Consider the following 57,671-nt stretch of genomic DNA (forward strand, 5'->3'; position numbering starts at 1 on the left):
GTTTAAAAACTGTCGGGTTTATTATTTTGTTAAATCCAAAAAACTTAGAATCTTAGAAACTTAGAAACTTTTACACCGTAATAATATTATACACAATAATATGATCGTCGTAATTGATGTAAAGCTGTTTTCTGTAATCCTGCCTTTTTCTAGTTATGATTGATAGCTTACATTCTTTTCCGTCATTGTCCTTACACACAAAAGAATATACAATGTCGGTATCATTTTCTTCTCTTTCGATATAATCTAAAATATTATAAAGTTGGATTTCTTGCGAATACACTACAATTCTATGCTTATTGGTATCTAAAACCACCGAAAGATTTACCAAATCTAAATTCGACCATTCTCCCCACTTTCCTCTTTCATTTTTTTCTAAAACACTAAATCCCGAAGTTTTAAAATGATAAGATTGACTTTGAACTTGTTGCAATCCAAAAATCAAAAACAATAGCAATATGTAGGGGCGTAGGGAATTCATAAAATATTTCTTGCAGGTAATTAAAATTCAAATGTACTCTTTTCTTTGGATGCGACTTCAAATTCGGCTATCATTTGTCGAATAATTTCTTCAACTGGCAAAATTTCATGAATCAGACCTGCAACTTGTCCTATTTCTAATTCTCCCTCGTCCAAATCTCCTTCAAACATTCCTTTTTTGGCCCTGGCTCTTCCTAAAAGCTGAACCAATTCTTCTTTAGAAGGGCATTTTTGGTACAAATCCTGAACATCTTGATAAAACTTATTCTTTATCAATCGAACAGGCGCTAATTCTTTCAAAGTCAATTGAGTGCCACCTTCCAAAGTATTAACTATTGTTTCCTTGAAATTATTGTGCGAAGACGATTCTATAGATGCTGCAAAACGGCTTCCAACTTGAACTCCATCTGCTCCTAAAACCATTGCAGCCAGCATTCCTCTTCCTGTGGCAATTCCGCCAGCAGCAATCAGCGGAATCTTGATTTTTTCTTTTACCATCGGAATCAATGTCAAAGTAGTCGTTTCTTCACGTCCATTATGACCGCCTGCCTCAAAACCTTCAGCAACTACGGCATCTACGCCGGCATCTTGAGCTTTCAAAGCAAAAACGCTGCTGCTAACCACGTGAACAACGGTAACACCTCTTTCTTTCAAAAAAGAAGTCCACGTTTTCGGATTTCCAGCAGAGGTGAAGACAATTTTAACGCCTTCTTCGACCACAATATTCATAATCTCTTCAATATTTGGATATAACATCGGAATATTGACCCCAAAAGGCTTATCGGTCGCTTTTTTACATTTCTGAATGTGTTCTCTTAAAACTTCTGGATACATCGAACCTGCGCCAATAAGCCCTAAACCTCCTGCATTGCTTACAGCCGAAGCCAATTTATAACCGCTATTCCAGATCATTCCTCCTTGAATGATTGGGTATTTTATATTGAAAAGTTGGGTGATTTTATTCATTAAAATTATTGCTTGATTATTTTCCCTGTTTTATGCAGATTATCAGCATCAAAACTATAAATGTACAATCCACTTTGAAGTGATTGTAAGGAAAGAACTGGATTTGAATTATTGATTTTTTCTTCTATTAATTTTTGTCCCAATATCGAATAAATAGTTACTGATGCAGTATTATTTTCATTTAGAAAAGAAAACGAAACTTCATTTTTAGCGGGATTTGGATATACCGCAAACGAAGCTTCCGCTACAAAATCATCAACACTTAATGCTGCTCCAAAATTTGGAATTCCATATCCGTAATTATTATCTGGATTGGCATATCGATCAGCAGATTGGATAATCATTTGTCTGATTTCTTTATTGGTTTTGTTTGGAAATGCCTGCCATAAAGAAGCTGCCATTCCCGCCATAATTGGGCAAGAAAATGACGTTCCGTTTGCCGTAACGATATTTCCATTTGCATCAGAAACTACCGCTGCTGCTCCTTGCGCCATAACATCAGGTTTTATTCTGCCATCATAACTTGGTCCAATCGAACTGGAACTAGCTCTTACTTTAGAAGCATTAACAGAACCAATTGCTAACACTGAAACTGCATCTGCAGGAGCGCCAACATGTTTTTCAACTTGAGTTCCTTCATTTCCAGCAGAAGCCAAAACCAATATTCCTTTACTAAAAGCAATTTCGGCACCACGAGAAATAAAAGTCGTAATCCCGTTCATCTCGCTATAAGTATGATTGTACCTGATTTCATCTCTATCCAAAAAATATCCCAATGAAGTCGTAATGATATCAACACCTAAAGCATCTGCTTTTTCTGCAGCCTCAACCCACAGCGATTCTTCTAACGGAATCTCTTGAGCTTGAATTTCTGTAATAAAAAGGTAATAAGATGCATTTGGAGCAGTTCCAACTAACGAATTTGCTTTAAAACCTCCCATTGTTGAAAGCACCGAAGTTCCATGAGAATCGCCCGTATAAAAATTGCTATTTCTGGTGGTATAATCATAACCGCCTAGAATTTTATTATTAATTCTAAGATTTTCAAATGGCTGTGCAGTGTTTACTCCAGGAAAACCACCATCCATAACCGCTATGATTTTGCCTTCTCCAGTATAATTCTGCTGATGTAGAACTTGCCCGTTTAGCATCTGAATTTGATTCGCAGAATTTCCATACGAATAATCAATTGCTTCTTTTAACTGTTTATGGGTTTGGCTTATCGAAGTCTCTGAAACTCTTTTTCCTGTAGTATTCAAAGTTTTGTCGGCAAATTCAATTCTAGAAACAAAAGCTAACGATTTTAAAGCATTAATATTAGCCTGAGTTCCTTGAATATGAAGTGCATTCAGCCATTTTGATTGTGCTTTTACCGTAATTCCTGTACTTGAAGTAATTTGATTTACATAAGAAGTTTCCAGAGGAGCATCAGTAATAGCCAAAGCGATATTTTGTTTCGTTCTTCGATCCAAAGCTCTTTGAGAAAGTTCGGTTAGCGGATTGTCATAAAAAGTTTGTGCATTAGGCTTACCATTAAAATAAACCCACGCATCTTCTTGTGAAAATACGGTAAACGAAAGAAGTAATAAAAGAAAAGTAAAGTTATATCTCATCAATTTATACCATTAAGGGATTTACTCCCAAATAAAGTATAAAGCTAAGAAATTACTCCCGAACCAACTAATTCATTTTCTAAATACCAAGCAACAAATTGTCCTTCTGTAATAGCAGACTGCGGCTCTTCAAACTCCACATACATTCCGTCTTCAAATTGGTACAAAACCGCTTTTTGCAAAGGCTGACGGTAACGGATTCTTGCCATCACTTCCATTTTTTCTCCTGCTTTTAGCGTCATATCTTCTCTAATCCAGTGCACTTCAGATTTTCCAACAAAAAGTGCTTTTTTGAATAAACCTGGATGCTCGCTAGACATACCTGTATAAATGGTGTTGGTTTCTACATCGGTTGCAATTACAAATAAAGGCTCTGTTGTTCCTCCAACATTTAGACCTTTTCTTTGCCCAACTGTAAAGTAATGAGCTCCTTGGTGTTTTCCAACTACTTTTCCCATTGTTGGAACATAGTCTAGCTTTTGAGATTCTAACTTTAATCTTTTCTCCAAAGAAAGGTCAGCTGATTTCTCAATATTGTAAATCGGATCATTTTTATCAACCTGAACAATTTTACCTTCTTTAGGCTGTAGTTTTTGCTGTAAAAACTCTGGAAGACGAACTTTTCCAATAAAACATAAACCTTGAGAATCTTTCTTTTCAGCTGTAACCAATTCCATTTCAGCAGCAATTTCGCGTACTTCTGGTTTTGTTAAAGCTCCAATAGGAAATAAAGCTTTTGATAATTTTTCTTGCGACAATTGACATAAAAAGTACGATTGATCTTTGTTAACGTCATTTCCGGCAATCAATTGATACACCGTTTTTCCGTCCACTTCGATTTCAGTTTTTTGACAATAATGCCCAGTTGCCACATAATCTGCACCAAGACTTAAAGCGATTTTCATAAACACATCAAATTTGATTTCGCGGTTACAAAGCACGTCAGGATTTGGAGTTCTCCCTTTTTCGTATTCGTTGAACATATAGTCAACGATTTTCTCTTTGTATTCTTCACTCAAATCAACTGTTTGAAACGGGATTCCGAGCTTTTCAGCAACAAGTAAAGCATCGTTACTGTCTTCCAGCCAAGGACATTCGTTCGAAATAGTAACCGAATCATCGTGCCAATTCTTCATAAAAAGGCCAATAACTTCGTATCCCTGCTGTTGCAATAAATATGCTGCAACACTAGAATCTACTCCACCTGAAAGTCCAACAACTACTCGTTTCATTTTGAAATGTTTAATTTTTTAAGGTTGCAAAGATACGCCAAATAATAGAAAATTTCAGCATGGTTCTCATTAGTTTAAGCAATCTCGCGGTAGATAAAACTTATTCTATTTTTATCCGTTGGACAAAATAGAATAAAAATCAAATTTGATCTGCTAAAATCTTTTAAAATCTGCGTGAAATACTTTTTCTCGATCGATATTTTCACGCAGATTTGCAAAGATTAAAGCAGATTTGCAAAGATTTAAATTTAATTGGACGAGGTAAAATTGACAAAAACAATTTCATCCAGTGAGTTCTTTTTTTAAGTACATTTAGTCATCCATTTTTTATTGTATGAAAAAATACATTTACAGCCTCTTTTTCCTTTTCGCCTTAACTTCATTAAGCGCGCAGCGATTTAGCGCTTCTTTGCCAAATTATGAAGCGTATAAGGCATTTAGAGGAAAACCTTTGTCTGACAAATTTTCGAATATCGAATCCGTAAAAGTGATTTATGATCTTCGAAAACAGAAAATGTATTATTTTAACAGTAGCGTTATTCCGCTTCATTACGATTTTGTAGTTAATTATTTAGGATACAGCCAAGATCTTGAAGTTTTTAATAATGAAAATTACAGCGATACTGAGAAAAACAGAGATTTTCTTCTCGGAAATTTAAACCACATTAAAGCAACCGATAAATGGATTTTTGAACTCGCCGCATCCGATCATATGCCTTTGCCATTGATTGAACGTTTTTTCAATATGGTTAAAAGTTCGACTTTTATTGGCGAAAAGCTTAAATTTTACTTGAATAATCCAGACATGATGGAATGGTTTCAACAGCAAAAATTCAAAATTCCGTGTGTGAAATCAGATTACATTTTTGGCGAAATTAAATATCAGGAAGTTGTTCGAGGAAGTAATGTTGGCATTCTAAAAAAACACAAAATCAAAGAATTAGAAACTGTAAAACCTAATTCTGATGAAATCATTATTTTGGATGGAACGCCTGATATTCTTCCAAATGTTCGAGGCATAATTGTAAACGAACTTCAGACACCTTTAAGCCATTTGGTTCTTTTAGGAAAAAATAGAAAGATTCCGATTATGGCTTACACCGATATTGAAAAAGATAACAATATCAAAAAACTGCTTTCTAAAAAAGTAGAATTGAAAATAGAAGTCGATACTTTTTTCATCAAAGAAACCACTAAAAAAATTCCAATGAAATCTGCTGGAAAAAAGAAAAAACTCACGATCGACAATTCTGTAACTGATTTAGTCAACTTATCTAAAATTCCAAAAAAGGGAGTGAATTATATTGGTTCGAAAGCTCAAAACATGGCGTATTTAATTGCCATTTCAAAAGAAATTCCGTTTAAGGTTCCAGAAAATGCGCATGCTATTCCGTTTTATTTTTATACGAAACACATTCAGAAAGCATCTATTTCTCCATTAATTTCAGAACTTTTAGCTTTTCCTCAAAAAGATTCTACAATTTGGATCAATAAACAGCTTAAGAAAATTAGAGACGCCATCAAAAAAGAACCTATTGATCCTGAATTAATTTCAAAATTGAATATTGCTTTTAAAGATGCAAAATTCAAAAATTTCAGATTCCGCTCCTCTACAAACGCAGAAGATTTGGATGATTTTAACGGTGCCGGATTATACGATTCTAAAACAGGAATTTTGGGCGATTCCATAAAAACTTTTGAAAAGGCCATAAAACAAGTTTGGGCAAGCGTATGGAATGAGGCTTCGTATAACGAAAGAGAACTTTTTGGAATCGATCAGCAAAATATTGCGATGGGCGTTTTAGTGCATCGCTCTTTTCCTGACGAATTAGCAAATGGCGTTATTATCACCAAAAATATATTTAGAGAAAACTTTCCTGGAATTACGGTTAATGTTCAAAAAGGAGAAAACTCTGTTGTAAAACCCGAAAAAGGAGAAATCTGCGAGCAATTTGTTGCTTATCATTTTAATGACGGAAAAGACGAAACCGATTTTGATATTGATTATACTTCCAATTCAAATTTAAACAATAACGAGCCATTATTGACCCGAAAAGAAATGAGTAATCTGTATGATGTCAGCAAGAAAATCGAAACCAAAATGTATCGCTATTGGCGTAAAAACCAATTTCATCCAGTAGATATCGAGTTTAAAATTTTGGGCGAAAAGAGAGATTTGTATATCAAGCAAGTTCGTCCGTTCAATGATTAATAAAAGATACCTATTATTATCCTAACAGGTTTTTAAAACCTGTTAGGTATCCTACGATATAAGCAAAATGATCTGCATTTTCTTATCAGACAAAGTTTTTAAAACTTGCAAGCATTTGATTTCAGACAATACCTAACAGGTTTTAAAAACCTGTTAGGATATTAATAAAAAACCAATAAATCTATTTCGTTATTTGCAGTATTGATTAAGACAATTCTAAAATCAAAATCTTCAATTTTAATTTTTTCTTGAATTGATTTTCTGATTACTTCTGTATTCAAAGAAAAATTTTCATCTAGCGGAATTTTCACATCAACAGAATTCAGGTATTTTGAAGCTTTTTTATTGACGATAATCGAAGCTGCGACGTAAAACCCGATAATAATGATTTGAAAGAATAACAGCAATTCAATCTTTTCAAACGGATACATAATATCGAGAATTGACAATGTAATTGTCGCAAAAAGAAAAATTATCGCATTTACGGTAAAAGATTGTGTTCTAAAACGAAGTATAGAGAAAATGGCAAAAAGACCAAAACCAATTCCGACTCCAATTTCTATTTTGGTAAAAAGATAACAAAGAGAAAAAGTACAAAGCCCAACAATAACCATCAACGGATTTATAGTCGCATTATCTTTTCTGTTGGAAAAAAAATACAGAACTAAAATTGAGCAAAACAGCAGTAAAAATCGTCCTAAAAGTTCATTTAAATCCATTGGTTACAATAAATTGGTTACTCAAATGTAAACAATTTATCTTTTAATTTTACTCTCGGCTTCCTTATTACGAGCAATCGTTTCCGCTACATATTTCTCAAACTCTTCGCTCGAACAAATAGTATCATTTAAATAGAAATGGTTTTTATCTTTTGCATATTGAGTCGGCGTTTCGAATATCGATGAAACAAATACTATCTCAAAAGATTCTGCATCAGCATCTTTTATTAATCGATTAAAATAATAGACCCTATTTTGATCTATGGAATAGAAATATTTATCATGCAATTTTTTCCAAGTTTTTGGATTGGCTTTTGAAAGAATATTTTTTCCGTAAAAAACTGAATTTTCATCATACCCAAAATCTCCATCGTTTAAAGATTTAAAAGAGGATGGAATAGCTTTTTTAACAACTTTTGTTTTGCCTTGAAAATCATAATAAAAAACATTATTTGCATCTTTAGCGAATCCATAAGGAACAAACGATTCTTTGCCTTGTTTTCTATTATTTTCTGTAAGTATAAATGTAATTCCCAAAGACTTTTTACCAGTATCACAAACTTCGAAAGTTTTAGCATCAGCCTCTAAAATGCGTCCTTCTAATGTCCAGACACTATTCTTATCTTTAGCGAAGGCATAATTTAGTATCTCAAAAGTTAAACTATCACCATCTTTAAGTTTGCTACCTCCTGAATAACAGTAATTCTTATCTTTTGCCCAACAACCTGGAAATTGCTCAAAAGAACCTATATCAGCATTTTTAATTTTATCTTCACGAAAATAAACTACTTTCCCATCCGTCCAATACAATGCATTTTCATTATTAGCATCGTAAAGTTCTGCCAATTTACTCCCTTTCATTCTATCAAAATATATTGTTTACTTTTTCGGCGCTGAGCCTTTTTCAGAAGCTTTATTAGTATTTTTAGGATCACTCATATTCACTTCTTTTACCAATTTCCCTTTTTGATAAAACTGCCAGATTCCCGCCTTTTTACCATTTACAAATTTCCCTTTAGAAGCAACAGATTTGTCTGAATCATAGAAAACAGTCTGTCCATTGTATTCGTTATTTACAAAATAAGATTCTTCTAAAAGCGTTCCGTCCTGTCCTATTTTTTTATACGGCCCTTCTTTCAAACCATTTTTATATGTCATCTCTTCTGCTAATTGAGCATTTGGATAATAGATAGTTTTTAAACCTTCTAGTTTTCCGTTTTTATAATTCTCAACCGTCATCAAAACTTTAGAAGCTTTATGGTAATATTTCCATTCGCCTTCACGCGCTTTTCCAATCTCTTTTCCTTCGCTTACTTTATTTTTACTCTGATCATAAAAAATGGTATATGAGCTTCCATCATTAGCACTAAAATCTCTTGTAGCAATTACATCGCCTTTTTTGGTATCATCAAAAAATTTAAAAACTCCTTTCTCTTTTCCATGATCAAAAGTTCCTTCATAACGAGGGCGTTTAGATTCAGCATAAGTTCCTTTCCAAAGTCCGTCTTTTTTTCCTGCTGCATCAACTTTATTAATATCGGTTTGTGCATTTGAAACTAATGCAGTTAGGAATAATAATCCAAGTATGATTTTTTTTGAGATCATGGTAAATTCTATTTTTAAGCTAAACGAAAATCTTAATTATAAAGTATAATGGTATAAAAAAATCCCGATAAATCGAGATTTTTTTATTGAGAATTATTTCTTCTTCTTGTTTGCTTGAGCTGCTTTTGCCGCTTCTTGCTGTTCCATCACTTCTTGAAGACGCTGTTGGAACTTGCTTGGTTTTTTAGGCTCTCTTTGTTTGTTCTCTTGAATCTGAGCGTGAATTTTATCACTGTCTACAATATAATTCTTGATCACAAACATAATTCCGATTGTAATTAAGTTCGAAATAAAGTTGTACAAACTCAATCCAGCACCATAACTATTGAAGAAAATTAACATCATTAATGGCGAAACATAAATCATGATTTTCATCATTTTTGCCATATCTGGCATACCTTCTTGTTGAGGAGCTGCCATTTGCTGATCTCCTGAAGTCATTTTCATGTAGAAGAAAATTGCAATTGCCGCCAAGATTGGGAACAAACTGATATGGTCTCCGTACATTGGAATATTGAATGGTAATTTTACAATTGAGTCAAAAGAAGATAAATCGTCTGCCCAAAGGAAACTTTTTTGTCTTAATTCAAATGCTGCTGGGAAAAACTGGAACGATGCATACATAAATGGCAACTGAATCAATGCCGGGATACATCCAGCCATTGGGTTTACACCTGCTTTGTTGTACAGTTTCATTGTTTCCTGTTGTTTCTTCATTGGGTCTTTTTTGAATTTCTCTCCCAACTCAGCGATATCAGGTCTTAAAACTTTCATTTTAGCCTGAGACAAAAATGATTTGTACGTAATTGGCGACATAGCCAATTTGATGATAATTGTAAATACAATAATTGCAATTCCTAATGACAATCCAATTGTAGAACTTAAGAATCCGAATAAAGGAACAAAAATAAATTTGTTGATCCATCCGAAGATTCCCCATCCTAAAGGAATAATTTTATCGAAATTTTTATCGTAAGCTTTCAATGTTTTGTAATCTACGGGACCCATGTACAAATTCATTTTGTAATCGATCTCTCCGTTTGTGAACGCTAAAGGCAAATTAGCTCTAAACTGTTTAGTAAAAACAGTATCGATTTTTTCATCCTTTACTAAATCGTCCGACTGTAATTTTGACGTTTCGAAAGGTTTTTCTGTAGATAAAATAGTAGCAAAGAAGTGCTGTTTAAAAGCTACAAAACTGACTTTTGTCGGTGTTTCTTCTTTACCTTGCCCATGTTGGCTTACATTATTATATTTTGATTCTTCATATTTGTAATCGATTTGAGCAAAACGATTTTCATAAGAAACACTTTTTTCATTTCTATATGTTTTTAAATCCCATTGCAAATCAACTGGTTTAGCAGAATTTAAAACTCTGTTTAAACCTTGAGAACGGATATCAAAACCAACTAAGTAATCGTTCGGCTTTAAAATGTATTTATATTCTAAAAATTCATTAGCACTAGCTTTCAAACGCATAGAAAGAACTTGGTCTGTACCAATTTTTTCTAATGTCGGTTCGAAATACAAATCTTTAGAGTTTAATGTTCTATTGTCTGTAGTAAGAAGCTGTAAATTTAGGTTAGAGTTATTATTTTTAATTAACTCAACTAATTCACCTGAACCTTTTTTAAACTTTTCAAATTCTTTTAAAGTAGCTTCAACAATATATCCACCTTTATTAGCAATCTTTAATCTTAATTTTTCGTTTTCGATTGTAGTAAAAGCTTCTTTTGCAGAAGGAAGTGTTGCAGAATAAGCAAATCCTCCTAAAGTTTTTTGCAATTGAGCCAATTGAACTGTATCTCCAGGAGTTACAGCTGCAGCTGGTAATGACGCAGTTTTAGCTTTATCTGCTTTTGCTTGTGCTTCTTGTTTAGCAACTAATTCTTTCTTGGCTTTCTCAGCAGCAATTTCTTTTTCAGAAGGCTGATTTTGATACACGATCCAAATCAAAATTCCAAAGATCAACACAAAACCAATGATCGAATTGAGGTCTAATTTTTTTTCTTCCATTATTAATTTAAAAAAGTTATTCGTTGAAGGTTATTAGTACTGAGTTTCACTCAAATGTTACATCTTCACAGAATATAATTATTATTTTTTATGTGCATTTACAGCAGCAGCCACAAAGTTCACAAAAATAGGGTGCGGATTAGCAACAGTACTCTTGTATTCTGGGTGGTATTGTACACCAATGAAGAATGGGTGATTTTCAAGCTCCACAATTTCAACTAATCCTGTATCAGGATTAACTCCAGAAGCTTTTAAACCAGCTTTTTGCAATTCATCAGCATATTTATTGTTGTACTCATAACGGTGACGGTGACGCTCCGAAATAGTTTTTTCTCCGTAAATTTTGTATGCTAAAGTGTCTGGTTTAATATCACATTTCCAAGCACCTAAACGCATTGTTCCTCCTTTATCGGTTACATTTTTCTGCTCTTCCATTAAACTCACAACCGGATGAGGCGTTTTGTCGTTCATCTCTGTTGAGTTCGCTTCTGCATAACCTAAAATATTTCTAGAATATTCGATAACAGACATTTGCATTCCTAAACAAATTCCGAAGAACGGAATGTTGTTTTCACGCACAAAACGAACTGCTTCGATTTTTCCTTCAATACCTCTTTCACCAAAACCTGGAGCAACTAAAACTCCGTCTAAAGAACCTAATTTTTCTTCCACATTATCTGCATTGATATGCTCTGAGTGAATTGAAATTACATTTACTTTTGTTTCGTTTGCAGCTCCTGCATGAATGAACGCCTCTAAAATAGATTTGTAACAATCTTGCATTTCTACATATTTCCCAACCAAACCAATATTTACAGTTTGTTTTGGACTTTTTAATCTTTTTAAGAAAGTATTCCAGTTTTTAAGATCCGGAGATGCTTTTTTAGGTAAATCTAATTTCTTTAAAGCCACAACATCTAATCCTTCTTCAAGCATTAAATTTGGAACTTCATATATTGTAGAAGCATCAATAGATTGAATAACTGCTTCTTTTTTCACATTACAGAATAAAGCTAGTTTTTGGCGTAATTCCTGAGACAATTCGTGCTCCGTTCTACAAACCAAAATATCGGCTTTAATACCGCTTTCCATTAAAGTTTTAACAGAGTGCTGCGTTGGTTTTGTTTTCAACTCACCAGCTGCAGCCAAATAAGGAACTAATGTTAAATGAATAACGATTCCGTTGTTTTCACCTAATTCCCAAACTAATTGACGAACAGATTCTATATAAGGTAGAGATTCTATATCCCCAACAGTTCCACCAATTTCAGTAATTACAATATCATAATCGCCAGATTTACCTAGCAATTGCATTCTGTCTTTGATTTCGTTTGTGATATGAGGAACAACTTGAACCGTTTTTCCTAAAAATTCTCCTCTTCTTTCTTTTTCAATAACCGAAAGATAAACTCTTCCTGTAGTAACGTTATTAGCCTGAGAAGTAGGAACGTTCAAAAAACGCTCGTAATGTCCTAAGTCTAAGTCAGTTTCAGCTCCATCATCTGTCACATAACATTCTCCGTGCTCGTACGGGTTTAGTGTCCCCGGATCTACGTTAATATATGGATCAAATTTCTGAATTGTAGTGCGGTATCCTCTTCCTTGTAACAATTTTGCCAAAGATGCCGCGATAATCCCTTTTCCTAATGAAGAGGTCACACCTCCTGTAACAAAAATATATTTTGTTTGATTCATTCTGTTGTTGTTTGTAAGTAGTTGTGTAAAAAACTTGGCAAAAGTACAAATTTAATTAGACAATTTATCAATTCCAGAATGAGATAATTTTTAAAATTTTAGAGTTCTTTCGAATTAGATAAAGGTTTAAAGTTCGACTATAAGAAAACGAAAGGTTTTACTGATTTTAGCTGCAAATTCGCAACTAATAAACAATAACCTTAACAATTTAAAAATCCGATTTTTTTATTGAATTGGACAATTATTAGACCCTTTTTTACATATGTAATATAAAATCAGGAATTATCTCTTTGAAATTTTTCATGCAAGTAGACAATACTTGCTGTAGAGGTAAGTTTTGAGCAAAAAAAAATACTATAATTTAAAAAACACTGACTTGTACACATTTATGAATTCAGGCTGGAATTCTGTGGTATCATTATGTTTTTAGAAATTATAATATTTTGTATTTCAAACTTATATAAAAAAATCGAAATCACAAAAGATTTTTCCTACTTTTTAAATAGGTTTCGGATATTGCTTCTTAATATTTCGAATCAATTCTTCCAATCCGTTCAATTTCAACTCATAAATCAATTGTAATTGCTGCCCTAATTCTCCTTTTGGAAATCCTTTATTATGATACCAAACCACATAATATTCAGGCAAGTCTATTAGATATTTCCCCTCGTATTTTCCGAAAGGCATTTTGGTGTGGGCTAATTTTATGAGTTGTTTTTTGTCTTGATCCATAGTTTTTAAGAAGAAAGAAGCAAGAGGAAAGACTTATACTTTCTTCTTGCTTCAATTATATGCAAAGCTATTATTTATTTGCCACAGATTAAAAGGATTCTCACAGATTATTAAATCGAAAATTAAAAAACTTAGAATCTTAGCGTCTCCGCATCTTAGCGCCTTAAAAAAAAGAAGCAAGAAAAAAGAACCTTATTTCAATCCTCTCTTCCTGCTTCAAAAATATTATTTATTACCAATTTCCAAAGACCAAGAAAACTTAGAATCTTAGCACCTCAGGATCTTAGCAACTTAGTAATGCCATCTCACGAAAGCTTCCATTGCAGCATATGTAGCCAAACCTAATTGGTGATACAACTCAGCTGTTTCACGGTTTCTGTCTTCTGCTCTCTGCCAGAACTCTCTTGCGTCTGTTCCTTGGAAAACAACTCCGTCTTTTTGAGATTGGTGTTTGAAGATCCCGTGACGTTTTGCTAAAACTTGGTCTGGACTCATCGGAACTGCCATTTCAACTTCGTCAATTCCCCACTCTTGCCAAGCTCCACGGTATAACCATAACCAGCAATCGTTCATGAATTCTTTTGGTTTTAAAACTTTAACCGCTTCAAAAATTGCATCTAAACAAACTTTGTGTGTTCCGTGCGGATCAGCTAAATCTCCAGCTGCATAAATTTGGTGCGGTTTAATTTTTTCAATTAAATCAACTGTCAACTGAATATCTTCTGGTCCGATTGGTTTTTTCTCGATTGTTCCTGTTTCATAGAAAGGCAATTCCATAAAGTGAATTTGAGAATCTGGAAGACCCACAAAATAACTTGTAGCTCTCGCCTCTCCTTTTCTGATCAAACCTTTAATATAACGAACTTCTGGAATATCAATTTCGCTGTTCTTTTTGTTCTGTAAAAATGCTTCTGCTTTTTTGTAGATGTTATCTGCCTCCTCGCTTTTGATTCCGAATTTCTCGTTGTAATCAATTACGAATCTTGCAAAACGCAATGCTTCATCATCTGCCACTGCAATGTTTCCAGAAGTTTGGTACGCAACGTGCACTTCATGACCTTGCTCTTGCAAACGCATAAAAGTTCCTCCCATACTAATGATATCATCATCAGGGTGCGGGCTAAAAATCAACACACGTTTTCTAGCTGGTTCTGCTCTTTCAGGACGATTGGTATCATCTGAATTTGGTTTTCCACCTGGCCAACCTGTAATTGTATTTTGTAATTTATTAAAAATCTTAATATTAGTATCGTAAGCTGGACCTGAATCTGCTAACAAATCGCTCATACCGTTTTCGATATAATCAGCATCTGTAAGCATTAAAATTGGTTTTTTCAGATCTAATGCTAATCCTAAAACCGCTTTACGAGTTAATTTATCTGTCCAAACGATTTTCTCAACCAACCAAGGCTTGTTGATTCTCGTTAGTTTTGAAGAAGCTTCTTTATCCAAAACAAAAACCGCATTGTTGTGCTCTTGCAAGAAAGATGCAGGAACTCGGTTTGTAACTTCATCTTCAACAGATTTTTTTACAATATTTGCTTTTCCTTCACCCCAAGCTAATAAGATTACTCTTTTTGCTTCCATGATTTTTTTAACTCCAAGTGTAATAGCCGTTCTTGGCGTATTATTCAAACCAAAGAAATCTTTACTTGCCGCAACTCTTGTAATATGATCCAAAGCCACTAAACGAGTTTTAGAGTTTTGAAGCGAACCAGACTCGTTAAATCCGATATGTCCGTTTCCTCCAATTCCAAGAATCTGAAGATCGATTCCGCCTAAAGCTTCGATTTTTGCTTCATATTCGTGGCAATAATCTGCAATTTGCTCTTTTGTCAAAAGTCCGTCTGGAACGTGAGCGTTTTCAGGTAAAATATCGACATGATCAAACAAAAGTTCTTTCATGAAACGAACATAACTGTTGATTGAATTCGGTTCCATTGGATAATATTCATCCAAGTTAAAACTGATTACGTTTTTGAAACTCAAACCTTCTTCTTTGTGAAGGCGTACTAATTCAGCATATAATCCTTTTGGAGAAGAGCCTGTTGCCAAACCTAAAATACAAGGTTTTCCTTCTTTTTGTTTTTCTTTGATTAAAGCTGCAATTTCCTGCGCTACTTCTTTTGAAGCTTCTGTTGAGTTTTCAAAAACAACCGTATTGATGTTTTCGAATCGTTTTTCGAAACCTGTTGCTTTGTCGATTTTACTTTTTAACATGATATATTAATTTTTATTTTTTTCTTTCTGAACAAACCCATCGGTGAATATTTTTAACACAAGAAGCATAGTTTTATTTGCTTAATTAAAAAAGGCGTTTCACTAATTTAAATGCACATAGCTTATCTATGTGTGGAAACTAGTTTCTTTTACTCTCTTCTTTTTAAAGATAAAGTTCTATGTTTCTATGTGTTAATATTTACTTTTTTTTTTAATCACCCAATGTATTCTTCAACTACCATTTCCTGTATTTATGCCCTCTTACAGCATAAAACAAAATCATTGCATAAGAAGGCAGTAGCATTAAATACGCCAATTGATTACCGCTTTTTGAAACGTCCTGCATATTTTTTGCAAGATTTGCAGAATTGATGCTTTCAGTGATCATTCCATAGAATAATGGAAAAACCGCTCCACCAATAATTCCCATAATCAAAATAGCGCTTCCTATTTTTGTATAACCTCCTAAATCCTGCAAAGCCATTGGCCATATCGCTGGCCAGCATAATGCATTTGCCAATCCTAAAAGTGCTACTAAAAATATTACCACAGGTATATTTGGAGTCCTTGGCAATGCAATCATTATTTTTGGCGAAATCAAAACAATCGCTAAAACCAGCACCAAACCTAGCATTCCAGACACTTTTAAAGCTGTGACTTGAGAAACATATTTAGGAATCAAGACTATTCCAAGAACGTATCCAACAACCATTGCCGACATCGTAAATGATGTTAATTTTAGATAGAAATTTCCTTCTTCGCCGTAAACTCCCAATTGCTTTCCGAAAGCCCCAATAGAATCTCCCGCTAAAACTTCGGCAGATAAATACAGCATTAAAGTAATTACTCCTAAAACCAGTTGCGGGTGCTGAAAGGCATTTTTAATCTGTTTGAAAATACTCAATTCTGATACATTTCCTTCTTCATCCAAATCAATTTCTGGCAAAGGAGAAAATTTCACCATAAGAGCTAAAACAGTAATAATCAACCCCATATAAAGATACGGTGTTTGTAATTGTAATGCAAGAGAATTTAATGCGCTAGTTTTTGCTGCTTCATCCATCAAGGCAATTTTGTCTGCGGTAAAGTCTTGCATATTAGACAAAACCAAAACTGTTAGCACAATTGGCGCAACAAATCCTGCCAATTTATTTGCAATTCCTAAAACACTGATTCTTGCAGCAGCACTTTCTCTCGGCCCAATCACCACTACATACGGATTTGAAGCCGTCTGTAAAACTGCCAAACCAGTTCCCATTACAAACAAGGCTAATAAAAACAACAGAAATGTACGATTAGAAGCCGCTGGATAAAACATAAAAGCTCCCGCGGCAATAATCAATAGCCCTAAGGAAATTCCGTTTTTATATCCCACTTTTTCAATGATATATGAAGAAGGAACTGCCATTACGAAGTAGGCAATATAAAATGCGAAAGTCACAAAATAGGCTTGCGAAGAAGTTAGTTCGCAAGCTAATTCAAAAAACGGAATTAATGGTCCGTTAAGCCAGGTTACGAATCCTAGAATAAAAAACAATAAGGTTAAAATCACCATCGGAACAATGGTACTTTTTTTCTCTACTTGTAATGTACTTTGAATGTTTGTCATAATTTTTGGTTGATTTAGTTATAGATTTATTTAATTCAAAATCTAAATTAGAATCAACTCTCACATTATTGATTGCGTAATTTATGCAAATATCTGCATTTTTTTTGCAAAACAAAAGTACTACATTAAATTTCCTTATTCTCTAATTTAGATATGAAAGTTTTGTTAATTTTTGTTATTCCAATTTAAATCAGGATAATATTTTGCCAAATATGTTTTTACTTCGGCAATATCTTCTTTGGCAGTTAAGTCTGGAACGTGCTCAGAAAACGGAATTCCGACAGTAGTTTGCGGATTTTCCTTAACAGAGTTCAAAAGAACCGTTGGAAGTTCTTTTTCATCACGCTCTGGATGAACAGGACAATTTTTAAGATGTATATATAAGGTCTTGCCGTTAAACTTAAAAGCATTCATACTGACACGTATCTTACCTTCTGCATCTTTATATTGCTCCAAATCTTCTTCTGATGGCTTTTCTAAAATATCCAACAGCTGATTGTTTTGATCTAATTTTGCAATCGCAAAACGCGAAATACGCTCCAATGGAAAATCCATTGCATCACGATCATAACTAATAAAAGCGTTCGGACTTTCGGTTTCTCTCAAAGCACGCAATGCTTCAGCAGAATATAGATTATCACTATTACAAACCGAATAAAACTGCGAATTTAGTTCTGGATATTGCTCTACAGCCTGAAACAGAGCATCTGCAGTTCCAAAAGGCTTTACCCTTCCTTCTGGAATATATTGAACAGCAAATGAAATATTGAGTCCGTGAAAATCATTATCTTTCATTTTACTGCCGTAAAACTCCTTGAATAGTTCTCCTTGTTCTCCTATAACAATATATATGTTTTTATAGCCTGCTTTTTTAGCATTCCATAAAAGGTAATCCAAAAGAGGTCTTCCACTTGCGCCAACACCAATTAAACCTTTACTTCTTTCGTTGGCTTGCGCAATTTCTTCTGGAGATAAATTATTTGTAACCGCTTCTTTTTTCATACGAGAAGAAGCTCCGCCGGCTAAAATCACTAAACTGTCGTGCATTTTATTTTAATTTTCAATATTATCAATAATTCGTACTCCGGGATCAACGTTTACCGCATAAGCTTCCTGTGCTCCTGCCTCTAAAATCGCTTTAATAACCACATTTTCATTTTTTGGATCTGCAATTACCACGATACTTCCGCCGCCGCCTGAACCCACAATTTTTGCTCCGTATGCTCCAGCTTTCAATGCCGCATTAATCATAGCATCAATTCTCGGAACCGTAATTTTCAGCAAATCACGCAAAACTTCATGATGGCCATTCATTAAAGCACCAATTTTTTTAAGATCTAAAACTGGTTTTTCAAATTCTTTTAAAGCCTCTTTAGTATAAAGGTAATTCTTGATGGCTGCTTCAAAAAACGGAATCAGACGATCTGGAAGACAATTTCTGTATTTATCAACATCTTCAATTTCCGAAGCATTTAAATCAAACTGCGGATAATTGCGTTTAACCAAATCAATCGCCAATAAAGCATTTCCTTTCAATTCGCCAAGAAGCCCAATTGTTTCCTTTGGAACGCCCGAAACACCTGTAATCAATCCTTTCAATTCCGTACCTATAACATCAAAAGAAAAAGGCTTTTTAGTATTGATGTAAACAATATTTCCAACTCCAATACTAAAATGATCCATCATTCCGCCAGGTTCTCCGTGTTCCAAAACTTCAGATTCATAGCCTAATTTTGAAAGAAATTCAGGCGTAACTTCATGATCAATTCCAAAAGCTTCTATCAAGAAACGAATCCAAGCCATCAATAAAGCTGACGAACTCGATGTTCCAGAATTAATCGGAATATCTCCAGTAATTGTAATGGTGTAACCAGATGTCGGTTTACAGCCATATCTGCGTAAGACGCGCAATGAGGATGCAAAATAATCTCTTGGTTCTAATTTTTCGAAAGCCTCGTTGATATCGATAATCCGAATTTCATTAATATCAATCATATTCAGAACAAATGTTTCGGTCTGATTTTGTTTTGCAATTAATTTAATATTTCGATCTATCGCACAGGCTATAACAGGCAATCCTAAGTAGTCTTGATGATCTCCAAAAAGACAGGTTCGGCCGGGAGCTAATGACGTGATTTTTTTCACTTAAACACTTTGTATTAAAACGCTTCAATTCAACAAATTACAGCGCAAATTAGTTATAAATTTATTTTCGGTTTTCGGTTTTGATTTCACGAAACTAGAGATTATATTTTTATAAAACAAGAAAAAACATAAAAATGTGCTCGAACACATATTTTTTGTGTTCTCGAGCACATTTATTAATTCTTACAGAAAAATTACGTTTATTAAATCAAAGTTTTTATATTTGCTCATATGGATAAAAAGTACACAATTAAGGATATAGCACAAATGGCTGGAGTTTCTAAAGGAACTGTAGACCGCGTGCTGCACAACAGAGGAAAAGTCTCTCCTGCTGCACTCGAAAAAATCAATGAAGTTTTGAATGTTATTGATTACGAACCCAACTTAATTGCACGAAATTTAAAAAGCACCAAAGTTTACCGCATTTGTGTCTTGCTTCCAGATCCTGTATTTGACCCTTATTGGCTTCCGTGCGTTAATGGAATCCAAGATGCCATTAAAGAATTCAAAGCTTATAATGTTAACATAGAAATTCATTACTTTAATCCAGAAAGCACCAAATCGTTTCTAAAAACAAACGAAGCCATTGTAGCTCAATCGCCAGATGCTGTTTTACTAACTCCTCTTTTCCATAAAGAAACCTTAGAAATCATAAAACAATATGACGAATTGGGAATTATGGTAAATACTTTCAACAACCAGGTTGAATCTTCTTCTATAAAAAGTTTTGTTGGGCAAGATTTATATAAAAGCGGACGTGTTGCCGCGAGTTTAATGAATTTGATTCTTCCTAAAGGACAGATTGCGATTATCCATATTGATGAAAGCTTAAAAAATGCAGTTCACATGCAAGAAAAAGAGCGAGGTTTTAGAAGTTATTTTGACGAAAAAAATCTTTCTGATTTCTCTTTAACCACATTAAAGCTGAAATATTCCAACATTGAAACTAAACTGACGTCATTCTTGAACGAAAACCCAGATTTGAGTGGCGTTTTCATTACCACTTCGAAAGCTTATCAAATTGCTTCTTCCCTTTCCAATATAACAGACAAAAAAATTGTTTTGATTGGATATGATTTAATCGACAAGAACGTCAGCTATTTAAATCAGGGACTGGTTCACTTTTTAATTCATCAAAATCAGAAGAGACAGGCTTATTTAGGTGTTAGCACTTTAGCAGATCACTTTTTATTCAGAAAAGACATTCCAGAAACTATTTTACTTCCCATTGATATTATTAATGTCGAAAATGCTTCTTTTTATATCAGCTAAAAGTTTATGCCGCTAAGGCGCTAAGGCACGAAGTTTTTTTTCACTTTCAAAGTATAACTTGAATTGCCTCTAGCTTTAGCTGGAGGCAATTCATATTTCTTTTTTACTTTAAAAAAACTTTGCGTCTTAGCGTCTTAGTGGCAAATCACTTCACTAAAACAAACTTTCCAAAAGAAGATGCTATGTGAAAATTTGGTTCGGGAGTATTTGGATCTACCCACGTAATCCAAGTTGGTTCATAATTACCATTTTTATCTTTGGAGAATTTTGCCCTGTAAACACCTGTTTCGATAGTATTATTATGCAATAATCCTAATTCTTCTAAAGATGCAATACTAATTACCCCTGCAACCGTAAAAGAAACCTCATCTGCAGAAGATTCTAATTTAATTTGATTTTCAGGCCATTTCCATTCATAATCAAAAACTTTGCCTTGAAGAGCATGAAAGTCCAGTAATCTCGTCGAAGGATCGATTTCAAGACAGTAATATGGATTAAGCTTATCATTGCTTCTAAAAAAAAGCTCCACTCGATCTGAATTACAAATACTATCAACACTATTATCTTTTTGATCGATATAAACGTCTGCATCAAAAACTCTAAAGTTGAAATAGAAATTTTCTTGATCCCATAGCGCGCGAAATTCAATTTTCAAGACCGGTTCGTTATTCCACGGAGAAACAAAATCAGTTAAACAATCTGCTTTTTCCCAAAAAAAAGAATCTAAAATCTGAGTTTCATTCTTTTGATTTTTATCTATTATTTGTACTTGGTATTCTTTCAAAATTCTACTTCTTAAAATCTGTTAATTTTTCATTTTCAAAAAAAGGTCAAAATGACCATTAATTCATTTTACGTTTATGCCTTTTTTCTTCATGACCAATATAGTTTAAAAATTGAATTGAAAAACAAATCAAATTCATAATTAAATCTAAAACTTCACTCTTTTTCAACATAAGAAAAGACTGCTTAATTTTTACGTTTTTACATTAGTCATTGCGAAATTCATAAGTTTTTACAAAAAGAGCTTTTATTATTCAAAAAACAGTCAGTTTTAAGAGCTTCAGCATTTCTAAAACATTTTAAAAATATCTCATCTTTTTAAGTCTAAAAAAACGTTTCGCACAATTTTATGTGCTCGAGAACATAAATTTCGTGTGTTCGAGCACATTTTTTGTGTTTTTTCTTGTTTTATAAAAATATAATCTCTAGTTTCGTCAGAGATTAATCTTAAAACTAAGTTAATTATGCAAAATTTCAGGTGATTTTTAAGCTCAAAAAAAGAAGAAAAACAAACTAAACAAGCCGTGTTTAGGAGTAAAAAAAGAAGTCTCTGGTTTGCATAAAAAACAATTCAATCCAAACACAATCAAAAAGACAAAATGAATTTCCAGATCAAAAAAGAAATCTAAAACCTACAAACAAAGAAAAAACAATTAAACATTAACCAAAACCAATTCAAAGTATGAAATTATTAACCCAAAAAAAGCCAAGAGATTTTCGGATTAACAATTTATCCCGCAAAGAAATCGGAATAACAGTTCTCTCGTTATTAGTTTTTACATTTCAAGCTTCTGCAGCTTCTTCTATAAATATTTCAGACAAAACCAATACTGCACTATTTTTCGAAAAAACTGTAAAAGGTACAGTAGTAGACCAAAATGGAATGCCTCTTCCGGGTGCCAATGTTGTTGTAAAAGGCTCTAAAAAAGGCGTTCAGACTGATGTAGACGGAAGTTTTGCCATTACAGTTCCTGACAATGCCACAAAATTGGTGATTACTTATATTGGTATGGAAGATCAAGAAGTAAGCATTAGCAACGCTCCTCTAAAAATTGTCATGAAAGAAGCAGGACAAAAACTAGACGAGGTGGTGATTGGATACGGAAAATCGAAGAAAAAAGACCTTACAGGTTCTGTGAGTTCTCTTAGCAAAGACAATTTAAACTTAGGCGGAACGGTTGCCAATGTTGGACAAGCTCTTCAAGGACGCGCTTCTGGGGTACAAGTACAGCAAAACAGCTATGCACCAGGAACAAATCCGTCAGTAATAATTAGAGGAGGAAACTCAATCAATACTTCTAATGCTCCGTTATATGTTGTGGACGGATTCATTACTAGCACAGGAGCTTCTATTAGTCCAAATGACATTGAAAACATTCAGATTCTTAAAGATGCCGCTTCTACTGCAATTTACGGTGCTCGTGGAGGAAATGGGGTAATTTTGATTACAACTAAAAAAGGAAAAGCGGGAAAAATGAATGTTGAGGCGGAGATTTCTGATGGTTTTCAGAATATCATAAAAGAGCCTTCTTTAATGACTGGACAGCAATATGCCGATTATCAAAATGCTCTTAATGCTGAAAACGGACGACCTCCACTTTTCCCTTCAAGCTTTCCTGTTGCCAACACTAACTGGTTTGACGCCGCAACTCGTCCTGGAGAAGTGCTTAACAGAACACTTACTTTTAGCGGAAGCGACCAAACTTCAAAATTCTTTCTTTCTGGAAACTATTTAAAACAAACTGGAGCTATCGTAAACACTGATTTTGAAAGATATAGTGTGAGAATGGGAGCAGAAAAGAAATTCAACGATAAGCTAAACATGGGAATGAATGCTTATGGCGCTGTGGCTGAAGGAAATAATAGTGATTTTGGCGATAATATTTTATCTCCAATGTTCTCAATCCAGACTGCTCCACCGGCTATTCCAATTTACAATGCAGATGGTTCGTATTACAAATTTCAAGGAAAAGATAATGCATTAGCACTTTTACTTGAACCAACAGACCATACAATCAACAGATTGGTAAACGGAAATATGTTTTTGGATTATCAGATCATTAAAGGTTTAACATACCATTTTGGTGCTGGTGCTGAATGGCAAGAAAATATTCAAGGAAAATATACTCCAAGTACATTAGTAGCAGGAGCTGCGTTAAAAGGTTCTGGTTCTGAAGAAAATAAAACCTATTTCAGATGGAGCACGGAACAGTATTTGACGTATAAATTTGACATCAAAGAAGTACATTCGATTACTGCCATGATTGGTACTTCGAACCAAAAAGATACTTATGAAAGAGTAAGAGCGGCTGGTACAGGTTTCTCTAGCGACTTGTTGACTTATTACAATCTGCAAGGTGCTTCAATTTATTTAAAACCTGAAACAGAAAAAACAGAAACGAAATTGACTTCTTATTTTGGAAGGTTAAATTATGCTTTCAACGATAAATACTTAGCCACTTTCACTATTAGAAAAGACGGTTCTTCTCGTTTTGGACCAAACAATAGATTTGGTATTTTCCCTTCTGGGGCTGTTGCTTGGAAAATTTCTAACGAATCTTTTATGCAAAACGTAAAAGCAATTTCTGAACTTAAATTGAGAGCAAGTTACGGTATTACAGGTAGTGATGGTATTGGAGACTACTCTTACATGAGCCGCTTGTCTTCTTGGGGTGTTACTATTGCTCCAGATGAATTTGTTGCAGGAACAGAACCGGCCAACTTAGCTAACCCAAATCTAAAATGGGAACAAACTGCTCAGACTGATATCGGTTTAGATTTAGGTCTATTTAATGACAAACTTTCAATTACATTCGATTACTATAAAAAAAGAACGACAGATGCCCTTTTAAATGTTCCTGTTGGAGGATGGTGGGGATTTGGCACTCAAAGAGTTAATGCGGGTGTTATTGACAACCAAGGTATTGAGCTAGGAATTAGCACTACAAATTTTAGAACTGATAAATTTACTTGGACTACCTCATTAAATGTTGCTTACAATAAACAAGAAGTGGTATCTCTTGCTGATAATGTTAAAATCATTAGTACAAACACTTCTAACCCAAGCGGAACGGTTTCTGGACAAGAATTTACAAGATTGGAGCCTGGAAAAGAAATGGGAGTTTTATTTGGATATAAATATGCAGGAGTTATCAAAACGGGAGAAACTTATGCTCCTCAGCCATTATCTGCTCCTGGAGATCCTAAATATGTAGATGTTGATGGCGATGGTCAAATTACAGCAAAAGACAGAACCTATTTAGGGAATACTATTCCTCATTATGTAGCAGGTTTCAATAACGATTTTAAGTATAGAAATTTCGATATGAATATCTTTTTCCAAGGCGCTTTTGATTATTCAGTTTACAATATGACTAAAATGGTTGGCGAGTCTTCTACAAGCACAGATGCGTTAAACCGATGGGTTGCTGGTAAAAACGAAAACACTGATATTCCTAGAGATGGTTATTACAAAAGCACTTACGGAAGTTATGTGAATTCTAAATTTGTTGAAGAAGCTTCTTACTTACGTTTAAAAAATGTTTCTATCGGATATACAATTCCTGAAAGCGCATTAAAAACGGTGAAATTTATTGATAGCATCAGATTATATGCAATCGGACAAAATTTATTGACGATTACAAATTATTCTGGAAATGATCCTGAGGTAAACGGACACTCTACGAACAATTTAGGTGGTGGTATCGATTTTAACTCATTCCCAGCTTCAAGAACTTTTATACTTGGAATTAAAGTAGCAATTCACTAGTCTAAAATGCTTTACAGTAACATTAAATTGATTAAAATGAAAAAATATACAATCTTATTACTTTTACTTGCCGCTGGAACACAAGTTTCTTGCAATCAGGATCTTGATCCCACGGTATATAGCAGCTTGACTAATACCAATGGGTATCAGACAAAATCGGATGCTATTGCGGCTATCAATTCCATTTATGGAAGATTAAAAGGACCATCTGTAGGCGATAACTTTTCTTATTGGGCTACAAGACACTTTGCTTTAACTGATATTGCTACAGATTTAGGACACTGCCAATTTGGAGGAGATCCAGGGCAATTATCATTAGGCACTTGGAACTCAGCAAACGGTCTTTTGAAAGAAGACTGGAACGCAATGTACAAATTGATTGCAAATGCCAATAATGCCATTTTCAACATTACCCCAATGGCTGGCATTACAGCCGCAGAAAAAGCACAATTTATCGCAGAAGCTAAATTCTTAAGATGTTCTGCTTACATGGATTTGACCGATTCTTGGGGACCAGTAATTCTAATTACTGAAGCTAACTTAGGAAACCCTGGGTATTTAGATCAAACTCCGCCTTCGTCTGTTGAAGAAATCGATGCTTTCATGATTAAAGAATTGACTGAAGCTGCTGATGTTCTTCCTGTTAATTACAAAAACAATGCTATTTATGGTACAAATGATGTAGGACGCGCTACAAAAGGTGCTGCACTTACATTATTAGCAAAATTATACTTGCGAAGCCACGATTGGCAAAAAGTAGTTACTTATACGCAAAAAGTAATGGATTTGCACGAATACAGCCTATATCCTTCTTACTTAGGTTTGTTTAAAGAAAGCAACAAATGGTGCAGCGAAAACATCTTTTCTTCTTTGAGTGACGCCAACACAAATGGAACGGAGTTATTAAACCACTTTGGCCCTGTTGATCACCCAGTTGTTCAAAACAGATGGCAGTATTATACTGTAAACTGGGATTTCTACAACACTTTTGGTGATGAAGATGAGAGAAAACAATGCTTTTTTCCAGAATTTATGGGTACAGATGGATTATTGCACAAACAAGCTCCATACTTAGGCGCTCAACCACCAGCTGGAGAACTGTATATGCAAGACGTTTCTACAAAAAAATATGCTGATGATGAAACGACTACTTATTATGATGGCCATAGTGTAAATATCCTTCGTTATGCTGATGTTTTGTTAAGTAGAGCTGAAGCCTTAAATGAAATCAGCGGGCCAACACAGGAAGCCATAGATCTTATCAACCAAGTAAAAGGAAGATCACATGCAAAACTTCTGGTTTTATCAGATCATACTCAAACTAGTTTAAGAGATGCTATTTTACAAGAAAGAGGTTGGGAGCTTTTCTACGAAGGAAAACGCCGTTCTGACTTAATTAGAATGAACAAATATGATGTTTTGGTAAATGCATACCACCTTAGAGTTGGAGAAGCAGCTTTAATAAAAATGCCGCAAAACAAATATTATACGTATCCACAAAGTCAGGTTGACCTTAATCCAAATTTAAGCAACGCCGACAGACAATAAGAATATCCAATCAAGAATAGACAGTTAAATGTCTGTCTATTCTTGATTATTTATAACAATAAAAGTACTTTTCTGTTTCACAAAAGAAGCTTTTCAGATGATCAAAAAATTAATATTAAAAGGAAGTTTTATTTTAGCGCTGCTTACTTTGGCGAGTTGTTCTAAAAACCAAATTATCTCCAATATCAATATTGGCACTCATGGCAACAACGAATTGAAAATTCAGATCGATGTTACTACGAATGACCAAGCTCAGGTATATGCAGAATATTGGTCGGACAAAGAAGGAACTCAAAATAAAATGACCTCTCCTATTTCAAAATCTGGTATTAAACATTCGTTGGTACTTTGCAACGTTACTCCAGAAACCAATTATAATTTTCAATTAATTACGGTTCAAGGAGGCGATAAACAAACCAGCAAAGTTTATACTTTCAAATCTAGAAAACTTCCAGAATGGCTACAGAAACAATTTAAAGCCAATTGTCCGAAAGCAGAATTATTACCTGAAAATTTCAAAAAAGGATTTTTGCTTTTAGCGAAAAGAGAAACTCCTGGAACTGCTTATATTGTTGATTATAAAGGAAATTTGAGATGGTATCATACGCTTGAAGGAACTGGGTTTAAAGTTACTCATTTTACAAAAGATCAAACAATCCTTTCTATTTTGGGTACAAATGACGAACCAACCAGCTACGGAAGCGAGATTCTTGAAATCAATCTTCAAGGCGATACTTTAACTCACATCAAAAAAGGTGACGGTGATTTAAAACAAGTCATTCACCATGAAATCATAAAAAAATCGGCTGACGAAATTGTCGCTTTAACTGTCGAGCAAAAAATAATCGATTTAACTTCTATTGGAGGAAAAAAGCAAGACACGATCAATGGTGACGGAATTATAATTTTAAATAAAAAAGGAAAACAACTCTGGAAATGGAGTGTTTTTGATGACTTAGATCCATTTAAAGACAAAAATTTATTAAAGAACAAGAAAGACTGGACTCATGCCAATAGTTTAAGCTACGATGCAGATGGAAATTTTTTAATCTCATTTTATAATAACGGCCAGATTTGGAAAATCAATTCGAAAACTGGAAAAGTAATCTGGAAATTAGGAAAAGGCGGCACAATGAAAATGGCTCCAAACACTAATTTCTCTCAGGCACACGCCGCACACATCGATCAAGATGACAGTTTATTGTTTTTTGACAATGGCGTAGATATCAAACAATCTTCTGTTTTTGCCTTAAAAGTAGACGAAAAAAGCAATTCAGTAAAACTGGATTTTCATATAAAATTACCAAAAGATATTTACAACGATAGAATGGGAAGCGCTTATATGATTAACAAAGATGCCATATTAGTTTGCTGCTCAAAAAGACATATTACAGTTTTAACCAATAAAAAAGGTGTTTTATTATGGGCTTTAGAATCTGAAATTCCGCCATACAGAATCATCTTTATTCCTGAAGAAAAATTAAAACCTTTTCTTCTTAATTAAAGAAATGATTTCCTGCAAGGTTTTAAAAACCTTGTAGGTATAAATTTAGAAAAATACCTAACAGGTTTTAAAAACCTGTTAGAATAAAAATAATAGACATGAAAAAAACAATTCTTATCGGACTTTTTTCAGCATTTTCAGTTGCTGTTTTCAATTCCTGCAACAAATCAAATTCTCAAACTTTAGCTTCAAAAACAATTGAAGAAAAAGAAGACGAAGAAGGCTATATTACAATTGATACTTCTGAGATTCCAGACGATCAATTTGGAGAATCGGTTCGCTATGGAAGAGAATTAATGATGAAAACGGCTTATTATATTGGTCCAAACGGAAAAAACGGACAATATTTGGGCAATAAAATGAACTGCACCAACTGCCATCAAGATGCAGGAACAAAACCTCATGCGTTCAATTTGATGTCTTCACACGATAATTATCCACAATATCGCGGGCGCGAAAACAAAGTTCTTACATTGGCAGAAAGAGTTAATAACTGCATTATGCGCCCGCATTCTGGAAAACCACTTCCGCTGGATAGTAAAGAAATGGTGGCGTTTTTATCTTATTTTAAATGGATTAGCAAATTTGTTCCAAAAGATGGTAATTTTAAAGGAGCTAAAAATTTAGAAATCGAATTTCCAGATGTTGCTGCAAGTCCAGAAAGAGGGAAAGTTTTATTTGCCGAAAACTGCGCAAGATGCCACGGAAATAATGGTGAAGGTGTTTACAATGCCGACAAATCGGGTTACACCTATCCTCCACTTTGGGGCGAATATGGATATCAGCCAGGTTCAAGCATGCACCGCGTCATTAAACAGGCGCAATGGCTAAAAAGCAATATGCCTTACGATAAAGTACTGCTTGGAAAACCATATCTTACAGACAAACAAGCGCTTGACATTGCAGCTTATGTAAATGACGATTCACAGCATAAAAGACCAAACCCAAAAACGTTTGATTATCCAAATAAAATGGGCAAACCTATCGATTATGCACACAGTCCATTTCAAGATAATTTTTCGGAAGAGCAGCACAAATACGGACCTTACAAACCGATTATTGCTTACTGGAAAAAACAAGGATGGAAAGCCGTTTACTAAACTCAAAATATACTATTTAACTGATTATACAATACAATGAAACTAAACCTAAACAACACAACGCTTTTAAACAGAATACTGATAATGTGTTTGATCACAATCAGCATTCCTCTAACTGCACAAATAAAATATTCAGACGGAAACGACAGCTGGAATCCGAATCAATTAGGAAATCACCGTGCTGTAATTGCCTTTTCTGGGGCTGGAAATGTTGCTAAAACGACAATCGAATGGCGAAGAAGAGACACCAATCCAGAACTTAAAAAAATTATCGTTCAGGATGCGTCTGGAAAAGAAATTCAGAACATCAAAACCGAAAATATCAATAGAGAAAACGGTACTATTTTCTTTGAACCTATTTCAGGCAAAGGAACTTATTACGTTTATTATATGCCTTATGTTGATGAAGGAACTGCAAATTATCCAAAAGGAATTTATCAAAAACCTGAAGATAAAGCTAATACTGAATGGGTTTCTAAAATCAAAAGCAATTTTAAAGAAAATGCTGCTGTAACAGAAATCCAAAGTGTAAATGCTTTCAATAGTTTTTATCCGATGGAAGTGATTGCAACGGCATCTGAAACTTCAGCTATTGTGGCAAAAAACAGCGGAAATTCATTTTTAGTTTTCCCAGAAGATAGAGAACATTCAATCAAATTAAAATCAGATTTACCGCAAAGATGGATTCAGAAAGGCGTTCAAAACAGTTTTTCTGATACGGCAATGAAAGGGGAATATTTAGCTTTTCAATTAGGAGTTTACGCGCTTGAAGATTTAAAAAATGTAAAAGTATCTTTCACCAATTTAGTAAGCACAACTGGAGCGACAATAGAAGCGAAAGACATCAGCTGTATCAACACTGATGGAACTCGATATGACGGCACTCCTTTTACAAATACGGTTTCAGTTTCAAAAGGAAAAATTCAGGCTATGTGGTGCGGTATCGATGTTCCACAAACTGCTGCTGCTGGAACATACAACGGAAAAGCAACCGTAACGGCTGACGGAAAATCAAAAGAAATCAATCTTCAAATTATTGTTTCTAACGAAGTAACAAAAAATGGAGGCATTGACAGTCCTGAAAAAATGACGCGTTTAAAATGGTTGAATTCGACATTAGCACAAGAAAATACAGTTATTGCGCCTTATACTCCATTAACAGTAAACAATTCTGAAATTGCTTTATTAGGAAGAAAACTAACTTTAGCTGCAAACGGATTCCCAGCGCAAATTCAGACGTTCTTTACGCCTGAAATGACTTCTGTTACAGCAAAAGCAAATGACATTTTAAGTTCTCCAATCGATTTTCATTTTGTTGACGCTTCTGGAAAAGAAGTGCAATGGAAAAATAGCGGTGTAAAATTTACTAAAAAAGAAGCTGGAACGGTTTCTTGGGAAAATACTTCTACATCAAAATCAGTTCAAATGGATGTAAACGCTTCTGTTGAATTTGATGGTTTTGTACATTATACAGTAAAAGTTACCGCTCTTGAAGATGTTGCTTTTAATGACATTAATTTCCAAATGCCGATGCAACCGACTTCTGCAAAATACATGATGGGATTAGGTCAAAAAGGTGGAGATCGTCCTGCAACTTTTGACTGGAAATGGGATGTGGCTCATAAAAATCAAGATGGCGCTTGGATTGGTGCGGTAAACTCTGGATTGCAATTTTCATTGAGAGACGAAAAATACAGCCGTCCGTTAAACACGAATTTCTATTTGCAAAAACCTTTACTATTGCCAACTTCTTGGGGCAACGAAAATAAAGGTGGAATTACGATTACGCCAAATCAAAAATCGGTTGTAGTAAATGCGTATAGCGGCGCTAGAACAATGAAAAAGGGAGATGTTTTATACTATAACTTCAACTTGTTAATTACACCATTCCATACAATAAATACCGATTTTCAATGGGATACTAAGTTTTACCACAAATACAGTCCGATCGATTCAATCGCAAAAACTGGTGCAACGGTAATCAATATTCATCATGCAAATGCAATCAATCCGTATATCAATTATCCTTTTATCGAATTTAAAAAGATGAAAACGTATATCGATGAAGCACATGAAAAAGGATTAAAAGTAAAAATCTATAATACGGTTAGAGAGGTTTCTAACAAAGCTTATGAGACTTTCGCTTTAAGAAGTTTAGGTCACGAAATTTATTCTCCAGGAAAAGGAGGCGGATTCTCTTGGTTGCAAGAACACGTTGGAGACGATTATATCGCAGCTTGGTTTGTTCCTGAAATTAAAGATGCTGCAATCGTAAATAGCGGCATGAACCGTTGGCACAATTATTATGTGGAAGGAATGAATTGGCTGACTCAAAATGTTGGTATCGACGGAATTTATCTAGACGACGTTGCTTTTGACAGAATCACGATGAAACGTATCAAAAGAGTTTTGACTAAAGATGGTCATCCTGGAATTATCGATTTACATAGTGCGAACCAATACAACAAAAGTGACGGATTTAATAACAGTGCCAACTTGTACATGGAGCACTTTCCATACATCAATAAATTATGGTTTGGAGAATATTTTGATTACCAAAAAAATCAGCCTGACTTTTTCTTGACTGAGGTAAGCGGAATTCCGTTTGGATTAATGGGAGAAATGCTTCAAGATGGTGGAAATCCGTGGAGAGGAATGGTTTACGGAATGACAAACAGATTACCTTGGAGCGACGGTGCTGACCCAAGAAATATCTGGAAACTTTGGGATTCTTTCGGAATTAAAGGTTCTGAAATGATTGGATATTGGAGCGAAAACTGTCCAGTAAAAACAAACAACGATAAAGTTCTAGCAACAGTTTACAAAAAGAACGGAACAGCTTTAATTTCAATTGCAAGCTGGGCAGATGCTGATGTAAATGTGAAACTAAACATCGACTGGAAAAAACTAGGAATCAATCCTGCAAAAGCAACGATTACTGCTCCAGAAGTTACCAATTTCCAGCCTGCAAAAACGTTCACAACAAAAGACGAAATACCAGTTTCTAAAGGAAAAGGCTGGTTGTTGATTGTGAAGTAATCAACAATTACCTCGTACTGTTTGTCATTTCGACGAAGGAGAAATCTTCGCAAGAAACTCCTTAATCTTTGTCGAGCTACTAACGAAGATTTCTCCTTCGTCGAAATGACAAAAATGCAAAAAATTTAATGCCACAGATTTCACAGATTAACACAGATTAATTTTTAAACAGGTTAAAAAAAATCCTTTTAATCTGTGTAATCTGTGGCAAAAAAACAACCACAAATAACCAAGCTATCCATCATGAAATTTAGACCATTATTATCAATTCTACTCCTTGGAAGCCTCTTTGTCAACGCACAAAACAAACCCACTGTAAAAGAATACAAAAAAGTATTTACAACCTATCCGTTCTCAGATCCTGATCCGATTCCGAAACCAGATACCAAGTTTTATCCGTATTTCCGTTTTGACGGTTTTACCGATAAAGCTGTTCAAAAAGAATGGAAAGTAATCGAAATTGAAAACGATTATATAAAACTGATGATTTTGCCAGAAATTGGCGGGAAAGTTTGGTCAGCAATAGAAAAATCTACAGGAAAAGACATTGTTTACAATAATCATGTTGTAAAATTCAGAGACATTGCCATGCGCGGACCGTGGACAAGCGGCGGTGTTGAAGGCAATTACGGAATTATCGGCCATACGCCAAACTGCGCCACTCCTGTGGATTACAAAATTATAAATCGAGAAGACGGAAGCATCAGCTGTGTGATTGGCGTTTTAGATTTATTGACGAGAACCTCTTGGAAATTAGATATCAATCTTCCAAAAGACAAAGCGTATTTTACCACAAATTCGTTCTGGTCAAACACAACCGAATTTGAACAGCCTTACTACACTTGGATGAATACAGGAATAAAAGCGGCTGAAAATCTGCAATTTATTTATCCGGGACAAACTTATATTGGCCATAACGGAGAATACAATTCGTGGCCAATTGACAAAGAAAACGGCAAAGATTTGTCTTTCTACAAAAACAACAATTTTGGCGGTTACAAATCGTATCACGTATTCGGAAAATATGATGATTTCTTTGGAGGATATTATCACGACGAAGATTTCGGAATGGGAAGATACGGCAATCACGACGATAAACCGGGCAAAAAAATCTGGATTTGGGGATTGTCACAGCAAGGCATGATTTGGGAAAAATTATTGACCGATACTGACGGACAATATGTAGAAGTGCAAAGCGGAAGATTGTTTAATCAGGCAAGCGAAACCAGCAGTCTTACGCCTTTCAAACAACGCTCGTTTGCGCCATATCAAACCGATACTTGGACCGAATATTGGTTTCCTGTAAAACACACAAAAGGTTTTGTAAAAGCCAATAATTATGGTTCAGTCAATATTAAAAACGAAAATGGCTGGCTGAAAATATATTTTTCTCCGCTTCAAAAATTAAATGAAAAAATTGAGGTTTTTGAAAACGATAAAAAAGTGTATTCTAAAGATATTGCATTGAATACGATGCAAACTTTTAAAGATTCTATTCAGGTAAAAGTGGATTCTAATAAATTGAAATTTGTTTTAGGCGGAAATAAACTGGTTTGGAATTCTGCGCCAGAAGACATAAACATCAATCGCCCTGTAGAAATTCCGAAAGATTTTGATCATAATTCGGTTTATGGATTGTATCAGCAAGGAAAAAATTACATCAGTTTTAAAGATTATGTTCTGGCCGAAGACAAACTAAATGCTTGTTTAAAACTAGATCCAAACTACGCTCCTGCCCTTTCTGCATTGGCTTCTTTGCAAATTAGAAAATTAGATTTCAAAGCAGCTGTAAATTCGGCAAGAAAAGCTTTATCAATAGACACTTACGATGCTTCGGCGAATTATTTTTATGCTTTGGCAAATTTCCATTTAGGAAATACTATCGATGCAAAAGACGGTTTTGACATTGCAGCAGCAAGTGTTGAATTTAGAAGTCCAACTTACACTGCTTTAAGCAAAATTTATTTAGCCGAAAACGATCTGCCAAAAGCTATTGAATATGCCGAGAAAAGCTTAATCTATAATCAATACAATATAGAAGGTTTACAGGTTTTAGCGGTTTTATATCGTCTTCAAAATAATTCAGATAAAGCGAATTCTGTTTTAAAAACCATTGCAAAATTGGATCCGCTGAATCATTTTGCTGATTTTGAAAAATACCTTTGGAACAATTCAGCCGATTCAAAAAATGCTTTTGTTTCTGCCATTCAAAACGAAATGCCAGAACAGACTTTTCTTGAATTGGGAATTTGGTACAATAATATCAGTCGAAAAGATGAAGCTTTAAAAGTCTTTTCTATTGCAGAACCAAGCGCTGAAATTATATATTGGAAAGCCTTTTTAGAAAATAAACCAGTTGATTTAAGCAAAATAAAACCGGGAACAAGTTTCCCTTTCAGAAATGAAACGGCTGAAATTTTGAAATCATTAATTAAAACAAACGATCAATATCAGTTAAAATATCATTTAGGATTAATTGAATGGAATCGTAACAGCATTTCAGAAGCTAAAGAATTGTTTTCGCAATGCGGTGCAAAACCAAATGATCCAGCTTTTTATGGAGCTAAAGCTTCGTTGTTTAAAGATGATGCTTCAATAGTATTGGCAAGTCTTCAGCAGGCAATAAAATTAGATCCGCAAGGCTGGAGATACCATAAAATGCTTGCAGAACATTACATCGCTCAAAAACAATTTGACAAAGCGCTTACAACGGCTGAATCTTTCTATAAAAAACATCAAGACAATTATTTGATTGGAATGCTTTATGCCAAAACTTTATTGCTAAACAAAAAATACCGCGAAGCCGATTCGTTCTTAACCAAATTGCAAATCCTTCCTTTCGAAGGCGCAACAGCAGGAAGACAATTGTATCACGAGGCCAAACTGATGCAAGCTTTGGCAGAAATGAAAAACAAACAGTACAAAAAAGCATTACAATTTATTGCCGATGCGAAACTGTTTCCAGAGAATTTAGGCGTTGGAAAACCGTATGATGAAAACATAGATGAAAGATTAGAAAACTGGCTGGATTATCAATGTTACAGCAGTCTTGGAAACAAAGAAATGGCTTCAAAATCTTTAGATAAAATTGTCGCTTTTAAACCAGTGGTTGATAATACGGTTATGAACTTTCTTCCTGCAAATCAATTGGTTTCGGCTTGGGCGATTGAAAAAACTTCTTCTGCTCAAGAAGCTGAAAAATGGATTAAAAATCAGGCAGATTTATATCCGACAAATAAAATAGTGCAGTGGAGTTTATTGGCTTACACCAAAAAACAATCGAATATTTTAAGTGAAGATGAAAAAGACGGTGAAGTCAGAATTATCGAAAAATTGTAAAGAACTTTCAAAACAATAAAATGAAAAAGCATTTTTTAAAATATACATTTTTGGGTCTTGCCCTTGCTTTGGCGCCAAAAATAGAAGCACAAAACAAAACAGAAAAGGTTGATGAATTATCCATTTACCGCGCTACTCCTTTAAAAACCCATGATTTAATTCATACCAAATTGGATGTTTCTTTCGATTACGGAAAACGTTATTTATATGGAAAAGAATGGATTACTTTAAAACCTCATTTTTACGAAACCGATTCGCTTAGGCTTGACGCAAAAGGAATGGATTTTAAAGAAATTGCTATTATCGATGGTAAAAAAAGTATTCCGTTGCAATACAAATACGACAATGAAGAACTTTCCATCGCTTTAAACAGAAAATACAAACGAACTGAAAAGTACACGATTTTCATTAATTACACCGCAAAACCAGCAGAGCTGAAAAGCAAAGCTGGCGAATCGATTACCAACTCAAACGGATTGTATTTTATTAATCCTGATGGAAAAGGTGACAAACCAACACAAATATGGACTCAAGGCGAAACGGAAGCTTCTTCTTGCTGGTTCCCAACAATTGACAAACCCAATCAGAAAACGACTTCTGAAATTGCAATGACCGTTGAGACTAAATATACAACACTTTCAAACGGTAAATTAACCTCACAAAAAGTAAACAAAGATGGAACAAGAACAGATGTTTGGAAAATGGATCAGCCAAATGCCCCTTATTTGTTTATGATGGCGGTTGGCGATTTTAAAGTCTATAAAGATTCATACAACGGAAAAGAAGTCAGCTATTATTTAGAGCCGAAATATGCACCGTATGCCAAACAGATTTTCTACAAAACGCCAGATATGATGAACTTTTACGGCAAAATGCTTGGTGTAGAATATCCTTGGGCAAAATATGCGCAAATTGTTGTGAAAGATTATTTTGGAGGCGCGATGGAAAATACCTCAGCGACAGTTCATGGTGAATATGTTCAGAAAACAGAACGCGAATTATTAGATGATAATCAAGAAAGTACCATTGCTCACGAACTTTTTCATCAATGGTTTGGAGATTACGTAACGGCTGAGTCTTGGTCAAACTTAACCATGAACGAATCGTTTGCCACTTTTGGAGAAGTTTTATGGCATGGTCACGATGCCGGACAGGATGCGGAAGACAGATCACGTTATGAAAAATTGCAGAATTATTTGCGCTCTCAAAAAAATGGGAACAGTCCGATTTTGGCACGTTTTCATTATAAAAATGCAGACGATATGTTTGATAACATTAGCTATTCTAAAGGTTCTATCATTTTGTATGCTATGAAAAACCAAATGGGCGACGAAGCCTTTTTTAAAGGACTAAATCATTATTTAACAACAAATGCGTACAAATCTGGCGAACCGCATCAACTGCGTTTATCAATGGAAGAAGTGACAGGAAAAGATTGGCTGCCTTATTTTGATCAATGGTATTATAATGCTGGAAGTCCGATTTTGGATGTGAACTACAAATATGCTAACGGAAAAGTTATTATTACAATAAGTCAATCTCAGGATAGCGCAGTGCAAACTTTTACGCTTCCTTTAAAAGTTGATTTTTATGTAAACGGAACTAAAATCAGAAAGGATATTTTAATTGATAAAAAACAACAAAGCTTCACTTTTGACCTTCCTTCAAAACCTGAATTTATAGATTTAGATCCAGATAAAATTCTAGTTGGCGAAGTGAATGTCGATAAAAAAACGGCTGCTGATTATCTTTATCAATATAAAAATGCGCCATCGTATTACAACCGAATTGAAGCCATAAAATTTGCTTCAAAAGACAGAAGTCAGGAATCGCAACTTATTTTACTGGAAGGTTTAAAAGATCAACAGGAAGATTTAAGAGTTTTGAGCATCAAAGCAATTGATTTAAATGAAAAGCAAACCAAAGATCAGGTTTTAAAAACGCTTCTTGATATTGCTAAAAATGATAAAAAGACAATCGCTAGAGCAAATGCTATTGTAAAACTGGCTTCTACAGGCGATGCTTCCTATAAAAGTTTAATGGAAGAAAGCATTAAAAAACAATCATACAACGTAATTGCAGCAGGATTAGCAGGATTAACAAAATATGCACCAGCCGAAGCTGATAAAGCATTAGCTTCATTAGATGACGATACCCTAAAACATGTAACGCCATTAATGAAAAGATTTAGTAGTCAAAAATAATTATTAAAAGTCCTTTAGGTCTGTTTTTGTTTTTGAAAACCTCTCTAATTTGGTTCATTAGAGAGGTTGTTTTAAAAATTTATCTAACAATAATCACTCATGAAAATCATCTTCTTAAAACCTATAACAATCCTTTTTCTTTTGTTCGGATGGACAATTGCATCGGCACAAATGATTAAGACCAAAACGCCTTCACGTCCAAAAGGACAGCAAGATGTCCTGAGAATGGCAGCAGATCCAATTCCGACGGTTCGTGTTGCTTTTATCGGACTTGGAATGCGCGGTCCTGGCGCTGTAGAACGTATGACACATATTCCAGGTGTAGAAATTGTAGCGTTGTGCGACATGACTCAAGAAAATACTGCAAAATCAAATGAGATTTTAACGAAAGCTGGTTTTCCGAAAGCACAGGAATTCTATGGCGACGAAAATGCTTGGAGAAAAGTTACGGCTTTGCCAAACGTAGATTTGGTTTATGTGGCTACAGATTGGCTTCATCATGCTTCTATCGGAGTTCAAGCCATGAAAGATGGAAAACATGTTGCAATAGAAGTTCCGGGCGCTTTAACTATGAAAGAAATCTGGGAATTGATCGATACTTCGGAAAAAACAAGAAAACATTGCATGCAATTGGAAAATTGTGTTTACGATTTTTTCGAATTGACAACATTAAACATGGCTCAGCAAGGCGTTTTTGGAGAAATTCTTCATGCCGAAGGTTCTTATATTCATGGTTTACAGCCTTTTTGGGGAGAATACTGGAACAACTGGAGAATGGATTATAACATTAAACACCGCGGCGATATTTACGCGACACACGGAATGGGACCTGCGTGTCAGGCACTAAATATTCACCGTGGTGACAAAATGAATTTCTTGGTTTCTATGGATACAAAAGCTGTTGGAAATCCTGCTTACATTAAAGAAAAATCAGGACAAGAAATTAAAAATTTTAGAAATGGTGATCATACTATGACTATGATTCGTACGGAAAACGGAAAAACAATTCACATTCAACACGATGTTACTTCTCCTCGTCCCTACAGCAGAATGTATCAATTGAGCGGTACAAAAGGTTTTGCTAATAAATATCCGTTAGAAGGTTATGCTTTAGACGGAAAAGAATTAAGCGATGACGTAAAACCAAATCACGAAAAATTGAGCGCGCATTCTTTTGTTCCTGAAGAAGTGAAAAAAGCGTTGATGGAAAAATACAAACATCCAATTGCAAAAGGAATCGAAGAACAGGCTAAAAAAGTGGGCGGTCATGGCGGAATGGATTTTATTATGGACTATCGTTTAATTTATTGTCTGCAAAAAGGACTTCCGCTTGATATGGACGTTTATGATTTAGCCGAATGGTCTTGCCTTGGACCATTAACAGAAATTTCATTAGATCATAATTCTGCTCCTGTTGAAATTCCAGATTTTACTCGTGGAGGCTGGAACAAACTTAAAAAATTAGAGTTTTCAGAATAAATATTATTGGTTAGTTAGTAAGAGGGACAAGAGGGCAAAGTAGATGTTGCTCTCTTGTCTGTTTTAGACCATTTATAAAACAAAACAGGCAGTCCGAAAAATATTTACAAACCCTTTGATTTTGGAAATTCAGCTTCGGAGAAGCGAAACATTTATAGCAATTTAATCTATTATCATTAACAAAGCTCCAGCGGAGCAATATACTAATTGGAAAAAAATGTCGCTCCGCTGGAGCTCTTTTGCATTCACTTTATTGAATTTCTACAAATATTTCGCTTCTCCGAAGCTTATAAAAAAAGCTGTCCTTTTGAGACAGCTCCTTTTAATATTAAGTTGAAAATTAATTCCAGTTGAAAGTAATTTTCTTTTCGATTTCACTGCTTAAACTTAAAAATACTGGGCAAGTCATGGCAGCACGCTCTAAAATCGTTTTGCTTTTTTCATCAGCATTGCTTTTCATTTGAAACACAATTTCTATTGCTCCAATTCTTCTTGGTTCAGCATTCATGATCTTAGTTACTTCTGCTGTAGATCCAACAAAATCAACTTCTAAATCACGAGCTTTGATTCCCATAATGGTCATCATGCAGCTTGCTAAAGCATTTGCAACTGTATCTGTTGGAGAAAATGCTTCTCCTTTTCCGTTATTATCTAATGGTGCGTCAGAAATGATTTCGCTTCCTGATTGCACGTGAATTGAACTTGTTCTTAAATCTCCTAAATAGGTTACTTTTGATGTCATTAATTTGCTACTTTTAAAGTTAAGTCACTATCATAATATAAGATGTAAACACCTTTATTAGCGTGTCCCCCATCTTCTTTTCTATAATATTGAAATTTATTATCTACCTGCTGAGTTGTCATCAAATCAGCTGTTTCTTGGAATGTTTTTCCTTGCATTAAACGCATCATCGTATCAAACGTTACGTCAAATCCTCTCGTTGCGTAAGTCGTCGGATTTGCTTTGTTTTTTAGACGATATTGTTTTTCATAAATTAAAACTGGCTGTTCGTCGCTTTCTCGAGTTACAGAAGGATACATTAATTTTAATTTTACTAAATTATCAAAAACAATTTCATCTGTATCCAGTGTGCTATTTGGCTCAAGAATTACAAGCTGAACCTGACACGTTTTTTGAGAATCAAGTAAAGCTTTTATCGTAGCTTTTACCATCGCTGTATTTCCTGTTTCCATCACGACATAATTCATTCGGCTTGGAATCAGCAGGCTTTTTAAATTCGCCACATCCAAACCGCCAGTTTCAGTTAAAGATGCAAATGCAACTCCTTTCTGATTTTGTTTGATGTAATTGATAACCGACTCTTTTTTCTTATCAACGACCGCAATTATATTTCCATTTTTAGAACGCATAAAATCAAAAACAGCATTTCTGATTACGTCATTTGAAGGTATTGTTTGGTACAAATTATCAATCGGATTGGCGCTATCTTTTGATAAAGGAGAAATTACAGGAACATTATACGAACGAAGCATACTTGCCGCCGTTTCTGCATTACTTTGGTAAAATGGCCCAATTACAGCATCTGCATCTTGAAGTTTCTGAGTCAAACCTACAACATTCGAAGTCGTTTTTGTTTCTTGCGAATCGTAAATAGCAACATCAATTGGCAGTTTCAATGTTTTTGCAGAGTCAATCGCCATCAAAGCTCCAGAATAAAAATCTAAAGTCATATTTAAGAACTTATCGTTTTTAATTCTGTTAGCAGTTCCAGACGTATCACTTTGCACTTTAGCCAAATTAAAAGGAAGCAATAAAACTACTTTTTTACGCTCATTAATACCTCTTTTTTTTGTTAATTCAACAATTTCTACATTTTCGTTTTCAGTAGATTTTACTTTATCAACTATCTTAATTCCGCCGCCAGAGTTTTCTACTGGTTTACTTACAGAAGAATCAGCAGGTTTATCAGCAGGAACTTGCGTTGCAATAATTGGCGCAGGAGCTATATATCCAGCCGGAACTTTCAAAACCATTCCTTCTTTTACACCTTCAGAAAGTGATGGATTTAATGCCACTAATTCATCTTGCGATAAATGAAAAACTCTTCCTAAACTATAAAAAGTTTCTTTCGGTTTCACCTGATACTCCATATAAGTTACCGCTTTTTTAGAAGATTCTGCAGGTTTCTTATTTTCAGCAGGTTTTGCTGTTTCTGCTGCAACGTGTTCTGTTTTTGGCGCTGTTCCTTTTATGGTAAGTCTGTAACCAACTGGCAAACTATTAACGATATCTGGATTGCGTTTTTCTAATTCATCAACAGCCATATTGTACTGTTTTGCAATGCCAAATTTTGTTTCTTTTGGCTGAACATCATGATACATATATTTCTCAGCACCTTTTTCTTTAGCAGGTTTTGCTGAAGCTTTTGGAGCAGATCCTTTTGCTGGAATAACCAATTTTTGTCCAATTTGAACACCCGTTTTTTCCAAAAACGGATTTGCAGCTTTTAAAGCTTCATCAGAGATTCCGTATTTTTTCTCGATGCTGTAAAACGTTTCTTTTGGCTGCACTTCATGAATAATCTCTTTTCCCGAAACAACAGCAGTTTTAGTTTCAGAAACTTCTTTTTTTGCTTCTCCTGTTGCCGTCGGAATCAGTAATACTGTGTTTGGGCTTAAACCTGTTCTCGCATCTGGATTTAGCTTATAAATGTCATAAGGCGTAACCTTAAATTTTTGAGCAATCTGATTAATAGTTTCACCGCTTGACACTTTATACTTCACCACTTTTTCCTGAGAAAAAGCACTTGAACTGATAAAGAATACAAGAGACAATAATGTTAAATAGTATTTCATAATATGGCTTAAAACAATTTAATTTCTAATTTAAAAATATCTCACAGATTATCCAAAAGCAAAATTCGAGCCGTTTGTTATTTCATACAAAAATCATCTCAAATCGATTTCTACTTTGGCAATTATGATTTCTTTATATAACTCATCTTCTTCTTTTTTCTTGCATTTATAAAGCACTTCTTCCATGTTTTCGAATTTATCGCTGTAAACATAGTACGAAAGGCTGTTAATATTGAAAAAGAAACTAGCGTTAAAATCGCCAGAATCAATGAGTTTCATAATAAGCTTATCTCGATCAACTGCGTCTGTAAATATACCCAAAACTAAGTAATACCCGTTCGAAACTTCTCTAAGATTATCATAAACTTCTACTTTTACTGTTTTATCAGGTCGTAACGGATTGTCTTTCAATTCTTGTTTCATTTCTTCCAGCGAAATTGTTTTTGAATTTTCAATAGTGTTATCCTTTTTCTGTTTTTTGACTGCTTCATCTTGATATTTTTTCAATTTTACTAAAGCTAATTTATCATCAAACTTTCGAGCTTCCATACTGTAATATGAAGCTTTACTGATGTGTCGCTTTACTTCAATTTTTTTCTGATTGTCAAGCGAATCAATTTTAGCAATTAAAAGTTGATTCTTTTCATCTCCTTTTTGCTGATCTTCTTTATAGCGATTAATTTCCTCTAAAGACAAACGTTGTTGCAAAGGTTCTGTATTGGCTTTTTTCTCGCTTTCGCGGATTTTCTTCTTATACTCCTGATTTTCCTCAACGGCAATTTTCTCTACTTTATTCATCAAACCGGCATACACTTTTCTGTTTTCTGCCAATTCTTTCTTTAATTGAGATGATAATTCATTGGTTTTATTGATTCCCTCAGAAGATTGTTTTTCTAATCTTTTCGATTCTTCAATATTCAAAATATCCATTCTTTTCAATTCTTTCAAGTCATCATTCATTGCTGCAACAAGCGAATCTAATTTTGCCATTAAAACATCTTGAACATTTTTATTGGCTTCTAAAACCAAACGCAATTTTTCAACTGAGTTTTCTTTAGAACCATTCATATCGTTCAGATTCACTTTCAAATCATTAATCTTTATAATTTTCTGATTCATTTCTTTTTGGACAACCAATCGGTCTTTTAAATCTTCAATTTCAACCGTTTTGGCTTTTGTTTTCTCGACAACAACTTGTTTTTCGGCCAAAGCCAACATCAATTCTTCACTTTCGTTTGTGGGTTGAATTCCTTTTGTATTGATGGCTAATTTGTTTCCAACAATTAATCCATTTACAATTTCAGGATTTTGTGATTCTAGCTGATCGATTGATATTCCATATTTCTTCGCAATCGAAAATTTGGTTTCTTTTGGTTCAACTATATGAAAAACTGTTTCTTGATTGATAACACGAACTCTTCCATCCAATGTTTTTCTTTTGTTTGGAATAGAAATTGTCTGGCCAATCTGTAATCCATTAATTAAAATATCTTTATTAAGGTTTTCTAAATCCTGAACCGAAACATTGTATTGTCTTGCAATGCTGAACAAAGATTCTTTAGCCACAACCTGATGTGTTGTTTTTGAAGAAACAGCAATTTCTTGTTTTAAAGAATGATCTGAATTTTGAGGAATAATCAGTTCTTGACCTATTTGAAGTCCGCTGGCTAAAATTTCCTGATTGGCATTCTGAATGGCTTCAACCGAAACATGATATTGTTTTGATAAACCAAACAATGTTTCTTTTGGCGCAACAATATGGGTTTGCTGCTTTGAAGTTGTATTTTCTGAGTTGTGAACTGGAATCTTTAAAACCTGATTGTCTTTGATTCCGTTTTGCGATTCGGGGTTGAGTTTGTAAATCTCATCGATAGAAACCTTATACTTTTGGGCAATAAAATAAGCGGTTTCACCTTTTTGAATCTTGTGCTCGATAATTGAATCTTGCGCAATTATTTTGTTAAAAGACAAAATAAAGACAAGAGAAATTGTTAAAAGTTCTCTCATAAATAGTAGGTTATAAAAAATTAAGGCCTTACAAATGTAAGACCTTAATTTTAAATTATGCTACTATTCCCACTCAATTGTTGCAGGTGGTTTTGAACTAATATCGTAAACTACACGATTCACGCCTTTTACTTTATTGATAATGTCATTAGACACTTTCATCAAGAAATCGTAAGGTAAATGAACCCAGTCAGCAGTCATACCATCTGTTGATTCTACCGCTCTAAGCGCTACTACTTTTTCGTAAGTACGCTCATCACCCATAACACCAACACTGTTTACAGGAAGCAAAATTGCTCCAGCCTGCCAAACTTTATCGTATAATCCCCAAGATTTTAATCCTTCGATAAATACAGAATCTACATCTTGTAAAATTCTAACTTTCTCCGGAGTAATATCTCCTAAAATTCTGATTGATAATCCTGGTCCTGGGAAAGGGTGTCTTCCTAATAATTCAGGATCTATTCCTAATGTAGCTCCTACTCTTCTCACTTCATCTTTGAAAAGCATTCTAAGCGGTTCTACAATTTTTAATTTCATATAATCTGGCAATCCACCAACGTTGTGGTGAGATTTAATAGTTGCAGACGGTCCTTTTACCGAAACAGACTCAATAACGTCTGGGTAAATAGTTCCTTGCGCTAACCATTTTACATCTTCTAATAAGTGTGATTCATCATCAAAAACTTCGATAAATACACGACCGATTGTTTTACGTTTTGTTTCTGGATCACTGATTCCAGCCAATTCGCCAAGGAAACGATCTCCAGCGTCAACTCCTTTTACGTTTAACCCCATTCCTTTGTATTGGTTCAATACATTTTCGAATTCGTTTTTACGTAAAAGCCCATTGTTAACGAAGATGCAATATAAATTTTGCCCGATTGCTTTGTTTAATAAAACGGCTGCTACTGTAGAATCTACTCCTCCAGATAAACCAAGAACCACTTTATCGTTTCCTAGTTTTTCTTTCAATTCTGCCACCATTTCGTCAACGAAAGCATTTGGAGTAAAGTTTTGCGGAACTTCAGCAATTTTCACTAAGAAATTCTCCAACATTTTTTTACCGTCTGTAGAATGGTAAACTTCTGGATGGTATTGAATTGCATAAGTAGTTTCGCCTTCAATTTTGTAAGCTGCATATTCTACATCATGCGTGCTTGCTAATTTTACAGCATTTGTTGGAAGCGCTTTGATACTATCGCTATGGCTCATCCAAACTTGGCTGTTTTCTGAAACTCCTTCAAAGAAAGTTTCGCCTTCTTTAATATAAGACAAGTTAGCTCTTCCGTATTCTCTGGTATTTGAAGCTGCCACTTCTCCACCGCTGAAATGAGCTAAATATTGTGCTCCATAACAAACAGCAAGTAAAGGCATTTTACCTCTAATTTGTGATAAATCAGGATGTGGTGCATCTTCTCCTCTTACAGAGAAAGGACTTCCTCCTAAAATTACGGCTTTATAACTTGATAAATCACTTGGAATGTGATTGTAAGGAAAAATTTCGCAGAATATATTTAATTCGCGAACTCTACGCGCAATAAGTTGAGTATATTGCGATCCGAAATCTAAAATAAGTACGTTGTGTTGCATGCGCAAAAGTACTTTTTATATTCGAAATTCAAAAATTGATTTTTGATTTTTTTTAAATCAAAAGATGCTAAGGTTCTAAGATTCTAAGATTCTGAGATTTTATGTTTCAAAATCTAAAAAAAACTTAGCATCTTAGCACCTTAGAAGCTTAGTTCCTTAAAAGAAAAAACTCCAAAAAATCGTATTTAACGAAAACCCAATTTAAATTAAACTATGAAATCAAAAATTATTGCGCTGACTGTTTTTATGTCTGCTTTTTTCTCTTCTTGTAATACGGTTGATGATTTATTGACTTTTACTATTTCGAATAATACTTCAATTAAAATTCAAAGCACTTCTCCAATCAATCTGCCTTCGGAAATAATCACTCCAGAGGTTACAACCAATTCTTCGGCTGAGTTTGAAAACAATAAAACAAAAGCAAGTTTGGTAAAAGATGTTAAAATCAAATCCTTGAAACTATCCATTACAGACCCTTCGGATAAAACATTTACGTTTTTAAAATCGGTTCATCTGTATATTTCGACATCAAATTCAGATGAAATCGAATTGGCTTACGCTGATAACATCAACGTATCTAGCAATACAATCGATTTGATTTGCACAGATAAAAGGTTAGACGAATATATTAAAGCAGATAGCTATAAAATAAGAACTAAAGTAACCATAAAAGAAACCTTAACAAAAGATGTTACAGTAAAAGCAGATATGAAGTTTAAAGTGACGGCGGATCCGTTCTAAGATACTGAGATACTGAGATGCTAAGACTCTAAGTCATGAAATAATCAGATTCTAAAAAAGGCGATTCTAAAATTAGAATCGCCTTTTTTGTTTGTTTAGCTTCCGGAAAAAACTTAGAATCTCAGTATCTTAGAACCTTAGCATCTTAAAAAAAAATCATTCTTTCGTCACAACAATAGAAGCCTTGAATCCTGCAGCCAGATTATCCCAATAATCATTTGTTACTAGATTGCCTTTATCGTCGTAAACTTGTATTTCTGCGGTGTTTCCTCCAAGTGTACCTATATTTAAAGCTTCAAAGTCTAATTTATTGAATCCTTGTGCAAGATTGATTTTAACCGACTGGTAACTTGCATCCAATAAAATTCTATCGCGGATTACATAATCGTTTGAAGACACTTTTATTAAATCTCCGTCAATTGCTCCAAAATCACGGAACTTGACAATAAAGTATTCTGATTTGGTTTTAAAATCTCCCAGAGAAATATTTTTCTTTACCAAAACGCCACGGCCTTCTCTCAAGCCAGCATCTTTCAATGATTTATCTAAATCTTTTTCCATTTTGGCTACATATCGATCGCCAGGATTAGCAAAATCGGTTTCTGTAGACATTGTAAATTTGCTTTTCTCTTCTCCAATCTGAAACTTTGATTTTGGAGTTATAGTCGTATTTTCAAAAACATTTGGAGTTTTAATTGCTGGCATATCATTAAATTCTGCCAGTGGATCTTTTGTCTCAGGAACTGGAGTTTTTTTAGGCTTTGCAGTAAACTTTCCGCCCGGAATAGTTTTGAATTTAGTACTAGACTCAATTTGGGCTGATACAGACAGTGCAGTAAAAAACAATATGAAAAATAAAATGTGCTTCATTGAAAAAAGTATTATCGAATCGCCTTTTATAATTAATATAAATCAAAAGTCCAGCTTCACAAAAATAGTATAATTTACTTACTTGCTACAACTTTAGGAGTTTTATAACATATAATTAAGCTAATTTTTGGAAGCAAAAAACCTGCCAAGATTTTTTACTTTGTAAAAAATAAATTTCAAATCTAAAATTTACAAATTCCAAAAAACCAATCTACAAAAAGATTTAGCATTTTGATTATTAACAACTTATTCTTAACTTCAAGACTTTATTTTACCATTTAAAATCTCAATAAAATGGATTATATCGATTATTATAAAGTATTGGATGTTACAAAATCTGCAACAGAAGCAGACATCAAAAAAGCATATCGAAAACTGGCAAGAAAATATCATCCCGATTTGAATCCGAATGATAAAGAAGCTGAAAAAAAATTCAAGGAAATTAATGAAGCAAACGAAGTTTTAAGCAATCCTGAAAATCGAAAAAAATACGACAAATACGGAAAAGATTGGAAACACGCTGAAGAATTTGAAAAAGCGGGCTACGATCCTAATCAGCAGCAAAGCAGACAGCAAGGTGGCTATCAATATTCTGAAGGCGATTTCTCTGGTTTTGGAGGCGGTGATTTCTCAGGCAGCGATTTCTCAGATTTTTTTAATTCCATGTATGGCGGAGGGAGAAGCAGATCGCAATCCAAATATAGAGGGCAAGATTTTAATGCCGAACTGGAACTAGACCTTAAATCGGCTTACACTACACATAAACAGAATTTAACGGTAAACGGAAAAAACATCCGAATTACGATTCCTGCAGGCGTAGAAAACGGACAGATTATTAAAATTCCAAATCATGGCGGACCTGGCGTAAACGGCGGACCAAACGGCGATTTATACATCACGTTTATCATTTCTAACAATTCAGATTTTAAACGCGAAGGAAATAATTTATATGCCGAAGCTCCAATAGATCTGTACACTGCAATTTTAGGCGGAGAAACCTATATCAATACTTTTGACGGAAAAGTAAAAATAAAAGTTCCCGCAGAAACACAACCGGGAACGAAAGTAAAACTGAAAGGAAAAGGTTTTCCCGTTTACAAAAAAGAGAATCAGTTTGGTGATTTATACATCACATACACTATAAAACTTCCAACAAAGCTGTCGGATAAAGAAAAAGAGTTATTTGAAGAATTAGCAAAACTAAGAAAGTCATGAAAAATAAAAATTTAATCCAGATCAAACAGTTTTGTATTTACCACGAAATCGAAAATACTTTTATAACTGAACTTAGCAACTACGGACTCATTCATATTATAACAGAAGAAAATGATGAATATCTAGAACCAGAACAGCTTCCAACGGTTGAAAAAATGATTCGCATGCATTATGATCTCAAAATAAATTTGGAGGGAATTGATGCTATTGCAAACCTTTTGAATAAAATTGAAACCTTACAGCAAAATTTGAATACAGTACAAAATAAGCTTCGTCTTTATGAAGAAAAAGAAACCGAATAAAATATCACAAAAAAGCTTGATTTCTGAATTGATTTCAAGCTTTTTTTAATCGCTGACAGAAGCATAATTCTTAAATTGCGGCAACTTTAATTAACCTGAATTTGCTTTTAAAACCATACAGACAAATTCGCAAAAATTATAAAAAATGAAAAGAGAAAACATCTTAACTGGATCTCCGTGGGAAGACAAAATGGGATATTGTCGTGCTGTAAGAATTGGCAATATTATTGAAGTTTCTGGAACTGTAGCCATTGTTGACGGCGATAAAGTAAGAGCTGATGACGCTTATGCTCAAACGTATAATATTTTGGAACGAGTAGAAAAAGTTTTAGAAGATTTAAATGTGAGCATGAAGGATGTTATTAGAACTAGAATTTTCACAACAGATGTTTCTACTTTCGAAGAAGTGGCTAGAGCGCACTCTGCTTTCTTTAAAGATGTAAAACCAACTACAGGATTTTACGGAATCAGCAAATTGGTTGCTCCAGAATATTTGGTGGAAATAGAATTTACTGCTGTAGTATAATATTTTTTTTCGCCACGAATTTCACTAATTTACACTAATTTTTTTTTTATGCCACTCCCAATAGCTATCGGGATAATGGATTTAAAATATTTTTTTCCTTTTAATTCGTGAAAATTGGCGAAATTCGTGGCGAACTTTTTAGAATTCATTAATGACTTCCTTAAATCCTAAACAATTCCTGCTTTCACTTCCTAAATGGATTCTTATCTGTGCTTTAGTAGGTATATTTTCAGGTTCTGCATCTGCTTTCTTTTTAGTTTCTCTAGAATGGGTTACGCAATTTAGAATTCAGCATGATTGGATTATCTGGCTTTTGCCTTTCGGCGGATTTTTGGTTGGATTGAGTTATTACTATTGGGGAGAATCGGTTACAAAAGGAAACAATCTTTTACTTGAAGAATATGAAAGTCCTAAAAAAGTCATTCCGTTTAAAATGGCACCTTTAGTTCTTTTAGGAACACTGCTTACCCATTTGTTTGGAGGATCTGCAGGACGAGAAGGCACAGCAGTTCAGATGGGAGGCGCAATTGCCGACCAATTTACCAAGTTTTTCAACCTCGATAATTCAGAACGCAGAATTTTAATCATTCTAGGAATTAGTGCCGGATTTGCTTCTGTTTTTGGAACACCTCTCGCAGGAGCTATTTTCGCTTTAGAGGTTTTATATTTCAGTAAAATCAATTTTAAAAGTATTCTGCTTTCTTTTCTAGTGGCTTATGCAGCGTACTTCACGGTAGAATTCTGGGAAATAAAACATACGCATTACAGTATTCCAACAATTCCAGAACTTAGTTTAAACAATATTATTTTTACTCTAATTGTTGGGGCTTTATCAGGATTTGCTGCTTTATTATTTTCCAGAAGCACACATTTTTGGGGTTCGCTTTTTTCAAAAAACATTAAATATCCACCGCTTCGTCCTGTAATTGGCGGCGTAGTTTTAGCCATTGCCATTGCGGGTTTAGGATTTACAAAATTCTCTGGATTAGGTGTTCCTGTTATTGTTGATTCTTTTTCAAATCCTAGCCAATGGTACGATTTTCTGCTTAAAATTTTATTTACAGGATTTACACTTGGAGCCGGTTTTAAAGGCGGAGAAGTAACTCCTTTATTCTTTGTTGGAGCTACTTTAGGAAGTGCTTTATCAACCGTAATTCCAATGCCAATTGCTCTTTTAGCAGGAATCGGATTTGTTGCTGTTTTCTCGGGCGCGACCCATACTCCTATCGCCTGCACGGTAATGGGAATGGAATTATTCGGAATTGCACCTGGAATCTTCATTGCTATCGCTTGTACAATTGCTTATTTTTCTTCTGGTTCTGTTGGAATTTACAAATCTCAGATTGTCAAGGGTGCGAAATACAAACTGTACCAGAGATTAAATTCCAATTTTTAAAATTGCTACGCCTGTTCGCTAACGCTCGAGTCCAAATTCCAAATTGTACTGAGACTGACTACTAAAAAAACTGACCACTGGCTACTGCCACTTGAATACTAAAATTATTTTCAGCATTACATTAAAAAAATGTAAATTCGCACACTATGAAAATACAAGATATTCAAGCGATTCAATTATTGCTTGCTACGCCAAAGAAAATCGCAATAATTCCGCACAGAGGACCAGATGGTGACGCCATGGGTTCTACTCTAGCTTTGTACCATTTTTTACTCAAAAATAATCATCAGCCAACCGTTATTTCTCCAAATGATTTTCCTGATTTTTTAGCTTGGCTTCCAGGTTCAGAAACAGTAAAAGTCTATGAAAAAGACACTCAAAACTGTATTAAAATATTAGAAGAAGCCGAACTTATTTTTACGCTAGATTTTAATGCTTTTCATCGCACTGGCGAAATGGAGCATACTCTCGCAAAACTTACGGCTCCGTTTATCATGATCGATCATCATGAAAAACCTCATGATTATGCAGCTTATACGTATTCAGACACTTCTTACGGATCTACTTGCGAGATGGTTTATAATTTTATTGCCTTTTTAAACAAAAAAGAAGATATCGATAAAACCATTGCCACTTGCATCTATACTGGAATTTTGACCGATTCTGGTTCTTTCCGTTTTCCAGGAACCACTGGAAACACGCATAGAATTATTGCAGAATTGATCGATTTAGGAGTCGAAAACACTCAAATTCCGGTATTGCTATACGATAATAGTTCTTTTAGCCGTTTGCAGTTATTGGGCCGTGCACTTCAAAACATGAAAATTTTCGAAGAACACAAAACCTCATACATGACGCTTACACAAGAAGAACTTGATTCGTTTAACTATGTAAAAGGTGATACTGAAGGAATTGTAAATTACGGATTAAGCATTCGCGGAATTGTTTTTACAGCCATATTTATTGAAAACAAAGAAGAAAAAATTATTAAAATTTCTTTCCGTTCTCAAGGAGGATTTGATGTTAACCAATTTGCAAGAGACCATTTTAACGGAGGCGGACACGTCAATGCAGCCGGAGGAAGATCTGAAGCTTCTATGGAAGAAACAATAAATAAATTTGAAGATTTAGTCAAAAAACTAAAATTATAACCCAAATCATGAATTACCTAAAACTTAGCATTTATACTTTGCTTTTTACTGTTTTGTTAAGCAGCTGCAAGCATCATGAGGAAGCCAGAAGACCTATTTCTAGAGCTTCGGGAACATTCATGAAAAAATCGGCTGACCGAAATAAAAAGCTGGTGGCAAACGAAGAAGACGTCATTAAAAAAATAATCAAAAGCAATCCGAAAGTAAAATATTATGCCACTCCAAAAGGATATTGGTTTTGCTATGAAGAAAAGAATGCAACAGAAACTTTGGCTCCTAGAAAAGGTGATATTGCTTACTTCAATATGGAAATAAAAGACATTAAAGGCAATAGCATCTACTCGGAATCTGATCTTGGCCCACAAACCTATTATGTAGACAAACAAGACATTATGATGGGTTTACGTGACGGAATTAAAAGAATGCATAAAAATGAGACGGTTACATTTTTATTTCCATCGCATATGGCATACGGATATCACGGAGACAACAAAAAAATTGGTCCAAATGAATCTTTAATCGTTACGGTTACACTTAGAAATTTTGTTCCAGATCCAACGGCTCAAACAGCAAAACCAGCTGCACAGTCTACTCAAACCGCAACACCAAAACCTGCAGTTGCAAAACCTGCAGCACCAGCTAAAAAAGACACATTAACTCAATAAAAACAATATCTTAAAATGAAAAAGAGTATTTTATTATTACTAATAGCCGTAAGCTCATTTTATTCTTGTAAAGATGATCATAGTAATCTGCCAGATGGTTTATATGCCGATATCGAGACAAACAAAGGTCACATCATTGTAGAGCTTGATTATAAAAAAGCGCCGATAACAGTAGCAAACTTTGTGACTTTAGCTGAAGGCAAAAACGAGTTTGTAACACATGAACAATTAAAAAACAAACCCTTTTTTGATGGTTTAAAATTTCATAGAGTTATTGAAAGTTTTATGATCCAAACTGGTGATCCATTGGGAACTGGTTCTGGAGATACTGGTTATAAATTTAAAGACGAATTCTCAGATCTAAAATTTGACAAAGCTGGAGTTTTAGCAATGGCTAATAACGGTCCAGGCACAAACAGCAGCCAATTTTTTATTACTCACGTAGAAACTCCTTGGCTAGATAATTTGCACACTATTTTTGGTCATGTGGTAAGCGCTAAAGATCAGGAAGTGGTAAATAAAGTGGTTCAAGGCGACAATATTGTTTCTGTTACAATCATCAGAAATGGTGAAGCAGCGAAAAAATTTGATGCTGTAAAAGTATTCCATGATTATTTTGCTGACATCGCAAAAGAGCAGCAGAAATATGCTGGAGTTCAAAAAGAAAAAGTGGATTCTTATGCCACTTTAAAAACAAAAGCAACTAAAACTGCAAGCGGTTTAGAATATACAATTACAGAAAAAGGAAATGGTAAAAAACCTGCTGCAGGAAGCCAAATCTACATTAGCTACGCAGGTTTCCTTGAAAACGGAACTTTGTTTGACACTAGCATTGAAGAAGTGGCAAAACAATTCGGAAAATTTGATCCAGCTAGAGCAGCACAAGGCGGCTACCAGCCAATTCAATTTCAAGCTGGGAAAAAAGACGGTTTAATTCCTGGTTTTATCGAAGGGGTTGAACAATTATCTTTTGGAGACAAAGCTGTTCTTTTCATTCCATCTCACTTAGCTTATGGAGCAACTGGTGCTGGAGGTGTAATTCCGCCAAACGCTAATATTATTTTCGAAATCCAGATTTCAGATAAAAAATAATCGAATTATAGACTTAAAAATTAAAAAGCAATGAAATTTAAATTTCTGTTTTTATTTTGTTTAGCAATAGTAAATATTCAGGCCCAAACCAAAAAGCCTGCTGCTAAACCAGCAACCAAACCTACAAGCAAAGTCGCAGCTACAACAGCAAACCCAGGCGATGGAATTTTTGCAACAATTTCTACTACAAAAGGAGATATTGTTCTTTCTTTAGAATATGTAAAAGCTCCTGTTACAGTAGCAAACTTTATTACTTTGGCAGAAGGTACAAATCCTAATGTTAAGGCGTCTCTTAAAGGAAAACCATTTTATAACGGATTAAAATTTCACAGAGTTATTAATGATTTCATGATTCAAGGTGGTGATCCTGAAGGAAATGGTACTGGAGGTCCTGGATATTCTTTTAAAGATGAATTTGTAGACGATTTGAAATTTGAAAAAGGCGGTGTGCTGGCAATGGCAAATTCTGGTCCTGCAACAAACGGAAGCCAATTTTTCATTACACATAAAGATACGCCTTGGTTAAACGGAAAACACACTATTTTTGGACACGTAGTTTCTGGAATGGACGTTGTAAATAAAATTGTTCAGGATGATGTAATGACAAAAATCGTTATTACACGTAAAGGTGCAGCTGCAAAGAAATTTGACGCTTTAAAAGTTTTAAGCGATGATGTAAAAAAAGAAGCCGCTAAAAAAGAAGAAGCAAAAAAAGTAGTAACTGCTAAAGCTGCTTATTTTAAAGACTTGAAAGCAAAAGCAACTGCAACTTCTACCGGTTTAAAATATGTAGTAACGCAAAAAGGAACAGGCGTTAAAGGTGCTGAAGGTTCTACAATTTATTTCCATTATGCTGGATACTTTGAAGATGGAAGTTTATTTGACAGCAGCATGGCTCCAGTAGCAAAAACCTACGGAAAATATGATGCAAACAGAGATGCACAAGGCGGTTACAAAGCTTTCCCTTTTACAGTTGGTAAAAAAGATGGTATGATTCCTGGTTTTATTGAAGCCCTTGATATGATGACAGACGGAGAAAAAGCAACTTTCTTCTTGCCTTCAAATTTAGCGTATGGAGAAAAAGGTGCTGGCGGTGTAATTCCTCCAAATGCAACTCTGATTTTTGAAATTGAAACGTATCAAAATCAGCCTAATTAATTAGAAAAGAGAAGATTTGTTCTTCATAAATATAAAAAGCCATCAGAATTATTTTTGATGGCTTTTTATATTTTTCAGCATTTTCACTTTTTAAAGAATTCTTAATTCAAGAGTTTAAAAATCGATTTTGTTGCCATTTAATTACTATTTTCAACATAGTACGATAGAATCCTAAACAAAATAGCTTACCTTTGCCGGCTTAATTTTTTAAAACAGATAATTTATGACGTCGCAAAATAATGTATTAAAAGGTGTTTTTCTTGTTGCTTTGGGAGCAACCACTTACGGAATGTTGGCCACATTTGTAAAAATGGCTTATTCTGAAGGATACACAACTGCAGAAGTCACAACCTCACAATTTATTTACGGAATTCTAGGTATTCTTATAATCAATCTTTTTCAGCGTATTAAAAACAAAAATACAGCTGTAAAAGCTTCTCCTAAAAATATTTTCAATTTAATGCTTGCAGGAACTTCACTAGGAATGACTAGTTTATTTTACTATTTGGCTGTAAAATATATTCCTGTTTCTATCGGAATCGTTTTATTAATGCAAACCGTTTGGATGGGAGTTTTATTAGAAATGATTCTAGAAAAAAAATTGCCTTCAAAACAAAAGGTAATTGCGGTAGTTATAGTGCTTTTTGGAACTGTTTTAGCAACCAATATTATCAATAATGATATCGAATTAGATTGGAGAGGTTTAGTTTGGGGAATGCTGGCCGCAGCTTCTTTCACTACAACAATGTTTACTGCTAATCGCGTTGCAACCGAAATTTCGTCAGCGCAAAGAAGCCTTTACATGCTTTTGGGAGGTGCTGTTATTGTATTTTCTTTTGCTTTTGCAACGCAAGTAACTGCCTTTAATCTTGAAATCTTTTTAAAATGGGGAATTGTATTATCATTATTCGGTACTATCATTCCGCCGCTTTTAATGACTGCTGGATTTCCTTTAACTGGAATTGGATTAGGAAGTATTGTTTCTGCGCTTGAACTGCCAGTTTCTGTAATGATGGCGTATATTTTATTAAACGAAAAAGTAATCTTTTCTCAATGGGTTGGAATTGTGTTGATCATTCTAGCCATTATTATTATGAATGTAAATTTCAAACCAAAAAGATAACTCCAAATAAGCATTATTAAAAAAAACAGTTATGTAATGCAATAATTGTTAATTTTTTTATAATTTCGTGATAAACAATTAAATATCATGATTTTACCTTGGCATTTATATTTAATGGCTTGCTTATATATTCTTGCTGGGATAAATCATTTTAGAAGTCCTGGAATGTACATAAAAATCATTCCGCCCGCATTAAAAAACCCCAAATTAATAAATATTTTAAGTGGTGCCGCCGAAATCATTTTAGGCATCTTTCTGCTCCTGCCTTTTTCATCACATTTTGCCGCCTGGGGAATTATAATGCTATTAATTGCTGTATTTCCTGCTAATTTGTACATGTTTCAAAATAAAAAAGCAGGTTTTGGTTTACCAAGATGGATTTTATTTGTACGTTTGCCCTTACAAATTGTTTTAATTTATTGGGCTTACCAATATACATTCTAAACATTTAACCATTAAATTATTTTATTATGAAAAAATTATTTGCAGAGTTTTTTGGGACTTATTGGCTTGTTTTTGGCGGATGCGGAAGCGCAATTTTTGCTGCTGGAATTCCAGATTTAGGAATCGGATTTGCGGGTGTTGCTTTAGCTTTTGGTTTAACGGTACTTACCATGGCATACGCTGTTGGTCATATTTCTGGCGGTCATTTTAATCCAGCGGTTTCTTTTGGTTTGTGGGCAGGCGGAAGATTTTCTGGTAAAGATCTTATTCCGTACATCATTGCACAATGTGTTGGAGCTGCTGCTGCTGCCGGAACTTTATACACAATAGCTTCTGGAAAAGCTGGTTTTGCAATAGACAACACAAAAGCTGGTGCCTTTGCATCTAATGGTTTTGGAGCTTTTTCTCCTGATGGTTATTCATTACAGTCTGCTTTTATTGCAGAATTTGTACTTACTTTATTCTTCTTATTAGTGATCTTAGGAGCTACTGATAAATTTGCAAATGGCAGATTTGCAGGAATTGCAATTGGTTTAGCTTTGACATTAATACACTTAATCAGTATTCCAATTACAAATACTTCTGTAAACCCTGCGAGATCATTATCTCAAGCTATTTTTGTTGGAGGAGAGCCATTATCTCAGGTTTGGCTGTTTTGGATCGCCCCTATTCTTGGTGCATTAGCGGCTGGTTTCCTTTATAAGACACTGCTTCAAAATCATGCTGAAGCATAAAAAGAAAAAGTCGACATATCATCAAAAAAAAAATAAAATATGGAATTTTTATATTTCTTACTTATAGGTGCCATTTCTGGATGGCTAGCTGGACAAATCTGGAAAGGTTCTGGTTTTGGATTACTTGGCAATATCATTGTTGGAATCATAGGCGGATTTATCGGAGGATGGATCGCCGGAAAACTTGGTATTGGAGGCGGAGGCCTTCTATGGCAAATTCTGATTGCCGTAGGTGGTGCTTGGGTTTTATTATTTATAATCAGCCTCATCAAAAAATAATAGCCAATTAGTTGGTACATAATTGAAAACGAAAGAGAAAATCTGATATATTTATATTTGATTTTCTCTTTTTTGTTTGGATAAAATCGACAAGAAAATTCTATTTCAACTCAAATATGTATGTATTATGAACGAAATCATTTCTTACTTCAGTACGATTCCGTCGTCGCATAGAAGCCTTATTCTAGTTGGCGGCATTACGATTTTTTGGCTTATTGAAAACAGTTTTCCCTTGTTTAAAATGCAATACAAGAAATGGCCTCATGCAGGGATAAAC

At 34.4% G+C, this 57,671-nt stretch carries 44 protein-coding genes (1 of these 44 only partly in view); 24 read left to right on the plus strand and 20 right to left on the minus strand.

Annotated elements, in window-relative coordinates:
- Positions 1 to 70: 70 nt before the first annotated feature.
- Genes NU08_RS17595 through mnmA form a run of 4 tightly spaced genes read right to left on the minus strand, consistent with a single transcriptional unit; the run spans position 71 to position 4,291 of the window.
- The gene (locus tag NU08_RS17595) at positions 71 to 481 is read right to left on the minus strand and encodes a hypothetical protein (RefSeq protein ID WP_129748417.1); all 411 of its coding nucleotides are present in this window, start codon (positions 479 to 481) and stop codon (positions 71 to 73) included.
- Between the two features lie 20 nt (positions 482 to 501).
- Positions 502 to 1,446: an NAD(P)H-dependent flavin oxidoreductase gene (locus tag NU08_RS17600; RefSeq protein ID WP_129748418.1), complete on the minus strand. Its 945-nt coding sequence runs from the start codon at positions 1,444 to 1,446 to the stop codon at positions 502 to 504.
- A gap of 5 nt (positions 1,447 to 1,451) precedes the next feature.
- Complete coding sequence (locus tag NU08_RS17605; protein WP_129748419.1) at positions 1,452 to 3,059, minus strand: S8 family serine peptidase; 1,608 nt, start codon at positions 3,057 to 3,059, stop codon at positions 1,452 to 1,454.
- Positions 3,060 to 3,103: 44 nt separating this feature from the next.
- Positions 3,104 to 4,291: a tRNA 2-thiouridine(34) synthase MnmA gene (gene mnmA / locus NU08_RS17610; protein ID WP_129748420.1), complete on the minus strand. Its 1,188-nt coding sequence runs from the start codon at positions 4,289 to 4,291 to the stop codon at positions 3,104 to 3,106.
- A 334-nt stretch (positions 4,292 to 4,625) separates the two neighbouring features.
- On the opposite strand from mnmA, the gene NU08_RS17615 reads away from it, so the two are divergent.
- A complete protein-coding gene (locus NU08_RS17615; RefSeq protein WP_129748421.1) occupies positions 4,626 to 6,503 on the plus strand; it encodes a PEP/pyruvate-binding domain-containing protein in 1,878 nt (625 codons plus the stop codon).
- A gap of 161 nt (positions 6,504 to 6,664) precedes the next feature.
- Here the strand turns inward: NU08_RS17615 and NU08_RS17620 are convergent, their stop codons facing one another.
- The 10 genes from NU08_RS17620 to NU08_RS17665 all read right to left on the minus strand — a co-directional run bounded on the left by NU08_RS17620 (position 6,665) and on the right by NU08_RS17665 (position 19,244).
- Positions 6,665 to 7,222, minus strand: coding sequence for a DUF4956 domain-containing protein (locus NU08_RS17620; protein ID WP_129748422.1), 558 nt, complete (start codon positions 7,220 to 7,222; stop codon positions 6,665 to 6,667).
- Positions 7,223 to 7,258: 36 nt separating this feature from the next.
- A complete protein-coding gene (locus NU08_RS17625) occupies positions 7,259 to 8,083 on the minus strand; it encodes a DKNYY domain-containing protein (protein ID WP_129748423.1) in 825 nt (274 codons plus the stop codon).
- Between the two features lie 18 nt (positions 8,084 to 8,101).
- Complete coding sequence (locus NU08_RS17630; RefSeq protein WP_129748424.1) at positions 8,102 to 8,827, minus strand: toxin-antitoxin system YwqK family antitoxin; 726 nt, start codon at positions 8,825 to 8,827, stop codon at positions 8,102 to 8,104.
- A 93-nt stretch (positions 8,828 to 8,920) separates the two neighbouring features.
- Complete coding sequence (gene yidC, locus NU08_RS17635) at positions 8,921 to 10,843, minus strand: membrane protein insertase YidC (protein ID WP_129748425.1); 1,923 nt, start codon at positions 10,841 to 10,843, stop codon at positions 8,921 to 8,923.
- 81 nt (positions 10,844 to 10,924) lie between these two features.
- Positions 10,925 to 12,538: a CTP synthase gene (locus NU08_RS17640; protein ID WP_129748426.1), complete on the minus strand. Its 1,614-nt coding sequence runs from the start codon at positions 12,536 to 12,538 to the stop codon at positions 10,925 to 10,927.
- A 498-nt stretch (positions 12,539 to 13,036) separates the two neighbouring features.
- Positions 13,037 to 13,270 (minus strand): DUF3820 family protein, encoded by a 234-nt coding sequence (locus NU08_RS17645; protein ID WP_095929992.1) that lies wholly within the window; start codon positions 13,268 to 13,270, stop codon positions 13,037 to 13,039.
- A gap of 291 nt (positions 13,271 to 13,561) precedes the next feature.
- The gene (gene nagB, locus NU08_RS17650) at positions 13,562 to 15,490 is read right to left on the minus strand and encodes a glucosamine-6-phosphate deaminase (RefSeq protein ID WP_129748427.1); all 1,929 of its coding nucleotides are present in this window, start codon (positions 15,488 to 15,490) and stop codon (positions 13,562 to 13,564) included.
- 235 nt (positions 15,491 to 15,725) lie between these two features.
- A complete protein-coding gene (locus tag NU08_RS17655) occupies positions 15,726 to 17,099 on the minus strand; it encodes a sugar MFS transporter (protein ID WP_129748428.1) in 1,374 nt (457 codons plus the stop codon).
- A 165-nt stretch (positions 17,100 to 17,264) separates the two neighbouring features.
- Entirely contained in the window at positions 17,265 to 18,146 is an 882-nt protein-coding gene (locus tag NU08_RS17660; protein ID WP_129748429.1) for a sugar phosphate nucleotidyltransferase, read from the minus strand.
- A 6-nt stretch (positions 18,147 to 18,152) separates the two neighbouring features.
- Complete coding sequence (locus tag NU08_RS17665; RefSeq protein WP_129748430.1) at positions 18,153 to 19,244, minus strand: mevalonate kinase; 1,092 nt, start codon at positions 19,242 to 19,244, stop codon at positions 18,153 to 18,155.
- Between the two features lie 231 nt (positions 19,245 to 19,475).
- Between NU08_RS17665 and NU08_RS17670 the strand changes: the two genes are divergently transcribed.
- Positions 19,476 to 20,516: a LacI family DNA-binding transcriptional regulator gene (locus NU08_RS17670; protein WP_129748431.1), complete on the plus strand. Its 1,041-nt coding sequence runs from the start codon at positions 19,476 to 19,478 to the stop codon at positions 20,514 to 20,516.
- Between the two features lie 145 nt (positions 20,517 to 20,661).
- Here NU08_RS17670 and NU08_RS17675 read toward each other — a convergent pair whose 3' ends face one another.
- On the minus strand, positions 20,662 to 21,300 hold the full coding sequence (locus NU08_RS17675) for a carbohydrate-binding family 9-like protein (RefSeq protein WP_129748432.1): 639 nt from the start codon (positions 21,298 to 21,300) through the stop codon (positions 20,662 to 20,664).
- A gap of 681 nt (positions 21,301 to 21,981) precedes the next feature.
- Between NU08_RS17675 and NU08_RS17680 the strand changes: the two genes are divergently transcribed.
- From NU08_RS17680 to NU08_RS17715, 8 genes are all read left to right on the plus strand, one after another.
- Positions 21,982 to 25,068, plus strand: coding sequence for a SusC/RagA family TonB-linked outer membrane protein (locus NU08_RS17680; protein WP_129748433.1), 3,087 nt, complete (start codon positions 21,982 to 21,984; stop codon positions 25,066 to 25,068).
- Positions 25,069 to 25,104: 36 nt separating this feature from the next.
- Complete coding sequence (locus NU08_RS17685) at positions 25,105 to 26,616, plus strand: RagB/SusD family nutrient uptake outer membrane protein (RefSeq protein WP_129748434.1); 1,512 nt, start codon at positions 25,105 to 25,107, stop codon at positions 26,614 to 26,616.
- 97 nt (positions 26,617 to 26,713) lie between these two features.
- A complete protein-coding gene (locus NU08_RS17690; RefSeq protein WP_129748435.1) occupies positions 26,714 to 28,120 on the plus strand; it encodes an aryl-sulfate sulfotransferase in 1,407 nt (468 codons plus the stop codon).
- 98 nt (positions 28,121 to 28,218) lie between these two features.
- Entirely contained in the window at positions 28,219 to 29,220 is a 1,002-nt protein-coding gene (locus NU08_RS17695; RefSeq protein WP_129748436.1) for a c-type cytochrome, read from the plus strand.
- A gap of 36 nt (positions 29,221 to 29,256) precedes the next feature.
- Positions 29,257 to 32,259 carry a glycoside hydrolase domain-containing protein gene (locus NU08_RS17700; RefSeq protein ID WP_242502588.1) on the plus strand — a complete coding sequence of 1,001 codons (3,003 nt, stop codon included), beginning with the start codon at positions 29,257 to 29,259 and terminating at the stop codon, positions 32,257 to 32,259.
- Between the two features lie 243 nt (positions 32,260 to 32,502).
- Entirely contained in the window at positions 32,503 to 35,598 is a 3,096-nt protein-coding gene (locus NU08_RS17705; protein WP_129748437.1) for a DUF5107 domain-containing protein, read from the plus strand.
- Between the two features lie 20 nt (positions 35,599 to 35,618).
- Complete coding sequence (locus tag NU08_RS17710) at positions 35,619 to 37,802, plus strand: M1 family metallopeptidase (protein WP_129748438.1); 2,184 nt, start codon at positions 35,619 to 35,621, stop codon at positions 37,800 to 37,802.
- Positions 37,803 to 37,901: 99 nt separating this feature from the next.
- The gene (locus NU08_RS17715) at positions 37,902 to 39,281 is read left to right on the plus strand and encodes a Gfo/Idh/MocA family protein (RefSeq protein WP_129748439.1); all 1,380 of its coding nucleotides are present in this window, start codon (positions 37,902 to 37,904) and stop codon (positions 39,279 to 39,281) included.
- 340 nt (positions 39,282 to 39,621) lie between these two features.
- Here NU08_RS17715 and NU08_RS17720 read toward each other — a convergent pair whose 3' ends face one another.
- The 4 genes from NU08_RS17720 to guaA all read right to left on the minus strand — a co-directional run bounded on the left by NU08_RS17720 (position 39,622) and on the right by guaA (position 45,698).
- Positions 39,622 to 40,023 (minus strand): OsmC family protein, encoded by a 402-nt coding sequence (locus NU08_RS17720; protein ID WP_008462463.1) that lies wholly within the window; start codon positions 40,021 to 40,023, stop codon positions 39,622 to 39,624.
- Positions 40,023 to 42,098, minus strand: a complete 2,076-nt coding sequence (locus tag NU08_RS17725; RefSeq protein WP_129748440.1) for a LysM peptidoglycan-binding domain-containing protein — start codon at positions 42,096 to 42,098, stop codon at positions 40,023 to 40,025. Before NU08_RS17725 ends, NU08_RS17720 begins: the two co-directional genes overlap by 1 nt.
- A gap of 93 nt (positions 42,099 to 42,191) precedes the next feature.
- Positions 42,192 to 44,105 (minus strand): LysM peptidoglycan-binding domain-containing protein, encoded by a 1,914-nt coding sequence (locus NU08_RS17730; protein ID WP_129748441.1) that lies wholly within the window; start codon positions 44,103 to 44,105, stop codon positions 42,192 to 42,194.
- A 63-nt stretch (positions 44,106 to 44,168) separates the two neighbouring features.
- Positions 44,169 to 45,698, minus strand: coding sequence for a glutamine-hydrolyzing GMP synthase (gene guaA, locus NU08_RS17735; protein ID WP_008462460.1), 1,530 nt, complete (start codon positions 45,696 to 45,698; stop codon positions 44,169 to 44,171).
- Positions 45,699 to 45,911: 213 nt separating this feature from the next.
- Between guaA and NU08_RS17740 the strand changes: the two genes are divergently transcribed.
- Entirely contained in the window at positions 45,912 to 46,439 is a 528-nt protein-coding gene (locus NU08_RS17740; RefSeq protein ID WP_129748442.1) for a hypothetical protein, read from the plus strand.
- Positions 46,440 to 46,595: 156 nt separating this feature from the next.
- Here the strand turns inward: NU08_RS17740 and NU08_RS17745 are convergent, their stop codons facing one another.
- Complete coding sequence (locus NU08_RS17745; protein ID WP_129748443.1) at positions 46,596 to 47,309, minus strand: hypothetical protein; 714 nt, start codon at positions 47,307 to 47,309, stop codon at positions 46,596 to 46,598.
- A 294-nt stretch (positions 47,310 to 47,603) separates the two neighbouring features.
- On the opposite strand from NU08_RS17745, the gene NU08_RS17750 reads away from it, so the two are divergent.
- From NU08_RS17750 to NU08_RS17810, 13 genes are all read left to right on the plus strand, one after another.
- Positions 47,604 to 48,524 carry a DnaJ C-terminal domain-containing protein gene (locus tag NU08_RS17750; RefSeq protein ID WP_129748444.1) on the plus strand — a complete coding sequence of 307 codons (921 nt, stop codon included), beginning with the start codon at positions 47,604 to 47,606 and terminating at the stop codon, positions 48,522 to 48,524.
- The gene (locus NU08_RS17755) at positions 48,521 to 48,826 is read left to right on the plus strand and encodes a chaperone modulator CbpM (protein WP_129748445.1); all 306 of its coding nucleotides are present in this window, start codon (positions 48,521 to 48,523) and stop codon (positions 48,824 to 48,826) included. The genes NU08_RS17750 and NU08_RS17755 overlap by 4 nt, the downstream gene beginning before the upstream one ends.
- A 145-nt stretch (positions 48,827 to 48,971) precedes the next feature.
- Complete coding sequence (locus NU08_RS17760) at positions 48,972 to 49,352, plus strand: RidA family protein (RefSeq protein ID WP_129748446.1); 381 nt, start codon at positions 48,972 to 48,974, stop codon at positions 49,350 to 49,352.
- 151 nt (positions 49,353 to 49,503) lie between these two features.
- Positions 49,504 to 50,748, plus strand: a complete 1,245-nt coding sequence (locus tag NU08_RS17765; protein WP_129748447.1) for a voltage-gated chloride channel family protein — start codon at positions 49,504 to 49,506, stop codon at positions 50,746 to 50,748.
- A 146-nt stretch (positions 50,749 to 50,894) separates the two neighbouring features.
- On the plus strand, positions 50,895 to 51,899 hold the full coding sequence (locus NU08_RS17770; protein WP_129748448.1) for a DHH family phosphoesterase: 1,005 nt from the start codon (positions 50,895 to 50,897) through the stop codon (positions 51,897 to 51,899).
- Between the two features lie 8 nt (positions 51,900 to 51,907).
- Complete coding sequence (gldI, locus tag NU08_RS17775) at positions 51,908 to 52,564, plus strand: gliding motility-associated peptidyl-prolyl isomerase GldI (protein ID WP_129748449.1); 657 nt, start codon at positions 51,908 to 51,910, stop codon at positions 52,562 to 52,564.
- Positions 52,565 to 52,579: 15 nt separating this feature from the next.
- Complete coding sequence (locus NU08_RS17780; protein ID WP_129748450.1) at positions 52,580 to 53,656, plus strand: peptidylprolyl isomerase; 1,077 nt, start codon at positions 52,580 to 52,582, stop codon at positions 53,654 to 53,656.
- A gap of 30 nt (positions 53,657 to 53,686) precedes the next feature.
- A complete protein-coding gene (locus tag NU08_RS17785; protein WP_129748451.1) occupies positions 53,687 to 54,814 on the plus strand; it encodes a peptidylprolyl isomerase in 1,128 nt (375 codons plus the stop codon).
- Positions 54,815 to 55,037: 223 nt separating this feature from the next.
- A complete protein-coding gene (locus tag NU08_RS17790; RefSeq protein ID WP_129748452.1) occupies positions 55,038 to 55,937 on the plus strand; it encodes an EamA family transporter in 900 nt (299 codons plus the stop codon).
- An 87-nt stretch (positions 55,938 to 56,024) separates the two neighbouring features.
- Positions 56,025 to 56,381, plus strand: a complete 357-nt coding sequence (locus tag NU08_RS17795; protein ID WP_129748453.1) for a DoxX family membrane protein — start codon at positions 56,025 to 56,027, stop codon at positions 56,379 to 56,381.
- A 26-nt stretch (positions 56,382 to 56,407) separates the two neighbouring features.
- Positions 56,408 to 57,115 (plus strand): aquaporin Z, encoded by a 708-nt coding sequence (gene aqpZ / locus NU08_RS17800; protein WP_129748454.1) that lies wholly within the window; start codon positions 56,408 to 56,410, stop codon positions 57,113 to 57,115.
- 39 nt (positions 57,116 to 57,154) lie between these two features.
- Positions 57,155 to 57,394, plus strand: coding sequence for a GlsB/YeaQ/YmgE family stress response membrane protein (locus NU08_RS17805; protein WP_129748455.1), 240 nt, complete (start codon positions 57,155 to 57,157; stop codon positions 57,392 to 57,394).
- 127 nt (positions 57,395 to 57,521) lie between these two features.
- On the plus strand, positions 57,522 to 57,671 hold the 5' portion of the coding sequence (locus NU08_RS17810; protein ID WP_129748456.1) for a sterol desaturase family protein. The gene runs 678 nt beyond the window's last position; only the first 150 of its 828 coding nucleotides appear in the window; its start codon is at positions 57,522 to 57,524; its stop codon lies off the right edge, out of view.

This window comes from Flavobacterium anhuiense (assembly GCF_004151235.1).
GTDB classification, from domain to species: domain Bacteria; phylum Bacteroidota; class Bacteroidia; order Flavobacteriales; family Flavobacteriaceae; genus Flavobacterium; species Flavobacterium anhuiense_A.

Excerpts from the sequence above, each read along its gene's own strand:
- NU08_RS17595 (WP_129748417.1), bottom strand. The coding sequence starts at position 481 with ATGAATTCCCTACGCCCCTACATATTGCTATTGTTTTTGATTTTTGGA.
- NU08_RS17600 (WP_129748418.1), bottom strand. The coding sequence starts at position 1,446 with ATGAATAAAATCACCCAACTTTTCAATATAAAATACCCAATCATTCAA.
- NU08_RS17605 (WP_129748419.1), bottom strand. The coding sequence starts at position 3,059 with ATGAGATATAACTTTACTTTTCTTTTATTACTTCTTTCGTTTACCGTA.
- mnmA (WP_129748420.1), bottom strand. The coding sequence starts at position 4,291 with ATGAAACGAGTAGTTGTTGGACTTTCAGGTGGAGTAGATTCTAGTGTT.
- NU08_RS17615 (WP_129748421.1), top strand. The coding sequence starts at position 4,626 with ATGAAAAAATACATTTACAGCCTCTTTTTCCTTTTCGCCTTAACTTCA.
- NU08_RS17620 (WP_129748422.1), bottom strand. The coding sequence starts at position 7,222 with ATGGATTTAAATGAACTTTTAGGACGATTTTTACTGCTGTTTTGCTCA.
- NU08_RS17625 (WP_129748423.1), bottom strand. The coding sequence starts at position 8,083 with ATGAAAGGGAGTAAATTGGCAGAACTTTACGATGCTAATAATGAAAAT.
- NU08_RS17630 (WP_129748424.1), bottom strand. The coding sequence starts at position 8,827 with ATGATCTCAAAAAAAATCATACTTGGATTATTATTCCTAACTGCATTA.
- yidC (WP_129748425.1), bottom strand. The coding sequence starts at position 10,843 with ATGGAAGAAAAAAAATTAGACCTCAATTCGATCATTGGTTTTGTGTTG.
- NU08_RS17640 (WP_129748426.1), bottom strand. The coding sequence starts at position 12,538 with ATGAATCAAACAAAATATATTTTTGTTACAGGAGGTGTGACCTCTTCA.
- NU08_RS17645 (WP_095929992.1), bottom strand. The coding sequence starts at position 13,270 with ATGGATCAAGACAAAAAACAACTCATAAAATTAGCCCACACCAAAATG.
- nagB (WP_129748427.1), bottom strand. The coding sequence starts at position 15,490 with ATGTTAAAAAGTAAAATCGACAAAGCAACAGGTTTCGAAAAACGATTC.
- NU08_RS17655 (WP_129748428.1), bottom strand. The coding sequence starts at position 17,099 with ATGACAAACATTCAAAGTACATTACAAGTAGAGAAAAAAAGTACCATT.
- NU08_RS17660 (WP_129748429.1), bottom strand. The coding sequence starts at position 18,146 with ATGCACGACAGTTTAGTGATTTTAGCCGGCGGAGCTTCTTCTCGTATG.
- NU08_RS17670 (WP_129748431.1), top strand. The coding sequence starts at position 19,476 with ATGGATAAAAAGTACACAATTAAGGATATAGCACAAATGGCTGGAGTT.
- NU08_RS17680 (WP_129748433.1), top strand. The coding sequence starts at position 21,982 with ATGAAATTATTAACCCAAAAAAAGCCAAGAGATTTTCGGATTAACAAT.
- NU08_RS17685 (WP_129748434.1), top strand. The coding sequence starts at position 25,105 with ATGAAAAAATATACAATCTTATTACTTTTACTTGCCGCTGGAACACAA.
- NU08_RS17690 (WP_129748435.1), top strand. The coding sequence starts at position 26,714 with ATGATCAAAAAATTAATATTAAAAGGAAGTTTTATTTTAGCGCTGCTT.
- NU08_RS17695 (WP_129748436.1), top strand. The coding sequence starts at position 28,219 with ATGAAAAAAACAATTCTTATCGGACTTTTTTCAGCATTTTCAGTTGCT.
- NU08_RS17700 (WP_242502588.1), top strand. The coding sequence starts at position 29,257 with ATGAAACTAAACCTAAACAACACAACGCTTTTAAACAGAATACTGATA.
- NU08_RS17705 (WP_129748437.1), top strand. The coding sequence starts at position 32,503 with ATGAAATTTAGACCATTATTATCAATTCTACTCCTTGGAAGCCTCTTT.
- NU08_RS17710 (WP_129748438.1), top strand. The coding sequence starts at position 35,619 with ATGAAAAAGCATTTTTTAAAATATACATTTTTGGGTCTTGCCCTTGCT.
- NU08_RS17715 (WP_129748439.1), top strand. The coding sequence starts at position 37,902 with ATGAAAATCATCTTCTTAAAACCTATAACAATCCTTTTTCTTTTGTTC.
- NU08_RS17720 (WP_008462463.1), bottom strand. The coding sequence starts at position 40,023 with ATGACATCAAAAGTAACCTATTTAGGAGATTTAAGAACAAGTTCAATT.
- NU08_RS17725 (WP_129748440.1), bottom strand. The coding sequence starts at position 42,098 with ATGAAATACTATTTAACATTATTGTCTCTTGTATTCTTTATCAGTTCA.
- NU08_RS17730 (WP_129748441.1), bottom strand. The coding sequence starts at position 44,105 with ATGAGAGAACTTTTAACAATTTCTCTTGTCTTTATTTTGTCTTTTAAC.
- guaA (WP_008462460.1), bottom strand. The coding sequence starts at position 45,698 with ATGCAACACAACGTACTTATTTTAGATTTCGGATCGCAATATACTCAA.
- NU08_RS17740 (WP_129748442.1), top strand. The coding sequence starts at position 45,912 with ATGAAATCAAAAATTATTGCGCTGACTGTTTTTATGTCTGCTTTTTTC.
- NU08_RS17745 (WP_129748443.1), bottom strand. The coding sequence starts at position 47,309 with ATGAAGCACATTTTATTTTTCATATTGTTTTTTACTGCACTGTCTGTA.
- NU08_RS17750 (WP_129748444.1), top strand. The coding sequence starts at position 47,604 with ATGGATTATATCGATTATTATAAAGTATTGGATGTTACAAAATCTGCA.
- NU08_RS17755 (WP_129748445.1), top strand. The coding sequence starts at position 48,521 with ATGAAAAATAAAAATTTAATCCAGATCAAACAGTTTTGTATTTACCAC.
- NU08_RS17760 (WP_129748446.1), top strand. The coding sequence starts at position 48,972 with ATGAAAAGAGAAAACATCTTAACTGGATCTCCGTGGGAAGACAAAATG.
- NU08_RS17765 (WP_129748447.1), top strand. The coding sequence starts at position 49,504 with ATGACTTCCTTAAATCCTAAACAATTCCTGCTTTCACTTCCTAAATGG.
- NU08_RS17770 (WP_129748448.1), top strand. The coding sequence starts at position 50,895 with ATGAAAATACAAGATATTCAAGCGATTCAATTATTGCTTGCTACGCCA.
- gldI (WP_129748449.1), top strand. The coding sequence starts at position 51,908 with ATGAATTACCTAAAACTTAGCATTTATACTTTGCTTTTTACTGTTTTG.
- NU08_RS17780 (WP_129748450.1), top strand. The coding sequence starts at position 52,580 with ATGAAAAAGAGTATTTTATTATTACTAATAGCCGTAAGCTCATTTTAT.
- NU08_RS17785 (WP_129748451.1), top strand. The coding sequence starts at position 53,687 with ATGAAATTTAAATTTCTGTTTTTATTTTGTTTAGCAATAGTAAATATT.
- NU08_RS17790 (WP_129748452.1), top strand. The coding sequence starts at position 55,038 with ATGACGTCGCAAAATAATGTATTAAAAGGTGTTTTTCTTGTTGCTTTG.
- NU08_RS17795 (WP_129748453.1), top strand. The coding sequence starts at position 56,025 with ATGATTTTACCTTGGCATTTATATTTAATGGCTTGCTTATATATTCTT.
- aqpZ (WP_129748454.1), top strand. The coding sequence starts at position 56,408 with ATGAAAAAATTATTTGCAGAGTTTTTTGGGACTTATTGGCTTGTTTTT.
- NU08_RS17805 (WP_129748455.1), top strand. The coding sequence starts at position 57,155 with ATGGAATTTTTATATTTCTTACTTATAGGTGCCATTTCTGGATGGCTA.